A 57,671-nucleotide genomic window follows, 5' to 3' on the forward strand; every position below is an offset into this window, starting at 1 on the left:
TTTATCAAGCATGCTAATAACAGTTTCGATATCTGCACGAACACTTGGCTCTACCGTGCTAGGTGTGATGTCCTGACGAGCCTCAAATGCAGCTTCTATGCGTTGGCGTAATGCCTCCATTACTTTCTCCCAAATTGTATTTATTGATGTAAAGGTTGAGTCAGCGCTTCTAAAAGCGCTTCAGATAATTGTGATTGTTGTTCATCGCTAAGAGCTTGGCCGAGCGCAGTCTGTAAAATAAAGAAATCTTCGGCGCGCTCACCAATGGTGGTAATTTTTGCTGATAATAATGTGATATCGCAGCGGTAAAGCACATCACCCACTTTTGCTAGCAGTCCTGGGCTGTCTAACGCAATTAGCTCCATCATACTTGTATCATGCTTCGCACCCGGTAAGAAACTCACTTGTGTGCGAACGTTAAAAGGTTTCATGATCCGTGACATCTTTCTAAACTTTGGTGGTTTAGACTTTTGTGTCGCCAATCTCTTTTCAAGCGACTTTTTAATCGACTGGATACGTGAAAGTTGGCTGATTGGTTCGCCGTCTTGCTCTAAAATAACGAAAGTATCTAAAGCGTAATCATCGTTTGATGTCATGATGTTAGCATCATGAACATTTATGTTTTTGTTATCTAACACTGTCATAACAGTGGCGAATAACTTGGGTTTGTCTTTAGCGTAAACAAATAACTCGCTGCCACCACGGGTTGTGTGTTTTGAGATGAGCACTAATGGTTTTTGTTTATCATGTTTAAGCAGTGCTTCAGTGTGCCAAGAAACTTGATTGGGTTGATGACGTAAAAAATAGTCATCTTTAAAGCGGCTCCAAAGTTCATTAATGGCTTTTTGCTTCACACCACGTCTTAATAGTTCTTTTTGTGCTTTTTGTTGGACTTCTAAAACCCTATCTGCAACGTCAATAGGCTTTTCTTTGCCTCGAGATAACACGCGTTGGGTGGAAAAATATAAATCTCGTAATAATGAGCCTTTCCAGTTATTCCATGCTTTGTGGTTAGTAGCGCAGATATCAGCCACGGTAAGGCAATATAAGTAACTTAAATGCACTGCATCCTGCACTTGATCTGCAAATTTGGCTACCACTTCAGGATCTGAAATATCACGGCGCTGAGCGGTAACCGACATCACCAAATGATTTTCCACTAACCATGCAACAAGTCGCCCGTCATGATCGCTTAAACCATGCAGCTTACAAAAATCTAATGCATCGGTAGCACCTAATTTACTGTGGTCGCCACCTCGTCCTTTGGCAATATCATGAAAGATAGCCCCAAGCACCAATAAGCCTTTTTTAGGTAACTGATTAATTAGGATAGCGCCAAGTGGAAACTCATCTTTTTGATCTGGTTGTGCAAACCGGTCAATATTCAGCAGTAATCTATGGGTGTGCTCATCGACTGTATAAGCATGGAATAAGTCAAACTGCATTTGACCTTCAATTTTTCGCCACGCCGGAAAATATGAAGATAAAATCCCATGTTTGTGCATGAGTGATAATGCAGCAATACCACGAGGGTGCTTTAAGATTGCCATAAAATACTTACGGCATTCAGGGTTATCTTGCAGTGGCGCTTTTAACCTGCGCCTTGCTTGTCTAAGTAAACGCAATGTTGGCGCGTATATACGTCTAACATTAGAGTTCTTGGCAACTAGAAAAAACAAATTAATGATTTGTTCAGGGTGTTGTTCAAATAATTGGTCATCTAAGACTTCAATATATCGGCCACGGCGCTGGTAATGTTCACTAATTGGATAGATAGTCAATGATGAAGACATGCTCAATGTTGCGCGCTTAAACAGCTGAAGCAGCATTTCGTTAAGCTCCATCACACGCCTGACTGTGCGATAGTAGCGTTTCATCATTTGTTCGACAGCGAGTTGTGTCTCATCTTCATAACCCATCATGCTGGCGACTTGTCTTTGTAAATCAAACAACAAACGGTTTTCGTTTCGCCCAGCAATCATGTGTAAACAAAAGCGTAGTTGCCATAAAAAGTCTTGGCACTCTAATAGCTCTTTTAGCTCCACAGGCTCTAAAAAGTCATGGTCGACGAGTTCTGCTAGGGTCGCAGCATCAAAATGTCGCATGGCAACCCATGCAACAGTTTGAATATCACGCAGTCCACCAGGGCATGACTTTAAGTTTGGCTCTAAATCGAAAGCATTGGCTTTGAGGTGACGTTGATGTTGCTCTTCTATTTTTCCGAGGAAAAAAGTATTCGACGGCCAAAAACCTTCTTGTCTAATAGCATTATAAAGTTCATCAAATAATGATTCTTGACCAATTAGTAGTCTTGCTTCGAGGAGGTTAGTCGCAGTGGTGATATCTTGCTGACCTTGAACTAAGGTTTCTTCGATAGTGCGAACACTATGACCAAGTTCTAGGCCTGAATCCCATAAGTAAGTGATAAATTCACTAATGGCATCTTTGGCTTGTTGGCTGACAATGTCTGATTGAGCTAATAAAAGAAGATCAATATCTGAATGTGGGTGAAGTTCGCCGCGGCCATATCCACCAACGGCAATCAAGCTTATTTGAAAATTGTTTAATTCAAACTTACGCCAACTTTCAAGTAAAAGGTCATCAACAAACTTGCAGCGCTGCTGAACAAGTTCAGTTATTGGTTGTTTAGCAGTAAATTGCTCCAATAAACGCTGGTTAAATTCAATAAGCGTGTTTTTAGCTACCAGCGCAGTGTTCATTGACGTCCTTTATTTACGTTAAAATTTATACAGTTCTAGGGAAGTCTTCTTCGCCACGTAATGTGAGTACTTCTACACCTGTTTCAGTAACCAATAGTGTGTGTTCCCACTGAGCTGATTTTTTACCATCTGAAGTGGTCACTGTCCAGTTATCTTCTTTATCTAAAACAGTCGTGTAACGTCCAGCATTAATCATTGGCTCAATAGTGAAACACATACCCGCTTTTAATACTGTGTTGTCATTATTTTTATAATGCACAACTTGAGGTTCTTCATGGAAGCCTTCGCCAATACCGTGACCGCAATAGTCTTGCACGATTGAGTATTTATCTAAGCCAGATTTACTTGCTTTAATAAACTTTTCGATAGCAGTCCCAATTTCACCCAATTTAACACCTGGACGAACTTTCTTAATCGCTAGGTATAAGCTTTCTTGTGCAATTCGTGCAAGCCTTCTGTCTTTTGGACTTACATCACCAATTAAAAACATTTTAGATGTATCGCCATGGAACCCATCTTTGATTACTGTGATATCGATATTCAAAATATCGCCATTTTTTAATTGGTAACCACTTGGGATACCGTGACAGACAACCTCATTAACAGAAGTACAAATTGATTTAGGGAAACCATGGTAGTTAAGCGGCGCAGATATAGCGTCATGCTCTTCAGTAAACTTTGCACAAATGTCATTTAGCTCATCTGTGGTTACACCAACTTTTACATGGGGTGCAATCATTTCTAGTACTTCAGCAGCCAATTTGCCTGCTGCACGCATTTTTTCGATTTGTTCTGCTGTCTTGATGACTATGCTCATGAATGTTCTCTTACCGTTATATCAGTCAAAAAAGGCGCAAATAAATTTGGCAAAATTTGTGCTTTTTACCTAGTTATGGTATAAAGCGCGCCGTTATGTTTAAGTCTTAATGAAGCTGTAATTTGAATAAAGTATAAATACTTTCTTCACTTACTGTTCCACTAAGCGTAAAATATGGCGGCCATTATACATGTTATAGTTGGCAATTTAACTAAATACTAAATCACACACGTATCGGCACATTCTTCGGGGTGCTCTTAGTGGGCTATTTTAGCAAACGAGAGTCGAAGGTATGGGATTCGTGGAGGTCTAACCCCCCAAATTAAGGTATATAAAATGACTACTGTTTCAATGCGCGACATGCTTCAAGCTGGTGTTCACTTCGGTCACCAAACTCGTTACTGGAATCCTAAGATGAAGCCTTTCATCTTCGGTGCTCGTAATGGTGTTCACATCATCAACCTTGAGCACACTGTGCCAATGTTTAACGAAGCATTAGCGTTCATCAGCAACGTTGCTTCTAAGAAAGGTAAAATCCTTTTTGTTGGTACTAAGCGCGCTGCTGGCGAAGCTATCAAAGAAGCTGCAATTTCTTGTGACCAGTACTACGTTGATCACCGCTGGTTAGGTGGCATGTTGACTAACTGGAAAACTGTTCGTCAGTCAATCAAACGTCTTAAAGAGCTAGAAAGCCAGTCAGTTGACGGTACTTTCGACAAGCTTACTAAGAAAGAAGCATTAATGCGTACTCGCGAGCTAGAGAAGTTAGAAAAATCTTTAGGCGGTATCAAAAACATGGGCGGCTTACCTGACGTATTATTCGTTATCGGTGCTGACCATGAGCATATTGCTATTAAAGAAGCTAACAACTTAGGTATCCCAGTTGTTGCTGTTGTTGATACTAACTCTGCTCCAGACGGCGTTAACTACATCGTTCCTGGTAACGATGATGCTATGCGTTCTATCCGTTTGTACACTTCTTCTGTTGCTGCAGCTGCTAACTCAGGCCGTGGTCAAGATTTAGCTGTTCAAGCTGAGCAAGACGGTTTCGTAGAAACTGTTTAATAAGGTGTGATGGTTTCCATCTCCCTTATTGACCAATAAAAAATTGGTGAGCAGGGGCCTTATGGCCCCTGTTTTTAAATGCAAAATTAGACGAATTTAAATAGAGGATTTAACAATGGCAATTACTGCTGCCCAAGTTAAAGAACTTCGTGACCGCACTGGCGCTGGCATGATGGACTGTAAAAAAGCATTGACTGAAACTAACGGTGATATCGAGCTTGCTATCGATAACATGCGTAAAAGTGGTGCTGCTAAAGCTGCTAAAAAAGCAGGTAACATTGCTGCTGAAGGTACTATCCTTATTCAAAGTGGCGAAGGTTACACAGCTTTATTAGAAGTTAACTGTCAAACTGACTTCGTTGCTAAAGATGGCAACTTCTTAGCATTTGCTAACGAAGTACTAGCTGTTGCAGCTGCTTCTAAAGTAAGCATCGAAGAGCTTAAAGCACAATTCGAAGAAACTCGTGTTGCGCTTGTTGCTAAAATTGGTGAAAACATCAACGTTCGTCGCGTTGAGTACATCGATGGTGCTGAGCAAGCTTCTTACCGTCACGGCGACCGTATCGGTGTTGTTGTAACTGGTGAAGCTGACGCTGAAACTCTTAAGCACATTGCTATGCATGTTGCTGCTTCTAAGCCTGAATTCGTTAATCCTACAGATGTACCTGCTGATGTTGTTGCTCGTGAGCAAGCACTTCAAGTAGAAATCGCGATGAACGAAGGTAAGCCTCAAGAAATCGCTGAGAAAATGGTTATCGGTCGTATGAAGAAGTTTACTGGTGAGATCTCTCTTACTGGCCAAGCTTATATCATGGAACCAAAGAAAACTGTTGGCGACATTCTTAAAGAGAAAGGCGCTTCAGTAACTAACTTCATTCGTTTAGAAGTTGGTGAAGGTATCGAGAAGAAAGAAGAAGATTTCGCTGCAGAAGTTGCTGCGCAAATTGCTGCTACTAAAAAAGCGTAATTAAACATCTCTTCATACCCTAAAGCCGCAGCAACCGCTGCGGTTTTGTTATAATTAGGAAAAAATTATGAGCACCAATCCAAAACCTGCATTTAGACGCGTTCTTTTAAAGTTAAGCGGCGAAGCGTTAATGGGCGAAGAAGGCTTCGGTATTGACCCTAAAGTTCTTGACCGTATGGCTCAAGAAGTTAAAGAGTTAGTTGAACTTGGTATTCAAGTTGGGGTTGTAATTGGTGGTGGTAATCTATTCCGTGGTGAAGGCTTAGCACAAGCTGGTATGAATCGTGTTGTTGGTGACCATATGGGTATGCTTGCAACTGTGATGAATGGCTTAGCAATGCGTGATGCGCTACACCGTGCCTATGTTAATGCTCGTTTGATGTCAGCTATACCTTTAAAGGGTGTGTGTGACGACTACAACTGGGCTGAGGCCATTAGTTTATTAAAATCTGGCCGAGTGGTAATTTTTGCTGCTGGTACAGGTAATCCATTTTGTACCACCGATTCTGCTGCATGTTTACGTGGTATTGAAATTGAAGCTGAAGTGGTTCTGAAAGGGACAAAAGTTGATGGTGTTTACTCAGCTGATCCAATGAAAGATCCTGAAGCTGTAAAATATGACTCATTAACTTATGATGAAGTTTTAGAAAATGAATTTAAGGTGATGGATCTAGCAGCCTTTACGCTAGCCCGTGACCATAACATGCCTATCTTAGTTTTCAACATGAATAAACCTGGTGCCTTACGTCGTGTTATCATGGGTGAAGAAGAAGGCACTCACATTAAAAACTAATTAACCTTAACGGTTAGTTTGTTTAATGCCTGAAAATTTTCATTTGAACGACTATCGACATAGAAAAATCTATGTGCCATTCTCAGATAATCGTTCAAGTAATAAGTATTTGTGACCAAAAGGATATTTATCGTGATTGATACAATTAAAGAAGATGCTCAAGAACGTATGAGCAAGTGTGTTGAAGCTACTAAAAACCAAATGGCGAAAGTACGTACTGGTCGTGCTCACCCAAGTTTACTTGATTCAATTCAAGTGTCTTATTACGGTTCAATGACACCACTTAAGCAAGTTGCAAATATTGGTATCGAAGATTCACGTACCTTAAATGTAACTGTATTTGATGCTACTATGGTTCAAGCTGTTGAAAAAGCGATCATGAGTTCAGATCTAGGTCTTAACCCAATGACTGCTGGTAACGCTATGCGTATCCCGCTACCAGCACTAACTGAAGAACGTCGTAAAGACTTCATCAAAGTAGTACGTGGTGAAGCTGAAAATGGCCGTGTTGCCGTTCGTAATGTACGTCGTGACGCAATTAGCGAAGTTAAAAAGCTTGAAAAAGCAAAAGAGTGTACTGAAGATGATGTTCGTCGTAGTGAAGATGAAGTTCAGAAGTTCACTGATGCAAGTATCAAGAATATTGATGGAATTTTAGCTGCTAAAGAAAAAGAATTGATGGAAGTCTAATTCTCGACCTAGCAAAGCTAGAGTTAAAGCGCCGTGTAAGGTTATACTACACGGCGTTTGTCTATTTGAAAGGGTTGTAATAGATGTCATCCACTGTTGGATATGAGTCAGAAACAGAATCGAATGCTGAACTAGAAACATCGGAAATTTTGCCTAGTCAACTTTCTGATGTTGTAAAGCAGTCGCTTCCTAAGCATGTCGCTATTATTATGGACGGTAATGGTCGCTGGGCTCAGTTACAAGGGAAACCAAGAGTGTTTGGCCATAAGGCTGGAGTTAAAACAGTACGTCGTGCTGTGAGCCTCGCGAGCCAGCTCGGAATCGAGTCATTAACTTTGTTCGCTTTTTCTAGCGAAAACTGGCGTAGACCAGATAAAGAAGTCAGTTTATTAATGGAATTATTTTTCTCGGTTTTACAAAGAGAAATAAAGCTACTCCACAACAATCAAGTTCGCTTAAATATCATTGGTGATATCAGTCGTTTTTCTGCGCGTTTACAAAAACAGATCCATAAAGCACAACAACAAACTGCAGATAATACTGGGCTGGTACTTAATGTTGCAGCTAATTATGGTGGCCGTTGGGATATTTTGCAGGCTGCTCAAAAGCTGGCTGACAAAGTGGCTCAAGGTGAGTTAGCGTCTAGTGAATTAACCGAAGAAGCATTAAATCAACAACTTTGTATGAACGAGCAAAATGAAGTTGATTTAATGATACGTACTGGCGGTGATTACCGCATCAGTAACTTTATTTTATGGCAGGCTGCATACGCTGAATTAGTCTTTACTGAGACTTTGTGGCCAGATTTCAATGAGCAAGCATTTAAAGATGCCCTTGCCATTTTTGCCAGCAGGCAACGTAGATTCGGTTTGACAGGGTGTCAAATTGAAGAAATACGTGCTATTTAAGAATATTTAAGAGGCTTTTGCTTTGTTAAAACAACGAATTATAACAGTTTTATGGTTACTCCCTTTAGTGATAGGGGCCATATTCTTTTTACCCGCAGAATACTTTGCTTGGGCACTTATCCCTGTCTTTATGATTGGTGCTAAAGAGTGGGGCAGTTTTATTGACCCACAATGTACCGCGACCCAGTGGACCTTTACAGCCACAGTGACAATAATTTTAGTGTCATTGAATATATTTGTTCCTGTTGAGGCTTTGTGGCTTAAAGGCCAAGTCCACCCAATCTTTTTAGCTATTATAACCATCGGTTTATTCTGGTGGATTATTAGTACATTACTGATTTTTACTTTTCCAAAGAGTAGTGTGACTTGGAAAAACAGCCCGATGTTAAAGTCGATGTTTGGTCAATTAACTTTAATCCCGTGTTTTGTATCGTTAATTACTCTTAAATCAATTAGTAGTAATGTTGACCCATACTTTGGTGGTGCATTGGTATTCTTGGTGATGCTCATTGTTTGGGCTGCTGACACAGGTGCCTATTTTGCTGGACGCTCGATTGGTAAACATAAATTGATGCCAAATGTGAGCCCTAATAAAACCTTAGAAGGTTTGGGCGGAGGCTTAGTTGCGACCATGGCAGTCGTGTTTGGTGTGATGTATTACTCACCAGAACAAGAGCTTGGGTTAGTGATAGCTGTAACACTTATCACAGCTGTGGCTTCTGCATTTGGCGATCTTTCTGAGAGTATGTTCAAACGCGCAGCTAACATCAAAGACTCAGGTAAAATTTTACCTGGCCATGGCGGTGTATTAGATCGCATGGACAGTCTTACGGCTGCATTACCCGTATTTACCTTTATTTACCTAGCGTTCTGGATTTAATTCGCCATGCAAAATATGGTCATTCTCGGAGCCACTGGCTCTATTGGTAATAGTACTTTAAGTGTTATTAGTCATAATCCTGAACAATATAATGTTTATGGATTAGTGGCTAATTCCAGTGTTGAAAAAATGCTGGCGCTTTGTATTGAGCATAAACCGCGTTATGCCCATATGGTTAACGCTGATGCGGCCAAAGCGCTTAAAGCTATCATGCCAGCAGCGTTAACGACTGAAGTACTCACAGGTGAAGACGAACTAATTGATTTAGTGACATCATCCGCTGTGGATACCGTTATGGCGGCAATTGTTGGCGCTGCTGGTTTAACTTCTACTTTTGCAGCGGTCAAAGCGGGCAAAAGAGTCTTGTTAGCCAATAAAGAAGCGCTGGTGATGTCCGGTGAGCTATTTATGAATGCGACTCGTGACAGTGGTGCAACCTTGCTTCCTGTTGATAGTGAACACAATGCAATTTTTCAATGTATGCCAACTGAAGTGCAGTCAAATTTAGGTGATTGCGACCTTGCTGCATCGGGGATTTCTCATATTTTATTAACAGGTTCTGGTGGTCCTTTCTTAACGGCTGATTTAGCCAGCTTAAATGCAATGACGCCAACACAAGCTTGTAATCATCCTAATTGGTCAATGGGGCCTAAAATTTCAGTAGATTCAGCAACGATGATGAACAAAGGGCTGGAATTTATCGAAGCTCGCTGGCTGTTTAATACTAATGCAGAACAACTAAAGGTTGTTATTCATCCTCAAAGTGTCATTCATTCAATGGTACAGTACTTAGATGGCTCCGTTATAGCGCAAATGGGTAACCCAGATATGCGTACACCGATTGCGCATTGTATGTCTTTCCCTGAAAGAATTTACGCTGGAGTTGAACCTTTAGACTTTTTCAAACTCAGAGAATTAAGCTTCTGTGAACCAGACTATGGTCGTTTCCCATGTTTAGCGCTTGCGATGCAAGCTTGTGATAAAGGGCAGGAAGCAACAACAGTTTTAAATGCTGCCAATGAAATAGCTGTGGATGCATTTTTAAAGCAACAAATTAACTTTACCGATATTGCTAGAGTGAATGAGATTAGTTTGGAAAAAACACCACAATCGTCATTAAGCACTATCGAAGATATTATGAATTTAGACGCTCAAGCTCGCGTTATCGCACGAGAAGCTATTAAAGCAATTAACTAGTTCGTAGGAGAACGATGTTCGATTTTTTATGGAACCTGGGGTCATTTATTGTCGCACTGGGTATTTTGATTACTGCGCATGAGTACGGACATTTTTGGGTAGCACGTCGTTGTGGTATCAAAGTAGAACGTTTTTCTATTGGTTTTGGTAAAGCCATTTGGCGAAAAGTTGGCAAAGATGGCACTGAATATGTTGTCGCAATGCTACCTTTAGGCGGTTATGTCAAAATGCTCGATGAGCGTGTTGAAGACGTTCCTGATGAGTTAAAAGACCAAGCGTTTAATCGTAAAACGGTTTGGCAACGTATTGCAGTGGTTTCAGCAGGACCAATTGCTAACTTCCTGTTTGCGATTGTTGCATTGTATTTAATGTATCTAATCGGCGTGCCATCACTTAAGCCAGTTATTGATACTACTAGAGCAAACACACCAGCTGCTCAAATAGAGCTGCAAGAGCCGATGCAAATTGTGTCTGTTTCTGGTCAAAAAGTCAGAAACTGGGAAGAAGTTAATCTGGCTCTGGTGAGTCATATCGGTGGTCGTGAACTTGATATTAGTTTAAAACCATTATCTTCATCTAGCACAGATCAAGCACCGCTAAAAACTTATACGCTGGATATTCGCCAGTGGCAATTTGACCCAGATAAAGAATCACCTATTACAGCTATGGGCTTAGGCATTTACCGGCCCGGTATTGAACCTGTTATTGCTTTAGTCAGTAAAGGCAGTGCAGCTGAGGTTGCAGGATTGGCGTTAGGTGATGAAATTATTAAGATAAATCGTACACCTTATCAAGATTGGAATGCTTTTGTGGATGTGATACAAACATCAGCAGACAAAGACGTAGAGCTAACTGTTCTGCGCGATAATAAACAACAGACCTTAATTGTGACTCCGCAAGCGCAAACCAATGCTAATGGAGAAACAATTGGTGTAGTAGGTGTGAGTCCGACTCAAATTGATTGGCCTGAAAGTATGCGCTTCCAGCTTGAGTATGGCATAGTAGATTCCTTTGCTGCTGCGGCAGATAAAACATGGCAACTGGTCGTTGTCAGCTTTAAGATGATTGGAAAACTGTTTACCGGCGATGTGTCGGTGAAAAACTTGAGCGGTCCGATTTCTATAGCCCAAGGTGCTGGTACCAGTGCTGACTATGGATTGGTGTATTTTCTCGGGTTTATCGCACTCATCAGTGTGAACTTAGGCATAATTAATTTATTGCCTTTGCCAGTACTCGATGGGGGACACTTGCTGTATTACTTTATCGAAGTGATTACGGGTAAGCCTGTGCCAGAGAAGGTACAGGATATAGGATTCAGGTTTGGTGCAGCTATGTTGCTGTTGTTGATGAGTATTGCACTCTTTAACGATTTTTCCAGACTCTGAGCAGGGAACACAAATAATTAGAAGTGCTCTATGAGATTGAATAAACTTTTTGCCTCGATGATTTTAGTCGGTGCGTCATTTTCAGGCAATGGTGTGGCTGAACCTTTCCAACCATTTGAAGTGACCGACATCCAGATTGATGGTTTACAACGAGTTGCACTCGGTGCTGCCTTGTTAAGTCTCCCCGTCAAAGTGGGTGATACTGTTGACCAAATTAAATTACAACAAGCGATAAAAAGCTTATATGCCTCAACCAACTTTGAAACAATCAGTGTAGCCCACGAAGGTGGTATATTGATTGTCAATGTTAAAGAGCGTGCAACAATCAGTGCTGTTACCTTTGAAGGTAACAAAGATATTAAAGATGAGCAGCTCCAAGAAAGTTTGGATGGCTCAGGCATTAAAATCGGTGAGTCACTTGATAGAACCATGCTGTCTGGTATTGAAAAAGGCCTGCAAGATTTTTATTACGGTGTAGGTAAATACGGTGCAAAAGTTGAAGCGGAAGTGATCAACTTACCTCGTAACCGTGTTGAACTTAAATTTAACTTTACTGAAGGCTTAGCGGCTGAAATTCGCCAAATTAACGTAGTAGGAAATACGGTTTTTTCTGATGCAGAACTTATCGGTTTACTTGAGTTAAAAGACTATGTTGCTTGGTGGGATTTATTCGGTGAACGTCGTTACCAAAAGCAAAAGTTACAAGCCGACTTAGAGACGGTTAAAACTTATTATCATAATCAGGGTTATATTCGCTTTGAAGTCACCTCGACTCAAGTTGCGATGACACCTGATAGAAAAGGCTTATATATCACCATCAATGTTGATGAAGGTGAAAAATATAAAGTGTCTGAAGTTAACCTGACTGGCGAGTTAATGGGCCGTGAAAAGTTAATGAAAGCCATTTTGCCAATCAAAGAAGGCGATATGTATAACGGTGGTGATGTGACATTCACCGAAGAAATGTACAGTAAATATTTAGGCCGCTTTGGTTACGCATATCCTGAAGTAAAAACGTTCCCTGAAATTAACGACGAAACCAAGGAAGTTGCATTAAATATTAATGTAAATCCTGGTAAGCGTGTTTATGTTCGCTCAATTAACTTTAGTGGCAATGCGGTGACTAAAGATGAAGTGATGCGTCGTGAACTACGTCAAATGGAAGGTGCATGGTTGAACTCTGCGCAAGTTGAGCAATCAAAAGCACGTTTAAACCGTTTGGGTTACTTCGAAACCGTCGACACTGAAACAGTTCAAGTACCAGGCAGTGACGATCTTGTTGATGTCGCCTTTAACGTTAAAGAGCAGCCTTCTGGCTCATTTAACGCTGGTGTTGGCTATGGTACCGAATCAGGTTTAAGTCTTCAGTTTGGTGTTCAGCAAAGTAACTTCTTAGGCACGGGTAACCAAGCAGGTGTTAGCTTAAATACCAATAAATACTCTAAGAACGTTAACTTCTCGTACACTGACCCTTACTTTACTAAAGACGGAGTAAGTTTAGGTGGCAGTATTTACTGGAATGAATTTGATGCGAATGAGGCTAACCTTGAGCGCTATAAAAACAAATCATACGGTATTGCGTTAAATTCTGGTTTCCCAATTAATGAATACAACCGTTTAAACGGTGGTATTGGTTACCGTCATAACTCGATTTCTGAAATTTCAGCTTACGAGCAAGCTTTACGGTTTTATAATGTATATCGTGAATCTGACGATCCTAATGCAGATTTAAGTTTTGATAACTTTGAGCTTAACGGTGGTTGGTCTCGCAGCACATTAAACCGTGGTACTTTCCCAACCGACGGTTCATCACAGCGTTTCAGTGCTAAGGCGACGATTCCTGGTTCAGATTTACAGTATTTTAAAACCGATTTAGATACTAATTTCTACTTACCTTTAACTCGTAACCATGGTTTCGTGTTGTTAACACGTGCTCGTTTAGGTTATGCGAATGGTTATGGTCAGTTTAACGACAATGACCAAATTCTTCCTTTCTGGGAGAACTACTATTCAGGTGGTAGCAGTTCATTACGTGGTTTCTCGTCTAACTCAGTTGGCCCACGTTCGTTCTATCTATACCGTGGTAGTGAGCCATGTTCGCCGGATCCTTCTGGTGATAGCTGTTCATTACCTGGTGAGCCGAATCAAATTCAAGTAAGTTCAGGTCGTTCGATTGGTGGTAATGCTATCGCGACAGCGAGTATGGAAATGATTGTTCCTACTCCATTCTTGGATGAGGCTTATTCTAATTCAGTACGTACTAGTTTCTTCGTTGACGCTGGTAACGTATGGGATACCGAGTTTGATTATGACTCGTATAGATATCTTCCAGCCGATGAGTTTGATAAATTGGAAGATTATAGTGACCCAAGTCGAATCCGTGCCTCTTGGGGTATGAGTGTTCAATGGTTATCACCGATGGGACCTATGGTGTTTAGCTTGGCTTGGCCGATTAAAGAATACGAAGATGATGAAACAGAGATCTTTTCGTTCAATATTGGCAAAACGTTCTAAAACAAATAAACTCGGCAAGTTTTGCTGATAATAACAAGGAGTCTATTTTGAAAAAGATGGTAAATCGCGCGTTAGTAACAATGGCATTTTTAAGTGCACCTATGATGGCACATGCTGAAAAAATTGCTGTGGTTGACATGGGCGAAGTATTTGAGCAACTGCCACAACGTGAACAAATTTCACAATCTCTAAAAACTGAGTTTGGTGATCGTGTTGCTGACGTACAAAAAATGCAAGAAGAAATGCGTATTATGGTTGAGAAGCAGCAACGTGATGGTGCGTTGATGAGCGAAAGCCAAAAAACAGATCTTGTACGTAAAATGGAATCACTAAAATCTGATTTCCAACTAAAAGGCAAAGCACTTGATGAAGACATGCGTCGTCGTCAAGGTGAAGAGCAAAACAAGCTTTTAGTTAAAGTACAAGAAGCTATCAACACAATCGCTGAAAAAGAGTCTTACGATATCGTTCTTCAACGTGGTGCCGTTATCTTCGTTAAGCCTGATGCAGACATCAGCAACAAAGTTGTTCAAGCGTTAAGTAAAGGCAACTAATGAAAACTGTGACTTTAAAAGAGCTTGGTCAGCTGTTGGGCGCATTAGTTAAAGGTGATGAAACATTGGAAATTACCAGTGTAGCCACTTTAGAGGATGCGACCCAAGATCAACTTTCTTTTTTAGCCAATAGTAAGTACCGTGCACAGCTTGAGAACTCTCAAGCTGGTGCGGTGTTATTGAGTGAAAAAGATGCTGAAGATTACCAAGGTAATGCTTTAGTTTTGAAAGATCCCTATGTCGGCTTTGCCCGAATTGCACAACTTCTCGATACCACTCCTAAAGTAACTTCAGGTATCCATCCTTCAGCACAAATTGACCCTACTGCACAGTTAGGGGAAAACGTCGCTATTGCTGCCAATGCTGTGGTAGGTGCGAATGTTATTCTTGGTAATGATGTGCAAATTGGAGCCGGTTCAGTTGTTGGTGAACAGTCTATTATTGGTTCAGGTACATGCTTAAAAGCAAATGTGACTGTGTACCATAATGTGGTTGTAGGCCAAGATTGTATATTCCACTCTGCCAGTGTTATTGGTTCTGATGGCTTTGGTTATGCCAATGAAAAAGGCAATTGGATCAAAATACCTCAAACCGGTGGCGTTAGAATTGGCGATAATGTAGAGATTGGTGCAGGAACAACTATCGATTGTGGTGCACTTTCACCGACAGAAATTCATGACGGTGTCATTATCGATAACCAAGTACAAATAGCGCATAACTGTGTTATTGGGCAAAATACTGCGATTGCTGGTGCCACATTTATTGCTGGTAGTACAACAATTGGTAAGTATTGTATTTTGGGTGGTGGCTGCGGTATAGCAGGTCATTTAAAAATCATTGATGGAACCCACGTATCTGGTAGTACCAATATAACCAGTGAAATACGTAAACCAGGTCTGTATTCATCTGCTACAATTGCTATGGATAACAAGACGTGGCGAAGAAATACTGTTCGTTTCCGCCATTTAGACGAATTATTTAATCGTGTTAAAACGATTGAAAAGAAAATCAAAGATTAGAAGTCATGGCTCACTAGTAGCCATTGCGAGGACTTAAGCGTGTCAAACCAATTAAATACAATGGATATTGAAGAAATTCTTCAGTATCTTCCTCATAGATATCCATTTTTGTTAGTTGACCGTGTATTAGATTATACCGTTGGTGAATCTTTACATGCGATTAAAAACGTGACGTTTAATGAACCATTTTTCCAAGGTCATTTCCCTGTAAAACCTGTTATGCCTGGTGTATTGATTATCGAAGCCATGGCACAAGCTACAGGTTTATTGGCATTTAAGACCATGAGCCCTGAGCCTTCACCAGATGTATTATATTTACTTGCTGGTGTTGATAAAGCACGTTTTAAACGTGTCGTTTCTCCAGGTGACCAAGTTCATTTCCATGTCAAAATGATTAAAGAACGCCGAGGGATTGGTGTATTTGAAGGACAAGCATTCGTCGATGGCGAATTAGCGTGTTCTGCCGAAATTATGTGTGCACGTAGAGAGATCAACAAGTGATTGATAAGTTAGCATTCGTACATCCTGACGCAAAAATCGGCAACAATGTCACTATTGGCCCTTGGAGCTATATTGGCGCTGATGTAGAAATTGGTGACGATACATGGGTCAGCTCTCATGTGGTGATCAAAGGCCCAAGTGTCATTGGTAAAGGTAACCGCTTTTTTCAGTTCTCTTCCATTGGTGAAGAGTGTCAAGATAAAAAATATGCAGGTGAACCAACCACATTGATCATGGGTGATAATAATATTGTCCGCGAAAATGTGACTATTCACCGTGGCACGATTCAAGATAATAGTGAAACACGCATTGGTTCAAATAACCTATTGATGGCTTATGTTCACATCGCTCACGATTGTGTTTTAGGCGATAACATTATCATGGCAAACAATGCATCTATTGCTGGTCATGTACATGTGGGTGACTGGGCTATTTTAGGCGGCATGACTGGGGTTCATCAGTTTGTGCATATTGGTGCTCATGCCTTTACTGCTGGATCGTCAACTATTTTCCAAGATGTGCCGCCATTTGTTATGGCTGCGGGGAGTCCTGCAATTCCGCGCGGTTTAAATGCTGAAGGCTTAAAACGTCGTGGCTTTACCAAAGAGACACAACACGCGATTCGTCGTACTTATAAGTCACTGTACCGTAAAAACTTAACGATTGAGGAAGCATTAGCTGAAATCTCAGAAGATGCTGAATCCGATGAATACGTTAAAGGTATGGTTGAATTTATCAATAGCTCATCTCGTGGGATCATTCGATAAAATAAACAATGACAAATAATACCCCTCGTATATTTGCAATGGTCGCCGGAGAACTCTCCGGCGATATTTTAGGTGCTGGATTAATTAAGTCCTTGCAAAAGCAATATCCTGATGCCCAGTTTATCGGTATCGGCGGCCCTCAAATGGAAGCGCTTGGCTTTGAAAGTTTCTTTTCATACGAAGAGCTCGCAGTGATGGGGATAGTTGAGGTTTTAGGCCGACTACCTAGACTACTCAAAGTTAGAGCTACGCTGATTGAAAAAATTTGTCAGGCTAAACCTGATTGCTTTATCGGCATCGATGCGCCAGATTTTAATATCGGTCTTGAGTTAAAGCTCAAAAACAAAGGTGTTAAAACCGTTCATTATGTCAGCCCATCTGTGTGGGCTTGGCGTCCAAAGCGTATCTTTAAAATTGCAAAAGCAACCAATATGGTGCTATCGCTACTGCCTTTTGAAAAAGCCTTTTACGATAAATATCAAGTTCCTTGTACCTTTGTTGGTCATACATTGGCTGATGATATACCAATGGAAAGTGATAAATTAGCTGCTAGAGAATTACTGGGCTTAGATCCTCATGCTGAATATTTAGCAGTATTACCGGGTTCTCGCGGAAGTGAGCTTAAGCAACTTGCTGAACCTTTCATCAAAGCGATTGTGATTGTTAAACAAAAATATCCTGATATTAAGTTTGTCACTCCACTAGTGAACGAAGCACGTAGACTGCAGTTTGTTGCAGCTCTTAAAGAGTTCGCCCCAGATTTAGAAATTGAGCTGATTGAAGGTCAATCTCGCGAAGTGATGGCAGCATCAGATGCCATACTTTTAGCCTCAGGTACCGCTGCTTTAGAAGCAATGTTAGTTAAACGTCCGACAGTCATGTCATATAGAGTGAACGGGCTGACATACAGTATCGCTAAAAGATTGATGAGCCTTGAACACTATTCGTTACCTAATTTATTAGCTGATCGCGCGATAATTCCTGAAATTGTGCAAGACGAGTGTAATGAGCACAATATTGCAGCTGCTGTAATTGAACAATTGAACATTGATTTCGCACCTTTGAAAGCTGAGTTTGAAAAGATGCATCTTACACTTCGTTGTAATGCAAGTGACCGTGCTGCGGAAGCAGTAATCAAAGTTATCAACGAGCAATAACGAAGCAGTATCCCAAATAAACCACCCATCACAAGAGAATGTGTAATGAGCCGAATTCCTGCGGTAATTAAAGGTATCACGCCTGAACAAGTAGAATACATTAGCCGTGGTGTTGTTGCAGGTGTCGATGAAGTTGGTCGTGGCCCATTAGTGGGTGATGTTGTGACGGCAGCTGTCATATTAGATCCTAGCAATCCTATTACTGGTTTAAACGATTCTAAAAAGCTTACAGAGAAACGTCGTGAAGCTTTGTATATTGAAATTATCGATAAAGCATTAGCTATCAGTGTTGGCCGAGCGTCTCCCACCGAAATTGATAAAATTAATATCCTTCACGCTACAATGCTTGCGATGCAAAGAGCTGTTAGTGGTTTATCTATTCAGCCTGAGCGGGTATTAGTTGATGGGAACCGTTCACCTGATTTTGGAATTCAAAGTCATGCCATTATCAAAGGCGATGGCTTAGTTGCTGCAATCAGTGCCGCATCAATCATCGCTAAAGTGACTCGTGACAGAGAAATGGCAGAACTTGATGCTCGATACCCGCAATATGGCTTTGCTAATCACAAAGGTTACCCAACAAAAGCACACTTTGAGGCTCTTGAGACTCATGGGGTGTTAGATGAACATCGCAAAAGTTTTAAGCCGGTTATGGCGCTTTTAGATAGAAGTTAATTCTTACTATAGAGCTTGAATCGGTTACGGCACCAAAGAGATGTCAGTAACAGCGTTACCTTCGATATTACAGAAAAATAAGGTAACGTTTCCCTAAGCCTGTGTGCATATTTTAAAATCATTAATGACATCGTAATATTGATTATTCACTATTATAAATTAGGTTAGTTTGCTAATCTGGTCAGCGGTTTTTTCCTTTTAATCAAGCATTCCAAAGATATCATAATCTATGTCCGATCCTCGTTTCGTCCACCTTCGTGTTCACAGTGATTTTTCCATGTCAGATGGCGTGGCAAAAGTAAAACCTATCTTAGCCAAAGCTTCAGAGCTTGGGATGGGAGCATTAGCCATAACCGACCAAAATAACTTTTGCGGTTTAGTTAAATACTACGGTGGTGCTCATGGGGCAGGTATTAAGCCGATTGTCGGCGCTGATTTTTGGATGAAAGTACCAGGTTTTGCTGACGATTTTTGCGCGGTCACTATCATTGCGTTAAATAATGATGGTTACCAAAGTTTGACCCAGTTAATCAGTGAAGCGTATTTACGTGGACAAATTAACGGCAGAGTTGTTATCGACCAAGAATGGTTAGTTAAATTCAATAACGGTATTTTATTGATCTCGGGAGCAAAAGAGGGCGATGTTGGTAAGGCCTTATTAAAAGATAATCAGACTCAAGTTGATGAACTGGTTGAGTTCTATAAAACTCATTTTGAAGACCGATATTTTCTTGAGTTAATACGAACTGGCCGCCCTGACGAAGAACGTTATTTGCATATGGCGGTTCAGCTTGCTTCAGAAAAAGACTTGCCTGTGGTTGCTACTAACCAAGTGGTATTTTTAAAAGCAGATGATTTTGAGTCTCATGAAATTCGGGTGGCGATCCATGATGGATTTACCTTGGCAGATCCTCGCCGTCCCAAGAAATACAGCAACCAACAATATCTACGTACTGAAGAAGAAATGTGTGAATTGTTTGCTGATATTCCCTCTGCACTTTCTAACTCAGTTGAAATAGCCAAGCGCTGTAATGTCACCATTCGCTTAAATGAATATTTTTTGCCTAACTTCCCTACAGGTGATTTATCCATTGAAGACTTCCTTGTTGATATATCTGAGAAAGGTTTAGAGGAAAGGCTTGAGTTTTTATTTCCAGATGAAAAAGAACGCTTAGAAAAGCGCCCCGAGTATGATGAACGACTTGATGTCGAGCTTAAAGTTATCAACCAAATGGGATTCCCTGGTTACTTCTTGATCGTAATGGAGTTCATCCAATGGGGTAAAGATAACGATATCCCAGTCGGACCTGGCCGTGGTTCTGGTGCGGGCTCTCTTGTGGCATATGCTCTAAAAATTACCGACTTAGACCCGTTAGAGTATGATTTATTATTTGAACGTTTCTTGAACCCTGAACGTGTATCTATGCCCGATTTCGATGTCGATTTTTGTATGGATCGCCGTGATGAAGTGATTGATCACGTTGCTGAGTTATATGGACGAGATGCGGTTTCGCAAATTATTACTTTCGGTACCATGGCTGCAAAAGCTGTTGTGCGCGACGTTGGGCGTGCTTTAGGCCATCCTTATGGTTTTGTTGAGCGTCTGACTAAAATGATCCCAGCTGAACCTGGGATGACGTTGACGAAAGCGTTTGAAGTGGAACCTTCATTACCTGAAGCCTATAGCGCAGATGAAGATGTCCGTGAGCTGATTGACATGTGCCGCCGCTTAGAAGGCGTTACACGTAATGCGGGTAAACATGCCGGTGGTGTTGTAATTTCACCTACCGTAATTACAGATTTCTCACCACTGTACTGTGACGCTGAAGGTTTAAACCCTGTCACCCAGTTTGATAAGAATGATGTTGAAACCGCTGGTTTAGTTAAATTTGATTTCTTGGGGTTAAGAACCCTAACCATTATTGATTGGGCACTGCAAATGATTAACCCTCGCTTAGCAAAAGCAGGGGAAGCGCCGGTTAGGATTGAATCAATTAGTTTAACCGATCCTAAATCTTTTAGATTGCTACAGCGTTACGAAACCACTGCGGTATTCCAATTAGAATCCCGTGGTATGAAAGACTTGATTAAACGTCTTCAGCCCGATTGTTTTGAAGATATGATTGCACTAGTGGCACTTTTCCGTCCAGGCCCACTGCAATCAGGCATGGTAGATAACTTCATTGAACGTAAGCATGGCCGTGAAGAAGTTTCATATCCTGATGCTGAATATCAACATGAGTCATTAAAAGAACTGCTAGAGCCTACTTACGGCATTATTTTATATCAAGAACAAGTCATGCAAATTGCGCAGGTACTTGCAGGCTACACCTTAGGCGGCGCGGATATGCTGCGTCGTGCAATGGGTAAGAAAAAGCCAGAAGAAATGGCTAAGCAGCGTGGTACTTTCGAAGAAGGTGCAATAAAGAATGGCGTTGATGGCCCCTTATCGATGAAGATTTTCGATTTGGTGGAAAAATTCGCAGGTTATGGTTTTAACAAGTCTCACTCAGCGGCTTATGCTTTAGTTTCTTATCAAACCTTGTGGCTTAAAACCCACTACCCAGCTGAGTTTATGGCTGCAGTAATGTCTGCGGATATGGATAACACTGATAAAATTGTTATTTTGGTGGATGAATGTGAGCGTATGGGCTTGCCGATTATCCCGCCAGATGTGAATAAGGGCTTGTTCAAGTTCACTGTCGATGATGACTTAAATATCGTATACGGAATTGGTGCGATTAAAGGGGTTGGTGATGGCCCAGTAGAATCGATTCTAAATGCGCGTAAAGATGGGCCTTTTACCGATTTATTCGATTTTTGTGCTCGAATCGATCTGAAAAAACTCAATAAGCGTGTAATTGAAAAGCTCATTTGTGCAGGTGCATTGGATAATTTAGGACCGCACCGAGCAGCCATGATAGCGACTTTACCTGAGGCTATTTTAGCCGCAGCACAGCATGCAAAAGCTGAGGCTACTGGTCAAAATGACATGTTTGGCTTGCTTAATTCAGAGCCTGAAGACAACAAACAAAGCTTTGTTGAGTGTGCCACTTGGCCAGATAAAGTATGGCTTGAAGGTGAGCGCGATACCTTAGGGTTATACCTGACGGGTCATCCAATCAACCAATACCTAAAAGAGTTAAAGCAATATACTTCAGGTCGTCTTAAAGATGTGCATCCAACAGATCGCGGTAAAACCATGAAAGCGGCAGGTTTAGTGATTGCGACTCGCGTGATGATAACTAAGCGTGGATCTAAAATGGGTCTAGTGACTTTAGATGATAAAAGCGCCCGCTTAGAAGTGATGTTATTTACTGAAGCGTTTGAGAAGTTTAATCATTTACTAGAGAAAGACCGTATTTTGATTTGTGAAGGTGAAGTCAGTTTTGATGACTTTGCTGGCGGCAATCGCATGACGGCACGCAATATTATCGAGATTGGTGAAGCGCGCAGCCACTTTGCTAATGCGGTAGAAATTAACGTGACTGCAGATGATATTAATCAAGCTTGGCTTGAACAATTTGAAGCCGCATTAACACCATGGAAAAATGGCAGTGTGCCTGTGGTGATTAATTACCAGCAACAAGAAGCAGCAGGGCAGTTAAACTTGGGCGATGAATGGCGCGTTAACCCGACAGATGAGTTGATGCTGGCGATTGAAAGCTTAGTTGGCTCTAAAAACGTTAAGATTGTTTTTTAGTTATAAGTTACTAAGTTGATTTTAATATAAGCACTATCAGCACTCATTGGCTTTGCTTCTATTAACTCAACTAATTCAATCAGTTTCATTAATCCAAGTAGGGATGCAAATGATGACAGTCAGTGAAATAAGCCAAGCTATCGAGCGCTATACTTTAGCACTGCTTTCATCTAATTCACCTGTTTTATTAGGCAATCAGCAACCTAAGTTAGTATTAGCTTACAGTGGCGGGGTTGATTCAGAGTGTCTTGCTTATGGCCTAAGTCTATTTGCTCAGCAGCACCCGGATGTTCCATGTCTGTTAGTCCATGTTCATCATGGCTTGAGCGATAACGCTGAAACTTGGGTTGAGCATTGTTTAACTCAAGCAAAAAAATACCAGCTTCCGATTCAAATCGAGCGAGTTAACCTCACTAAAGCGCCGCGCAAAAGCTTAGAAGCGATAGCGCGTGATGCCCGTTATAACGTATTCAAAAAATACCTTAATCAAGGTGACATTTTATTAACTGCTCACCATCAAGATGATCAACTTGAAACGGTATTGTTAGCGTTAAAGCGTGGACAAGGTCCTAAAGGCTTGGCTGCTATGGGGGCTATGCAACTCTTTAATCAGCACAGCTGGATTGTTAGACCTCTGCTTGATGTGTCTAGAAGCCAAATCGAATCTTTTGCCGCATCAGTTGAGCTAAAGCATATTGAAGATGAGAGTAATCAAGATGAGCAATTTGATCGTAATTTTTTACGCCAAGATATTATCCCTCGATTAAAACAGCGCTGGCCGAGTATTGCTGTCACGGCTTCAAGAAGTGCCAATTTATGTGCTCAACAGCAACAAGTAATTGAACAAGAAGTGAATAATCGCTTACCTGACTTCATTGACTCTTCGGTAAAGGCGCAATTCCCAGCATTTAAATTGCTAGATTTAAGAGAGCAATCTTATCAGTGGCAGGGATTACTGCTAAGGGGCTTTATCCAAAGCCAAGGCTTTAATTTACCTTCTCAATCCCAGCTTGAGCAAATTATTGAACAAACACTCAACGCCGCAGATGATGCCAAAGTGAATGTCCACTGTGGTGACTATTCAATTAAACGTTTTGCTGGCAATGCTTACATTGTCCCTGTGATTGATGAGGTGAGTTTGAAGGTTGATCAAGCTGACGTCATCAACACACTATCTGGTTTTATCTCAGAAGAACCGCCACAGGCAGCAAATAGCTTAACGATTAACGAATATCAGATTTTTATGGTCGATCAAGGTATACGCTTAAGAATGCCAAGAAATGAAAGTGTCACGATTGTTTATGGGGCAAAAGGAAGTACTCGTTGTCAGCCTCATTTTAGAGACAAGGGACGTGAGCTTAAAAAGATATGGCAAGAACTTGCCGTGCCTCCATGGCAGAGAAATCAGATCCCGCTGGTCTTTTATAATGACTACCTTGTGGCTGCAATTGGGCTATGGGTCGACAAACGATTTTTAGCTCAGCAACAAGAGCTCGGTTTTAAATTATAACAAGCTGTTTTTCTGCTTTTAATAATACCTAGTTGCTCTATTTGTTGCTCCGCTTGTTACTTAGTTTGCTTCGGTGCTGAATTTAAAGCAGTTTCGACCAGATGCCTTTGCTGCATATAATGCCGCATCTGCACGCTCGTACAACTTGTCTTGTGCTTGTGTCTCTTTAGAGTCAGCAACACCGAGGCTACATTGCACGTTAAAAGCACTCATTAATGGGTGCTCTACCATTGCCGCAATAATACGCTGACACAGAGGTGTCATTTCGAGTTCATTTCCTTGGGCTATAATAATAAATTCATCACCACCAATACGAAATGCTTGGTCGGTATTACGAATAGCTTCATTTACCAATTCAGCAAACTCAGACAAAATAGTGTCGCCTAACTTATGACCATGTTTGTCATTTAAACTTTTGAAGTTATCTAAATCCAACACTAACAACGAGATATCGCCTTGCTTTCGATTCGCCCTTGCTAATGCACTTTTGATACTTTGACGATAATAGTAGCGGTTTCCTAAACCTGTTAAGGCGTCAAACATAGCTTGATTAGACATTTTTTCAAACTTGATGGCGTTAGCAAATGGCTGAGAAAACAGGGTTTCTAGCTCATTTAATTGTAATAACTGGTTTGGGGTAAGCGGTGCTTTGAGATAATACTTAATACTATAGGGTTCGCCAAAACCACTAATGACCCGTTGTTGGTTTAAGCCATGGCAGCGACCCCAATTGAGTTTTAGTTGATGATTAAGCTGTAACCCTTGTATCGGCAATAGTTGGCCAAGCGTATTGCCGTAACTGGCAAATACAGTTCTTGGATCTAAACTTGAATGCATTTGTTGGAGAATTTTCATCAAATTATTTTCTGAGTCAGCACTTTTAATACTTTTGTAAGGTGCTGATTTATCCCAGTTTTGTTCTGGATATGGCTGTGAAGCTATTGCGTAATCCATTATTTTTACCTCATTTGATGATGCTAACTTTACTCGCAAGTGTCATTACTGCTTATTCTTGCTATCTGTATCAATTTGTAAGCAATAATTGTGCCTAATATTTTTTATTGCTTATTTTCATATGGTTATTGTTAATGAATTGCTTTGTTAATAAACTGTTTCTTTCATCGCTAGTTTTTTGACTCGGAGAACACGTATTTATGGAGCACAGCATTTTCATCCATATTCTCTCAATGTTGGTGATTGCAATTGTGGCAATCTCTCTATTACGTCGATTTGGCTTACCGCCAATTCTGGCATATTTACTCACAGGTGTTGTCAGCGGGCCTAGCGGTTTTCATTGGTTTACTCAGCAGCAAATGCACTCAGTAGCCGAACTCGGCGTGGTGTTACTCATGTTTAGCTTAGGACTTGAGTTTTCCGTTCCTAAGCTTTGGTCTATGCGCCGTACGGTTTTTGGCTTAGGTAGTGCACAAGTGACTTTGACGGCATTAATTGCAGGTCTTGTTGCCTTGTTATTTGGCCAAAATATGATTGCCGCTGTGGTGATCGGTTCGGCTGTCGCATTATCGTCTACAGCAATTGTGCTCAAGTTAGTAAACGAGCAAGGTTGGATGCGAAGAAGGCACGGTGAGTTATCCGTCAGTGTGTTGTTATTTCAAGATATTGCCGTGGTTCCTTTATTAATCGTTCTGCCACTACTATCCACTAACGGCGACCCAATTGGCTTTCTTGATTTAGCTTGGGGTTTGTTAACAGGGATCCTCGCTTTTATTGGTTTAATGTCTTTTGGTAAATGGATATTGCCGCGCATATTTGATGAAGTTGCCCGCTCTCGTTCCAATGAGTTGTTTGTTCTTTCTACATTAGTCGTGGTGTTAGTTACTGGTGCATTCACCCAGTGGTTAGGTTTATCAATGGCATTGGGAGCATTTATTGCCGGTATGTTATTAGGTGAAAGCCAGTACCGCCGTCAGCTTGAAGCAGATATTAGGCCGTTTCGTGACTTATTAATGGGGCTATTTTTTATTTCTATTGGAATGTTGCTTGATTTCACCATTGTGGCTGAGTTTTGGTGGCAAATTTTATTGATACTCTTTGCTGTACTGCTGACGAAAACCATTGTGGTATTTGGCATCTTAAAACTAGGCGGTGAGCAGTTCAAAGTGGCGTTAAGTACCGCGATTAGCCTAGCACAGGTGGGTGAATTCAGTTTTGTTGTCCTTGCTTTAGCTGTGAACTATGAATTACTCGAAACTCAAATGAGCACCATATTCGTGATGGTGGCTGTGCTTTCAATGTCAATTGCGCCTTGGCTTGTGAGAAACAGTGTCGAAATCGCGCAAAAAATTGAAGGTAAAACGTCTAAAAAGAACCAGTTGGAAGATGAGTTTATATTACCGCCACCTGAAGACGGAGACTTAGTCTTAATATTGGGGTATGGCCGAGTAGGACAAACAATCGCACGCTTTTTAAAAACAGAGGCTGTGCCTTTTGTGGTATTAGATTTAGATCCTAAACGAGTGTCAGAGGCAAAAATTGCAGGCGAGCCTGTGTTCTTTGGTGACGCTTGTAAAATGGGGTTGCTGAAACAAATAGGCATACGCCGTGCAAGTATGGTGGTGATTACTTTTGGTGAATCAAGGCAGGTGGAAGAATGTTTGGCTTTGTCTCGTAAACTGGCTCCAGAAACCAAAATATTAGTGCGCACCACAGATGATGCTGAACTTGATAGCTTAAAAGAAATGGGGGCGACTCAGGTTATCCCTGAAAAACTAGAAGGGAGTTTGATGTTGGTGTCACAGGTGCTATATAAGTGTGGCGTGCCATTGCCGCGAATTATTAAGCGGCTAGAGTCAGAAAGGCGTAATCATTATCAATATTTACATGGATTTTTTACCGGTGCTGAAACGGACTTTACCCTTGAATTACTGCACGCAGTGTCATTGGATACAGGTTCAAATGCGGTAGGTAAGAAGTTAACGGCGATTCCGTGGTCTCAATTAGGTGTTGAAATACGTGCTGTGAGGCGTAAAGGCGAGGAACTGAGCCCGCCACCAGAAGAGTGGGTCTTCGAGCGCAAAGACATCATTATGCTCGTCGGAAAACCTCGCGAGATAGAAGCTGCCGAAGAGTATTTACTACAAGGGTGATGTTTTTTTTGAAGATGGCCAAATACAGTAGAATTTTGCCATCTTCTTCCATACAATGGATGGTTACGTTCGTTGTTGTGTAGCCAATTTTTCTTGCTACAGCTTGTATGGAATAGTGCATGTCGGCCAAATTGTTTAATCTTCCAATTAAAATTAGCTTAGACCTTATTGCTAAGTTATTTTCTTCTGTTCAACTTCAAAAAGCACAGAACTATCTGATTGAAGGGCGTGTACTTGAAGTACATGCAAGCCAAGAAAACCATAATATCGAATCTTTTGTGGTGGGCTCTGCGATTGAGCCATACCGCCAAGATATTACTTTGGTTAACGTTAATCATAAAATTGTGATGAAGTCTCATTGCACCTGTCCGGTAGCGACTAACTGTAAGCACGTCGCTGCCGCGCTTTTAGCCTTAATTGATAAAAAACCGGTTGAAGAACAGCGTTTGAGTCAGTGGTTAATGCAGCTAGAAAAACAAGACCTTATTAACCCAGTTGAAGAAGAGGATGAAGAAAAAGATCGCATTATTTTTACTTTATCTAGCGATCATCACGGTATTTTTGTCGATTTTAAGCGCAGTAAATTAAATAAAAAAGGCCAATACAACAAGGGCAGTAAAGTTGCTTTAAACGATGTTAAATATCATCTTCCTTGGTGGATTAACCCTGAAGATAGCCAAATTATCAGCCTATTATTGTCATCTTCTAAAAGTGCTTCAAAAATTTATTTAGAAGGTGAAATCTGCGCATTAGCTTTAAATAAAATGCTGGAACTTAAAACTTGTTTTTGGGAAGAAAGCCGCACACCACTTACTATCACTAATCCTGTTACTCCTGATTTTGTTTGGCAAGAAACAGATGCGCGTCATACCCAAATTAGCATGAGCATGCCGGAGTTAGATAATTGGGAGTTTATTGCCACGTGTCCGCCTATGTTTGTCGATTTGGATTATTTAAAAATTGGCGGCGTAGCAACAGAATTAACCGTTGAAAAACTTAAGTTACTGCAACAAATGCCGCCAGTGCCATTAGATAAGGTTGATAGCATTAGTGACAAAATGCTGCGTCACTTTTCGCCTAAAAGTGTGCCTGTTCCCAGTGAAATTGAATTTCATGAAATCGAAGATCCGTTGAAGGTTAAATTAACCTTTACTATGGTGCAGTTAAACGACAGCGCGGTTGTTCAACCAGTATTACAGCTTGAATTTGCTTATGGCGATATTACCATTCCAGGGAAAGTCAGCCGCGAGAAAATCAGTTTAATAAAACGCGGCAAAACTCAGTATCAAATTCATCGTGCACTCGACAGTGAAACACAAGCCATTGAATGTTTACAAAGCCTGCAACTGCAAGCCATTGATAATAGCTTACTCACCTATACCAACAATTCAGTCAGTTATTACAGTCTTGGTTTAATGCCTGAAATGGTCAACGAGTGGGCGCAATTAACCACATTTGGGATCATGACTCTAGAAGATCTAGGTTATGAAGTTGAGTTTGCCCCAGAGTTTGATTTAAACATTATTGAAGCCGATATCGAAGTTGATTTAGACGACGATGAAGACAGTGGTTGGTTTTCGCTATCGCTAAATGCCGATATTGAAGGGCAAAGTGTGCCGCTTTTGAGCTTAGTTGCAAGGTGGTTGCAACAAAATGGCGAACCTGATGATGAGCAAGAGCTGATCCTTCCAGGGCCAAACGGCCGTTTTGTAAAGATTAAAGCTAAAACCATCAAGCCGTTAATATCGGTAATTCAAGAGTTGTTTCAACGAGGTGGCGGTGACTTGTTAGAAGTACCCCGTAACCGAGCTGACTTACTCAATGAATTATCAGAAAGTGATATTCGTTTATTAAATGGCGAACGGGTAAGACACCTTGCTAGTAAGCTTTCTGAGTTTAAAGGTATCCAAGCTGTTGAATTGCCTACGGGATTGAATGCCACGTTACGTGATTATCAAAAACAGGGGTATGACTGGCTTTGTTTTTTAAAAGAGTATCAGTTAGGCGGTATTCTTGCTGATGATATGGGGCTAGGTAAAACCCTGCAAACTTTGGCATTTTTGTTAAAAGCAAAACAAATGAAGGCCGCAGCGGTAAGTTCAAGCTTAAATGTGCCAACTAGGACAACGTCAGGAAAAACCAGACCAAGCTTGATTGTTTGTCCAACAAGCCTTGTGGGTAATTGGTATAAAGAGGCGCAAAAATTTACTCCTGATTTAAAAGTGCTGGTGGTTCACGGTAATAAACGCCAAGCTTTATTAGATCAAATTGAGGACTTTGATGTTATCGTGACGACTTATCCGCTGATTTTGCGTGATGAGATTGTTTACAGTGAATACAGTTTTGAACACATTATTTTAGATGAAGCCCAGCAAATTAAAAATGCTCAAGCTAAAGTGACGCAAGCACTAAAAACCTTTAAAGGTCAGTTTAGGTTATGCCTATCTGGTACACCGTTAGAGAATCATCTAGGCGAACTTAAGTCTTTGATGGATTTTTGTTTACCTGGGCTTTTAGGCCAACATGCCTATTTCAATAAAGAGTTTAGAGGCCCAATCGAAAAACAAGCGGATACTGAAAAATCTGCAGTTTTACTAAATCGTATCGCGCCATTTTTACTCCGCCGTACTAAAAGCGAAGTGATGTCAGAGCTGCCTGAAAAAACCATTATTGTGCAGACCTTAGAGCTCGAGAAAGATCAGCGTAACTTATACGAAAGTATTCGATTGGTGATGGAGAAAAAGCTACGGGAATTGTTTGCTAAACAAGGTGTTTCAAGTAGTCATATTGAGTTCTTAGATGCCTTGCTTAAACTCCGTCAAGCTTGTTGCGACCCTCGCTTAGTAAAGCTTGAACAAGCTCAATACGTAGAAAACAATGCCAAACTAACATGGTTGACTGAAAACGTGCCTGAAATGGTGGAAGAGGGGCGTAAGATACTCATATTCAGCCAATTTACCGGTATGCTGGCACTTATTGAGCAAGAGTTTATCGATATGGGCATAAGCTACAGTAAGCTCACTGGCCAAACCCGTAACCGTCAGGTTGAAATTGATGCCTTCCAAGAAGGTGAAGTACCAGTATTTTTAATCAGCTTAAAAGCGGGTGGTACAGGACTTAATTTAACAGCAGCCGATACGGTTATTCATTTTGACCCTTGGTGGAATCCAGCAGCTGAAAAACAAGCAACAGACAGAGCGCATCGCATAGGTCAGCTTAATCCAGTGTTTGTATATAAGCTGATTGCACAAGGTACGGTGGAAGAGAAAATCCAAGAAATGCAGCAACATAAACAAAGTTTAGCTGACAGTATTTTAGCGGGCAGTGCTAAGAGCCAATGGCAGGGCAATGCTGATGATTTATTGTCATTATTACGTTAGTTAGCAGTGGACTGTTTTTGTAGCTAAAAGCAAGATCAAGGTCGTGGCGCTTCGCCCCATTTTTTGTAAAGAGCGAGCAAAGGGGCAAAACGCCTGCGCTCCTTTGGAAATCCTCAGTGTCCCAGACAAAAAATGCTAAAAAGCGCTTAGTTTTCGATGGGATTATCCAGTGTCTGACTTCGTTTATTTACCGCATCATTACAACAAAGATAACAGCAAAATCAAAGTCGTGGCGCTTCGCTCACACCAGAGCAAGAAGGGTGAAACTGCTCACCCCTCTTGCATCTCCCCAGCAGCCCCGGCGAAATTTTCTGGAAAGCGAAAGATTTCCAACGGGGGACTATCCAGCTTTAAACTTCGTTTGTAGTTCTAACGCGTTTTTGCCCCAAAGTTAGTTAGAACCAAAGCTCTATTTAACAATGCTTATCTTCGTTTTCCATAAACATTTAAATGAAATTGCTTTTTTACAGTTGCCATCCTTACAGCCTAGATTGCACAATCTAATGAACTGTTTTTATATACAGGTATAATGGGATTTGGCTTAATTTAAATCAAACAGCTCATCAAATAAGTCTAAAGTCGTAATTCATGCTTAACTAAAAATCTATAATTGTCTGATAATGTTGGAAATAAATTTCATCACTTATTTTTTAAGCGACTTTAACGCGCAAGCTCGGTTTGTTTTAGGATGCCAAGAGAATTTTATTGCTTTACATCAAAGACATAGAGAATGTAGGATGTTATAAATCAATAACTTAAACGGCCGACTTTATCAGGCGTGCCGTATAATAAGCTGTTATGTGTAAACGGATATCGTCGAGTATATGGATATTTTCAAAGGTATAGATTTCAATGACTCGTTTGTTCTCGGTTGGAGTTCAAATGACACAGAAATCACATTCAAAATTGAGGCTAGCATTTGGCCTGATTCGCCTCATTATCTAAGTCCAAAACCTGATGAATATACTTGCTACCGTAAATGTGAAATTCAATTTACGGGTTTTACTTCATATTCAGGGCTTGCTGAACAAAGTAGTGTAAAACCAATCAAAGATATAAATGGTTCATTTGATTATGGCAATATAGATTCGTTAATTAAGACAAATCAAGGCTTTAAGGTTGTTGGTGAGTTTGGTAACTTAGAAATTATAAACGGCAAAGTTCAGCTAAAAATTTACACATAACAAGCTGTTCAAACGGGACTGCTAAAGTTTGGCTGGGTTCCGCTTCGCTTCACATTTTAGCCAAACATTATCAGCCCCTTAACAGGGCGTTAGGTGTATCAAGTGTTCGCATCAGAGTTAACTGAAAAATTATTAGCAGAAGGTTGTACGCCAGAAAGCTTTGCTGTGTTATCACGCCAAAGTGATGCTTACTGCATAGATAAGGTATGGGGCGAATGGGCTGTTTTTTATTCTGAAAGAGGAATAGATTCTAAACCTATCTATACATCGGATTCTGAAACTGAGGCTTGTGAGTTCTTCTATGATTACATTCTAAAACAGGAGCACTGGCATTTAGTTGGCTTTTTTAAAGTTGAAGCAGAGGCGCTAGAACTAGAAAGCATGCTGGATAAAATTGGCATACATTCAATTCGCAATGATATTCCGGCTTTTAACGCACCCAATGATCCAAGGTACCGTGTATTTGTTGTAGGCAAAGACATATTTAAAGCAAAAGAAAAGCTTGGTAGTTTAGCAATAACATACACCTAACAAGTTACTCAAAAGGACGCAAAACGCTTGGCTTGCACTCCTTCGTCGCTAATTTTAGCCAAGCATTTATTCGCCCATTAGTAAGGCGTTATATGGCTAAATAAACATCTCATATTCTTCAAGTAGTTTTAAAGGAGAAATCTATTAACATAATCATTGAGTCTATGGACACTTGGCCTGATGAAATTATCAAGCTGTTAGATGAAAATATTGAACGATTTACAGGCTGGGAATGTCATTGTTCAAATCAGTGTAGTGCCTATTTTTATGATGAATTTGTCGTTAAGTTTCGTGAAGAACTAAAGAAACATAGCTTGACTGGTTATCATTGTACAAGGCTCGCTCCACATGAAATAGAAAGCATTCTAAAAACTGGAATGAAAGCGCAAAGTGAATCAACACTTATTGATAGAATTGAACAAATGAAAACCAATTCATTAATAAGTGAGAAGGTCTCAGATGAATTAAAAAGAACTAACCATGCAGCTGCCGAATACAGAACTGACATGATATGGTTCTGTTTCTTTGAGCCATATTTAGCATCACAATGTGGAATTGAATGTTTCTTCAAATACTGGGGTGGTGAGTCTCTCTATGGTTGCCATGAGCACACTGACATAGGCGATGTTTTGAGTAAAGTTGGAACTCCGTGCATAGTAAAGGCTAGTGTTCCTATGAGCCAGCTCAAAGATAGCTATCTACCCCAAAATAAAATGTTTCGAGTTTTTCTCAAGAATCGTGGTCATGATGTTTCTGAACCCGTCGAGCATGAAGGTTTTAGCACAAAAGACATTTCTGCAAAAAATATTATTGATGTCATACAATATCCATCAGAGCTATTTGCGGAATTGAGTGGATGTAACAATTGGCATAATTCACCCTTGAATAAGGGGTGTAATGTGTAATCGCCATATAACAAGTAAATCCAGGTGACGCCTACGGCGCACCTGATTTAGGCGTTAGGGCACTAGGAGTATTATCCAACCTATGTATGATGTAGACGAATCGTTTGAAACAGCCCGAGAATTTTTTAACTTTTTGCTTGAAGAAAATATATTTGAGCCCAAAAGTGTTTTTGATGTAAGTGAAAAATTCACGAATAGTTTCATTTTTCGAGGTCAAGCCCAAAGAGAGTGGCCTTTGATGCCGACGGCACATCGTGAAGATAACAAGTTGGAAAACTTTACCCCTCAGCCCCCCCATGAAAGCTTAAAGTCTGATCGTCTTGAGCATGTAAAAATACAAACACATGCTGAAATTAGATCAGTATATTTATTTTTAGAAGCTGCTGATCATGTAGGAATAAAAACTCCAATTGATTACAGTTTGTTTAAAGGGCAAGTAGATGGCTCCGATGACATATTTGAGCAAAAACTTTTGCCAAGCATCGCCTTAGCTCAACACCACGGGGTATCAACAAGGCTTTTAGACTGGACTGAATCGCCATTTATTGCATCTTACTTTGCCGCCAAATCAGCATTGTCTCAAAAGGCTGGTTCATACTTTTCTATCATTTGTTTGAGTACGCACTTGTTAAAAGACATTAAAAGTATTGAGCTTATTTCTGCCCCTAAAGCTAATAATAGATTTTTAGGTGCCCAACGAGGTTTGTTTACAAGAATAAACAATGCCAATGCTTACTATATTGATAATGGTGAATGGCCTTCCTTGGATACAGCTATTACATTAAATAGACCAAATAAACTTTATACTAGGCATGGAGCTATTCGGCTATCCTTGCCTATTTCGGAAGCAAAATCATTGTTACAGTTGCTTTATAAATTGGATATATCAGAGTTAACTATTATGCCTTCTCTTGATAATGCAGCAAAAAACTTTAATTATAAAAAAACTATTTGGGGCAAAACTTAGAAGTGCCCTAACAAGTCAATTCAGCAGGACAAAAAACAGCTGGTTTTTGCTCGTGCCTCGCTAATTTTAACCAGCTATTTTATTGCCTCTGATTGGGGCGTTAGCAGTACAAGGAAAGTTTCGTGGATTCATCTTATTTCAGAGATAAAATGCTTTCTCAGATCATCATTGGATATGATTGGGATACATCGAATAACTTCGCTGAAATTAAGCTTATTTCAAACGATGGAGGTATTTCATCATTTAAAATTTGTCAGCTTACTGAATATTCACTTTACGAAGATTTTTCAGCTAGTTACATTAGTCAATGTAAACTCATAGTAAATAACTCTATGGTTTATTTAAGTTTGGATCCATACGATGAGGTATCTAGCGAAATAGACTTAGACAACGATTGTTTATGGTTTAAGGGAAGTAATATTACGACAGTGTAATGTACTGCTAACAAGCTGTTCAAGCGGGACAAATAACAGTTGGCTGGTTCCGCTCCGCTTCACATTATAGCCAACTACAATTTGCCTCTTAACAGGGCGTTATGTGATTTCGCAAAAATATTGACATCGGAGTGGGTATGTTCACAAAATTTTTGAAATTATTTGGTAGTAACCGCTCTTTGGCTAGCAAAGAAACTCAAGAGTTGGCTATAAAGCCGAGTGAAAGTAGTAATTCATATAGTGCATCTGGATTCGATGGTGTTGTTGAAGGATTGCAGTTTTCGCCAACCTTTCAGTTGAGAACACCTATTAAAATTCTCAAAGCAACTGGAATGTGTGTTGAAAGCGAAGAACAAATCCCAGATTTTCTAAAAGAGCAACAACATGGTGTTTGGTTGCCAAAGGTAAATAGTAAGTATTCTTTAGATGATAATAATGATGTTGGCGCATCTGATGCCTACGGCTCAGATCGCGACGATTATATTAAGTACGTATGTGAAATAAAGGAAATTTACTCTAGTAGTGACACTATTTTTGAACGTGCAAAACAGATAGATAATTTCAAGAAAGAGCATCCAGAGTTAAAGTATGTAGAAGATAAATTGCTACAGTATTATAACAATTATGATTCCATCATTGATGTTCTAATGTTAAATATTGATTTTTCATTTGAAGATATTTCAAACTTTCACTACCGAGATGAAGGCTATCTAAAACAAATTTTTGATATCAATACTAGAGTCGAGAAATCGTTGCTAAATTCAGGTTATAAGAGAGCTGAAGATGTCGTTCTTCTAACAAAAGAACAATTATTGGCTCTTGATGGTGTTGGCAGTAAAAGTGCTGATAAAATATTAGAGAAAATAGAAGTGGTTAAATCTATAGTCAACTCTAGCATCACAATCACATAACAAGCGCTTTAAACGGAACAAAAACAGTTGGTTAGGTTCCGCTTCGCTCCACATTATAACCAACAATTTTTGTCCGCTTAAGCGGGCGTTATAAGTTTCGAGAGTTCTGTGTATAAAATTAGTCAAAGTGTAATAAATAAAAGAAAAAGAAGTCCCTTTTTTGTTGCGTTGTACGTGATTGGACTAGCTACTTTATTTTACTTGCCATCAAAAGGAGAAGGTTTTGATTGGGTTAGGTTCACCTTTATTTTTGGTATTACAGGTGTTATTGCTGTTGGCTCAAACATACTTGGTACTAGAAGATTTTTGGCGTTTACTAAAAACCATGAGATTCACCTTCTCAAAGAGGGCTTAAAGTCTATTGAGCAAGATGGATATAATGTACTTCCTTGGGAAAACGTAACGGAAGTAAAACAAAAACTAAAAGGTGGCAAAGTCATTAAGTTAGTTTTAAAAGATTCTTCTGGTTCTATTGACCTAAGTAGCTACGGAAAACTTGATGAGTTATCTTCTGCTTTAAAACAATATGTAAAAACAGAATTGTGGAAATAAACTTATAACAAGCCAATTAAGCGGGACTAAAAACAGTTTGCTCGGTTTCGCTTCGCTACACATTTTAGCAAACAATTTTTAGCCCCTTATTGGGGCGTTATATAACTATGAGGTTCAGTGAAAACCGTCAACTTTAAATTTGCTCTAGATGCGACTATTGCGACACTTTTTATCACGCTAGGTGTGATTTATATATTGGTTGTGCGCGCTGATAAAAATATTGAGTCAGTAGATTTAACCAATAGTGATCTAAGTTGCAAAGTTAGCGCAAGAGGCAAACTTAGAGGCTATTTCACACTTGATGGAAAGGAGTACTTTTCGCCTGGTACTTATGCAACATGTGAAGAATTTCTAAACCGAATGACAGAAAAAGAAATAAAAGGAAAGCATCAGAAAAACAAGAGTTTATTGGTAGAGCTTAGGGTCGGCAAAAGCTTGTATGCAGAGAACTCTGTAGGAATGCGTGTTTTAATTGGTATATTTATTGGTTTAGTTTGTTTTGCTTTTTTACGTAGCCCCATACATTGGATCGCAAAGAAGGTTATATAACAAGGGCATTAAGGCAGACGGCCTCAACATCGGCCTCATTTAATGCAAAAAGAAACGACGCATAAATGCGTCCCAAATTGGTCCGCTGCTTATGCGGGCGTTATATGGCACTAAAGTATGGCTGATGAAATCGAGTATATTGAATGTTGCGAACATGGAAAGCAGCAACAAACGTTTGTCTGCCAGCACACCGTTGAGAGTCTGAAAGATGGAAATCCTAGAGGTTTCTGGTGGTCAATTGAGCAACCAGAGAATCCTAGACCAGACGCGTGGTGTTCTGAATGCGAAGATTTAGTAAATAAAACTGGAGAGTGGGAAGGAGAAGCAGAGGAATTTGCAAACATTAAAATTCTTTGTGGCGTTTGCTATGACAACGCTAAACTTCTTAACTTTCCTAATAAAAAACCATGGTGGCGCTTTTGGTAGTTCTGCCATATAACAAGCTAATAAATAAGGACAAAAAACAGTTTGCTGTTTTCGTTCCTCAACATTTTAGCAAACAATTTTTTGCCCATTATTAGGGCGTTATAAGGTTTAAGGGGATATGCGCAAATCTGACAAATGGGCATTATCATTAGGTTTTTTATTTCCTGTATTAATAATAAGTTTCTCATTTACATTTTTAGGAGCAGGCTACTTATTATGGCCTTTCCGTTTTTTCCTAATGGTTCTAGGTGGGCAAATTCAAGGGTTCGGTGATTACGTATTTATTGGTGTTCTAATAATGTTAAATATGCTGCTTTATTTTTTATCGTTCAGGCTATTTAACTTTATTTATCATAAAATCAGCCAGTAATACAAACCTTGTAACAAGCTGTTTAACAAGGACAAAAAACAGTTGGTTTTTGCTCCTTCGTCGCGTATTTTAACCAACTGTTTTATTGTCTGTTAACAGGGCGTTAGGGGCCTATGAAGATTGTCGTCGCATTTATGTCCGCAATACTTTTACCAGCATTATTAATTACTGCTTGGTACTTGTATGGCCAATTTGTTACTTTCGAACATGATGACCCCTATATCTGGGTTCGTACGCGAGGCTTTCTAGCTATCTGTATTGCAGTTTCAGCTGGCTTTGTTGTGTTTCTAGGTCTTCCTGCTTACTTTCTTTTACGTAAGTTTAATTCGGTAAATTGGTGGGCAACTTTAATTTCAGGCTTTGTGTTAGGAGCTATACCAATGGCAATTTTTACATGGCCGTTAAGGTATCCTGAAATGAAAACGTCAGCGTCGGTAAATGGTGTAAAAACTATGATTGATGGTGTGCCCACTTTAGATGGTTGGTTACAGTTTTTACAAGGTGTATCATTTTTAGGTATATGTGGCATGGTAGGAGCATTGGCTTTCTGGCTGGCAGCCCCTAACAAGCCACTCAAGCAGGACAAATAACAGTTGGTTTTGCTCCTGCGTCGCTAATTATAACCAACTATTTTTTGCCTCTTAGTGGGGCGTTAGCTAGGTAGTAATGGAACTTCGAAAATTAATTGAGTCTATTGAGAACTACAATGATGAAGGCATAATTTTTGCCGAGTTGATTGAGGGGAGTTACCTAGCTTCTTCAGATGCTCAGGTAATTGAAATGTCAGATGAAGAAATGTCATTACCGACATCTGAAGTTGCTGAAAAATATTGTTCTGGTAAGGCGTATTTTCTAGAAGTATTTTTGGTCAAAGAAATGTTGGATTCCATGAGGCAAGAGCATATAGGTTCAAACGAAGCTTGTAAGCGAATTATTCATTATGCAGTACACGATGCTTAGCTAACAAGCTGCTAAATTCAGATTCACCAAGGCTGTCATGCCATTTGCTGAGCAAATCGCCCGCCAGCACATGGTTCACTTATTAGCAGGGCGTTATGTGTACAAGGAGTTTTAATGGGTAGCATACATAATTACTATTTAGTTGGGTTCATACTATTATCTGCAATTTTAAATGTATTCATAGAAAATGAGAGTATCGGTATAAAGCTACTTTGCTTACTTTTATTATTCACGACTTTGGTTTTTGCTTCTCTATTTCATTCTTTAAGGGTTAAAGTAGCAAAAGAGAAAGCAGAAAACATCGAATAAAGTACACATAACAAGCTGTTTAATCTGGACAAAATACAGTTGGCTGTGTTTCGTACCTCAACAATTATGGCCAACAATATTTTGCCCATTAACGAGGGCGTTAGCTTACTAAATACATATATATGAAATGTTCAACTTTATTTGAAAATATAAAAAAGTATTGGCCTAATGAGCTTGTGATTGACGAAAACAATCCAGATCAATTGAATCAATTGTATTGGAGTGTTGAAGAAAAAATCGATCACGAAAAAGAATATTGGCTTAGCGTTTCTGCATGGGCATTTCATCAAGCTATAGATGAATTTATAGATTCAGAAATCGCGAGTGGTAAAAGTGTTATACAAATGTCACATATGCCAATGCAACTATTTAATAAACAGGTACTTTTCAATTTAGACGATGATGATTGGAAAGAAGAACGTTCAGTGTATGAGCAGTCGTAAGCTAACAAGGCGTTCAAACGGACAATGCTCTTCCCCCAGTTTAGTAGACACCTCCTCATCACTTTGAGGAGGCTAAAATGCCTAGATATACCCAACCAAGAAAGACATGGTTTTATCCTGTAAAATTCAAAATCAAAGCAGTCCAGCTAAGCTTAAGAGATGATGTCATGTCTAAGGATGTTGCTCTAGCTCTTGATATTCACCCGTTAATGTTGAGTCGTTGGCGAAAAGAATACAAAGAAGGTAAGTTTTCTAAAGCCCCTCGCTATTCAAGCAACAATGAAATTATGAGTAAGCTACCCACTAAAAATGAACTGAAGGCTCTCCAGAAACTAAAGAAAGAAAATCAGCGGCTTAAGCAGGAGAACGACTTGCTAAAAAAGTGGCAACGGTATCTGGCGGAAGTACATCAGAACGATTTGGATTCATCCAAAAGTTCGGACAAACACTAGGCGTCAAATACCTATGCTCTTGGCTAAAAGTATCACGTAGTGGTTACTATGCTTGGTGTCATCGTCTTGTGTCCTTACGAGCCGTTTCTGATGCAAATTTACTGATTAAAATAGAACAAGTGTTTAATGCTAATCACCAAACATATGGCAGCCCCCGCGTCTTTCACGCTCTTAAAAAAGAAGGAGTCATTACCAGTGAAAAGCGAGTTGCTAGGTTGATGCGAGAGCATGGTTTAAGAGCTCGGTCTTTAAAGACATACAGTAAACCAGCGAAAGTAAAGTTCTTCTATAAAGCGATTGAAAATAAGCGTAAAGGTTTGGCCAAAGCGACAGGTATGAATCAACAATGGTCAGGAGATATTACGTATTTGAAAGTAGGGGCTAGGTGGCATTATTTAGCCGTTGTCATCGACTTGTATTCCCGCCGAGTCATAGGCTGGGCATTTGGAAAGAACAAAACAACAGAGTTGACTTTAAAGGCCTTAAAGCTCGCAATAAGAAAGCGTAAACCCAGCGAGACTGTTCTGTTTCACACCGATAGAGGGGCAGAATACAGAGCTCATGTGGTTCAACAGTATTTAGCGTGTCACAACATTAAAGCCAGCATGAACAGGCCTGGTTGTTGTACAGATAATGCAAAGGTCGAGTCTTTTTTTCATTCATTGAAAGCGGATGTAATCAGAGGAAACACATTTGAAACGAGCACTAAATTACATTCTAAGCTCAAAGGTTATTTAAACTATTTCTACAATAGACAGCGCTTGCATTCGAGCTTAGGATATAAAACACCTGTTGAATTTGAGCAGAAATTATTTTGAAAATGGACGGTGTCTATTTTATCGGGTGAAGATCACTGCTAACAGTTGGCTGTTTTCGTTCCTCAACATTTTAGCAAACAATTTTTAGTCCATTATTTGGGCGTTAGGTGCGCACTATGAGAAATATCGTAGCCACATTAATTCTTACGGCGTCAAGCTTTGTTTATGCTTCTTCAGGCTGGGATGTATCTATTCATGAGGATTGGGCAACTTTATACGACACTCATAGGGGAGAACTATCACTTACTGAGGCTGTAAACTCAGTGCCAAAGGATATTTGGCTTAGAAGTTTCAGAGTGTTTCTTTCAGAAAATGACCATGCACTGCAAAAGGAACTGCATGAGTTCCTAAGCTCTAATTATCCAGATTTGCATGCAGAGGCATTGAGTTCGGCTGGGAATATGCATAACCCAAAAGTAACTGCACTTCGAGAGCCCATAAACCAAGCAATACTAGCATCAAGTTTGGCTAAAGAAATAGGTATAGCACTTACATCAAGGTGCGAACGAATAGTTTCAACAAGTTATGAAAAATTTATGATCAGGAAAAAAGATGGGCATCCTATCTATAGTGCTATGGTTTGGCTTTCTACCGAAAAATGCACCTAACAGGGCGTTGAAACTCATTTCTTTCCAAATTTGTGTTGGCTTTTTAAACCTTTGAATCTAATTTTTAGTTGTATGTACTTTAAAATGCTCGTTACGCTGTAAGCTTATGCGCTGACTAATTTATCAAGTTGAATAAAACTCTCATTATGTTGATATTGCCAATAGAGCTGAGCTAATTCAGCTCTATTTTTTTTGTTTGTTAAAGACGCAATATTGGTATTTTGGCTAAGGTTCTGCAGGTATTCTACAAGTTGCAGGTAGTTTGTTACCACTTCACCCGCCATCGGTAAATCATCGGCATAGGGGTAACACTGTCTGCTGTCAGATTGGTATTCTTGTTGGTCAAATTGAAAAAACACAATGTTAGCTTTGGTTTGTAGCATATCAATGTATAACGATGAATAGTCGGTGATAAGTAAATCTACATCATTAATGATCTCATAAGTGTCTTGCCAGTCTGAAATATTGAGAATATTTGGGTGATTATCTATTGCTTTAGCAAGCTCAGCTTCGTTGGGATGAAGTCTGAGTAAGAGTAATTGATCGTTTGCAACTAAACATGCAGACAGCGCTTCAAAATCGATGGCTTGCGTGTACGGGTTAATTTTTGGGGACGGATGACTATCGCCAGCTGTCGATGTTGATGAATTCGCTTTAGTGTCATTAAGCAATGTACTGTCTCGCCAAGATGGCGCATATAATAGTACCTGTTTTACTTGATAGGTTTGTTTAAGCCCTTCTATAAATGAGTGACCTTGCTGGTTCGATTTTTGATTTGCTTGCGGATAACGACGGTAATAGTCAGTGCGTGGATTGCCGCTTAAAATCATTTGCTGTGGGTTCATTTTAAACGCACCTGCAAATAGACTCACCACTAAATCACTTGGGGCAATCATATAGTCTGGGCGCACTTTTTGTTGATGAAATTGGGTATTAGAAATGAACTTATCTTGCAGGGTTTCAGGATGATAAACCTTTAAAAGCGGGCCATTATTAATATCAAACTCGATTCTTTTTAAAGGCGAGCCATGCCATAAGTTTATCTTAATTGCGCCTTTGGCTAGATACTGGTTCACATCGCCAATATAGCTATTATATACGTAATACTTAGCCGTTAACGCATGATAAATTCCTTTTGCGCTCCAGCGGTAATAGGCTTCATAACCTTGATGGTTTAGTTGCTGGACAAGTTGTTTGTCGCCACTTATCCATATCGCTCTTATGGTCAGGGCTTGCTGCCAATGTAAGAATAAATATTTACTATTATCGGCAAACTTATTTTTATAACAGCCCATAACAGCCTTGCGCGAGCGAGGGCTAAATCCTGCAATAAAATAAACGGTTTGAGTCACAAGATATCTAACACAACTTAAAATGAATTGGCTCATGTTATATCTCCGTGACATTAAAAATCCTTTAAATACAAAGATAGCATTAATAATAGTCTACGCTAGCATGAATCAGTTTCAAGTGCTCATCGTTGCTTAGGTAAACTCAGTACCTGCATTTTATTTCACACTATATTAGGCTGTTTTAACCGCTAAGTTATTTTTAATTTCGGTGGTTGAGATATCATCTGTACGGGTTAAATACATGACTTCGCATTGACTTTTTAAATGATCAAACTGGCCTTCCCAGTCATCACCAATAGCGAACACATCTATGTCATAGCGTTCTATGTCAGAGCTTTTCTGCTGCCAGTTTTGCTCTGGAATGACCTTTGATACATATTTACAAGCTGCAATAATCTCACTTCTTTGCTCGTAACTGAAAAATGCAGCCTTACCTTTTAGGGCATTAAACTCATCGGTGGATACGCCTACAATGAGCTGGTCACACATCTCGCTCAATCGCGCCAGTAATCTAACGTGGCCAAAATGAAATAGATCAAATGTTCCGTAAGTGATGATGGTTTTCATAATAGTATTCCTTTAATGAAGAGACATTTTGATATCGATTTAACCGTTAACTTTTAAATTCAATGGCTGCATTGGATTTATCAAATTGCTTTTGCAACATGTTCACTAGATACAATGGTTTTTTTGATTGCTCGAATTCCATTTCCACCATTTGAACTTCTTCAATTGGCGTATTCTCATTAAAATTAAGCTGTACTGGTCCATAAACTCCGTAGGTGACAGTGCCGTCTGGTTTATTTTGATATTTAGTTGAAGCGCCGAATAAATTGAGGTCACCTTTAACCACTAACCAAACCTGTGGTAATAAAGCAAAGCCAGGGTTCTTGATATTAAACTTATGGGCTTTAACTGGCTGTTGTTCGTTATTAATCACTGTTTCAGAGACAATGGGTTTTCTTGGTTTTAAGATTAACGATCCCAAAAAAAGAGTGAGCAACAGTGGCGATAATAATACGTACAGCATTAGCAACACGCCGCGCTGAAAAATGCCGTTATAGTTGGTCGCTTCTTGGGTAGATTTAGCAATTAAGCTTTGATCTTCTACCTTGGTCCAACTGTTAGTCTGCGGGTCGATGATTAAGTCTTGAGAGATAATTTTATTTTCAACACTTAACTGCGGCCCAACATAGGTGTTAGGTAATATAATGCTGTCTTGGATTTGACTGTCTTCAATGAAGCAGTATTCTCCAACCACAATTGCGTTAGATAACATAGCCTTATTAGAGACTTTGGTGTATTCACCAATAGCGCCAAAAGCTTGGGTTTCAGATAAATCAGGCAATTGACATTGGGCTTCAACTACTAATTGCTTATGCTTATTTCTGGTATTTATCGCACGGCCTTTAACACCAAATTCTTGGCTGTTAATGACATAGTCTGAAGCTTCAACATAAGCGGCTAGACTATCTATGTAAAAACACTCGCCATGAAGAACCTGCGCCACGCTATTTTTATGGTTTACTTCAGTGGTTTCTAAAGGCCAATTTAGTAATTGGTTATGCTTCCAACCTGCAGGTAACATCATCATTGCTGGATTTCGTTGAGCCATTTTGGCGTGGACAAATTTTGATGGCATCAAGCGTGAAAACTCAATGAAACGTGCTAGGCAAGGACTACGTAGCATATCGCCACGCACAACTAATGCTTGTGTGCTCTTATCAATATTCATCCGTGAAAGTACGTTGTTGACTTGCTCTTCAGGCTTACACAGAAAGTAATTAATGGTTAATCCCCATTGCTCACCATTACCAATTTGCGATTCAATTTTTTTAGCTTCATGACTGATAACCATTTTTACGTCTGTTATTCCAGCTGCAGCTAAGTCCTCTAAGGTATACTCCACTAGGGCTTTATTGGCGAGTGGCAGTAGAGCAGGGCAATACTGCTGATCTAAAGGGGCTAGTTCATTTCCGTTTCTGTTTGCAAATACGATAGCTTGCATAACGTCTCCTAGTAGGCGCCTCGCGCCAAAAGTACTGCTGGAATAGTTTTCAATAACAGAGTGATATCTTCTCTTAGTGACTGCTGGTAGATGTAATCTATGTCTAGCTCTACCTGCTTATCAAAAGGAATATCTGAGCGTCCGCTTACTTGCCATATGCAAGTAATACCAGGTTTAACTCCCAATCTGCGACGATCACTTAACTGATATTGGCTTACTTCATTAGGTAGTGCAGGTCTTGGGCCAACTAGTGACATATCACCCATTAATACATTCCAAAGTTGTGGTAGCTCATCAATTGAAGCTTTACGGATAAGCTTTCCAACACTTGTAATACGAGGGTCTTTTTTCATTTTAAACAGCACGCCACCTTGCATTTCATTGTTTTGTTTGATTTTTTCTAGTCTTGCTTCAGCGTCAATGTACATTGAACGAAACTTCCACATGGTAAAGGGGTGGTTATTTCGGCCACTGCGAGTTTGTGAAAAAAAGATGGCTCCTTTCGATTCAATACGAATACTTAGAGCGGTAAAAAAGAATAATGGCGCTAGTAGGATTAGCAATATGCTAGCTGCAACGATATCGAATGTGCGTTTTGCAAATTGACCACATTTAATACCAAAGAAGTACCAACGACGGCTATTATTCGCGTTAGTTTGCCCTAAAGTTGATTGCATCGGTTGAGGTTGTTTCGCTGACGCGGCGTTGCTTGAATTAGTATGGCTAGTAGGCATATTCGTTGAACGTTTTTGCTTTAAAACACGGGCAAGAAATACAGGATTACCCACAACATAGCGTTTCCACATTCTTTTAGGTTCTTGGGCAAGTCTCCATACCCACTCCATACCCACTTGTCTTACTGCAATAGGCGCTCTTGATACATTATTGGCAAAATAATCAAACAAGCCACCGACACCGATAGCTGCGCCGACATTTAACTCTGCTTTGTGCGCGCTAATCCATTGTTCCTGCATAGGTGCGCCCATGCCAACAAGTAACAATTGAGCACCTGATTGGTTAATTTGCTCAATCACTTGTTGCTCAGTCTCTTGGGAAACATTGTCTTGATTTAAATAACCATGATGACAGCCCACAATTTTAAGAGTAGGAAATTGCTTGATAAGGTTTGCAGCAGCTTGGTCTGCGGTACCGTCTTTACCGCCTAAGAAGAATAAGCTAATACCTTGTGCCGCTGCTTGCTCACATAAAAGCGGTAACATATCAGTGCCGTTCACATTATCTTTAAGGCCAATATGATGTAGCTGGCAGGCGATACGTATGCCGCTGCCATCTGCAAAAACTTGGTCACATTGATTCATCGTATCGCGGTAGGCTTTATTGGTTGCTGCAATGTTTAAGCAATCAGCATTAACAAAGGCAAACTGTTTAGTTTGTGCTGAGTTAGATGAACGGATTAACAATTCAACACTGTCATTCATGCTGTTGTTATCAATGTTCACGCCTAACAAGTTAAATTGTGCCGGGTAATTAAGTTGAGTGGATACCACAATAAGCTTGCTGAATAAGCACTTTAAAATATTGACCATGTAGCCAAATAAACCGGTAGATGAATGTGAGACAGAATCAATGTGTTGAACCCCCATACGACGATGCATTTGTTCAACAGATAAAATACCAGGACGACAGTTGTTTTGAGTTGTGTCGAATACAGCATATTCAAACGCGCTGCCCAACAAGCCAATATCACCTTTTAGGACGCTATAAAATAACGGTAATGATTTAAAGCGCCCCTGAGTGAATAGGCGAATCGCCACTTCTTTATTATCAGCATGAATATACAGCGTTTCGAAAACAGCGTGCTTTGAGCAAGCTAAGGTGATCACTTTGACTATGAAAATTGGGCTGGCAATCATCATCACGTAAAAAGCGACTATCCAGTCAAACATGAAAATAGTAATGGGAGTGTGGTCGTGAGCTTTTTCATCATGTGCTGTTTTCATATTGGCCTCACAAGGACGATTTTAATAAGTCTGATACCTTGTTAAAGCACGAAGCGTTCCAGTTTTTTAATATATTGTTCTATATGGGTTTTATGGTGGTTACTGCGATTTTAATTTGTAGAAAAAAAGCTGACTTTGCAAAATGCGAACGACACTGCAAAGCCAGAATAGGGAGGTTGTTTTCATTTACTGCTGGTCAAATCCTTGCTAAAGCGGCCCAAACCTTTTAATACAAGCAGGACCTTTGGTGAGTTAAAGCTTGTTATCTTGCATAAACTCATTGGTGACGCCATCACGAGAAATACGTATTTTTTGAATGACGCTAATACATTTTTGACCAACACCTTCGATGACGATATAACCCCAAGAAGGCATGATCCATTGAGCGTAAGCAGCCACTAAAGTGGTGATAGTGCGGCCTGTTTCCGCTTTTAAAATACTAGGTGAGGTCGAAATCGCTTTGTTGACTAACTCAACCGCCGCTTTACCATCACCTAAACGAATTGCTTGTCTTGAAAGGTAACGTAACTGATAAGCACGTGCGGTTTTTTCATGGCGACCAAGTAAAATTGGCGCAAAATCACGAGCTTTATCAATCATTTTTTCCCACGAAGCGTATTGCTTCATTAGGTTTGCAGATAAACCACCGTGATTTAAGCGGTAATAGGTTAGTGGCTCAGGTAAGCCTTCGATTTTCCAAGATGTGGTTGCAGCAATACGTAACCAACATTCAATATCTTCTGACTGACGGAAAGTTTCATCGAAGTAACAGCTATAGCGTTGAGCAGTACTCATTGATTGGAAACGAATGTCATTCAATGTCGTTCGGCGAATAACTGGCGCACTGCCGTTACCAACCGGATTACGACAAAGTAAATGTGCTGCATCAATGTCAGTAAGTTTAGGCATTTGGTAAAAATCGATAAACTTACCATCGTAATCAATAAAACTTGAGCGAGAAAAACTCAGACCAATTTGGCTATCGCTATCTAAGTGTTGTACGTGGCGAGCAAGTTTTTCTGAATGCCATAAGTCGTCTGAATCGATAAATGCGACAAACTCACCTAATGCATGACGGATACCCGTATTACGCGCTGCAGCTAAACCTTTATTTTTAGCGTGACGAATAATATGTACGCGTGGGTCGCTAATAAACTGCTTACAAATCTGAATACTGCGATCATCACCGCGATCATCAATAATTAATAATTCAAAGTTATCAAATGTCTGGTGCAGTACAGACTCGATTGCCGCTTTTACAAACTTCTCAACGTTATAAACAGGCATTACTACAGAGATTCTTGGAGTCATAATGTTTTCCTTAACTGTGTTTAACAGTTGATTGACTGAATGAGATGCGGCTGCTGTACCAGCAAAGCCAAGGCATAGTGATTAAATAAGTGACCATCACGCTCATTGCGACAGTGGCTAAGTCGAACTGGCTGGCAATACTGATAACCAGTGTTAGTAGTGCTGTGATGGCGATATTTAGATTGAAGTTCAAACGACTATGGCCATTGGCAAGTAGTAACTGACTTGCCGCTTCAGCCATTGGGCGAACTAAGCCGCTTAAACATAAGAAAACGAAAACTGATAAAGCATCAGTGCTTAACCATTGCTCGCCATATACAAAGGGAACGTAAAGTGGCGCCAAACTGGTTTGCAAGATGATGATTGGGGCTGCGATAGCTGTAATCGCAATAACGCTGTTACGGTATTTTTGCTGTGCAGACTGCTTTTGGTTGTTTTCTGCATCTTTATCACTGCAAAGATGTGAATAAAAAGCAGTGCCGAAGCTTTGCACTAACCCTAAACTGACCCCTAAACTCACGTTGTAAGCAAAAAAGTAAACACCTAATGCTTCAATGCCCATGAAGTACCCAATGACCAGATAATCAATACTTTGTCTTAATGTATTAATTAAGTCGCTTAAGCTCACTGGCACACTGAAGTTAAGTAATGCTTTAACACGTGTTAATGACGTAGGTTGAGCAAAACGAGGTAATGGTGTTGCATTTTTATGGATGTAAATCCACACAAACACCATAACAACTTTAGGGATAATGATTGCCCAGATACCTAAGCCACTTAGGGCCAAGATTGCGGTTAACACGCCGTCACCCACGGTCTGCCAAAGGTTGGCACTGGCGACTTTACGCATATTGTTATTACGTAAATTAACTGTGGCGTACAACATGCCAAATGGAAGTAATAAGTAGCTGCTCGCAACAAACAAAATTGGCAGTATTAATTGGGTATCTTGATAGTAATAAGCTAACGGGAAACTGACTAGGCTCATTAATACGAATGCACTAATACAAGATGCGAAGTTAATGGTGTTAGCGCTGGCGACATTATCGGTAAAGTCAGTGTCATTCATACGGATTAATGCAGCTGAGGTGATACGTCTTGTTGGTGTGCAGATTAGTTCGAATAAAGTCAGCACAATGGCAACTTGACCGAATATTTCAGGAGTTAATAAGCGTGCGGTAATAACACTTGCGCCTAATCTCACCACTCGTCCACTGAACTGCGCGCTGGCTAACCATAAAAGGTTTTTACCTAATGAACGAATGCCATGGCTTAGCATCTCATTAAGCGCAAGCTTTTTATTCAGCGATTGCTTCTGTTCAACTTGAAGCTTGGTGATGTTTTGCATAACCGCTACCCTTATTAATGAATTGCAATTTGCTGATTAAAACTAAAAGTAAATTGCTTCGATGCTTAGGTATTACAGTTATCGTGCCAGTTTTTAACTTGTTGTTTTGTAATAGTTTTAAGTGTTTTTGTGATTTAAGAGTAAAGTAGGATTAGCAATTCGAGATAATCGTTTCGCAGAATGCAAAATAAGAATTGCTAGATAAAACTGGCGCTAAAGGCTGGGTTCCAAAGGTGATATCAGTTGTCGAGAGCGGATGGTGCTAGAGGACTTTGATCGCGCATACTTAAAAACGTATATTGATATTGGTGTAATCAAGGGACAAGTATAGCTTGAGCTGAAAACCCTTTAATATTGAAAAAAGATTGTTTTGTTAAGCTAAATCCAGATTTGGAACTGATTCTTGGTTTATAGAAAACGAATAAAAGTCATTAATTTAAGGTTGAGGTGATATGAAAAATTCCATGACAGGTGCGGCAATAAGTTTACTTGTTAGTTTTGTATTGCTGAGCGGTTGCAGTCAGCAATCAACACCAACAACCGAAAGTAGCGCTCATTCTTCCGATGGTGTTAACCTTGTTATCGATAGCGCTGACTCTGAAAGTCGTTGTGATGAAGTATTTTTCAACAAAGTTGAACGATTGGTGATGTCGGGTGACGGTCAAGGCCACGGGCCTGATATAGGCTCTGCAGAGTGGCAATCCGTGATTGAATTTAAACTTGGCGTTCGCGGAGAGGCGCAAGTGCCGCCGAGAGATTCCATTGAATGGTGTGATTATATAAAACAGCAAGTAGTCACAGAAATACCATAATAATTCTGCTTTTTAAATTACTAGGTAAAGAGCCCATTAATATAATTAGATTAAGGGCTTTTTGACGCAGTATTTTTCTATCGTTGGCTTTATTGTCAAAAATAATGAGAAAGTCTTTCAATCTTTAAGCTGTTTAATCAGTGTCAATATCAGGATATTTTAGGCTTTTAGGCAAAGAAAGGCCTATAGCAGGAGATGGCTTCAAGCTACTTGATACCCCAATTTGTGATTTTGGCTGGAGAACGCCCGAATTTATTTTTAAAGACCCATCTGCTGAATAATTTACTATGAGCCTGCATCAATTTGCCAGTATGGGCTGCTCTATCAAATGGCGATAATTGAACGTTGTTATAACTAACAGTCGCAATAAAAAATATTTTAAAAAGTATCTAAGAATCAATTTGTTGAAAAAACTAAGAATTTAAATTTTAACCAAACACAGAGTTACACACGGAGTAGAGCATGACACACCCAATTATTACAGATTTAAATAATCGCTACACTGCAAAGCGTTATGATCCGACTAAACGTGTTTCTGCCGATGACCTTGCTGTCATCTACGAAGCCATGCGCCTATCTGCATCTTCAATTAATTCACAACCTTGGAAGTTTATTGTGATTGAAAGTGATGTAGCAAAACAAAGAATGCATGACACTTTTGCTAATAATTTTCAGTTTAATCAACCACACATTAAGGCTTGTTCTCACGTTATTTTATTTGCACATAATCCAAATTATACCCGTGAAGATTACGCTAAAGTCGTCGATAAAGGCATTGAGGATAAACGCACTAAAGTAGAAGATCGTGAAGCGGCATTTGGTGGTTTTGCTTTTGTTGAATTAAATACTGATGAACAAGGTAATAATGCGTCTTGGACTAAGTCACAAACCTATTTAGCTTTAGGCAATACATTACATGTACTGGCTCGCCTTGGTATCGACTCAACCACGATGGAAGGTGTCGATAGCGCATTAATTGGCGAAATATTTGCTGAAGAACTTGGTGGATTTAAATGCGAAGTAGCACTGGCATTTGGCTACCATCACAGCTCAGAAGATTACAATGCTAATTTACCTAAGTCGCGTTTAGCGAAAGAGCAAGTATTGACCGTTCTTTAAAGGTAACAAATCTATGATGCTTTAAGTTGGTAATGCATTACTTAAAGCATCTTTTATTTAATTTAAAAGGGCTATTTTTTAGTCAATATCATTTCACTTTATGCCGCTTCAAGGGCTTTTGCTTTGCTTAAAACATCATCTGGCTCTTCAGCCCTTAAGGCCATCCCCAAAATAATTAAACCTGGCCAGAATAAGTAAGCTAGGATTTCTAAGTTTTCCCCGAATGTGTATAAGCCAAGCATCAATAAAATTGCCATTCCTACTTTTGCTAATGGGTTACTGAATAGCCTGATGAGCAAAAAGATGAAAGTGACTAACATTGGGATAGCCAAAGCGACAGCGCCGACAACACCTTTAACGAATAGTAATCCATACCATGTGTGATGTGAGCCGATAGGCATGTATTCCACCACATGAGGCCCCCGTTCTACAATGCCATGACCAAAGATAACCGCTTCATTTAGCCATCTCTCAACGGCAATGTCGGCTAACGTCTGCCTGACTCTAGTTGATCCAGCGCGTGCGGCTTTTACGGCGGCAATACTTTGCTCAATTTTTGAAATGGTTGACTCACCTATGACCCCGACAAATATCATCACCGGACTGAGTAGCAGGTATAACCATGGTGAACGGATAAAACGTAGTGTCGAGAAGAAACCAATTAACGCCAAATAACAAGCAATTGCGAGGCGAGATTGTGATATTAGTATCATTAATAAACTGCCAGCAAGCCCCCACCTTTTCCATTTTTGCTGTTTTTCTTGTATTGCAAAAATGAAATATAAGTTGCCTAACATACCTAATGCGGGAGCCCATGGGGTGAACAATCGCCAGCGGGGTACACCACTACCTGGGTCAATTTCATAAAGGCTGACATTAAAAAATTCAGGCCCTGGTCCACCGATAATACTTAAAGGCGAAACGTACAGTGTCGTGGGTAAACCCATTTTCCAAGCAAATAGAAAAAACGGGAACAGTAGGATTGTGTGCTTACAAACTCGGCAGCTGGCGCGGTAGATAATTTCAGGCCTGATTGGCAAGCAACCTATAATTGGAAAAATCGCCAATAATGCCCAACCTTTAGCCCAACCAATAGAGGACTTAATTAACTTGCCAGTCCCTAGGCCAAATTGCAGATGACCGACAACTAAGGCAATTAGCATCACCCACATGCCTAGTGCCCAAACATAGTGACTAATGCTAATACGGTATGCTGGTTGATGTGCGAGTTTTTTAAATATTAAGCGTAAAAATAGAATCCAAGCAATCACAGGTGCAATGACATATAACGCACCTAACAACCAAAATAAGTAACTGAAACTTATGCAGTTGTAGATGATTTTTTCGTCAACATTTTCCGCAGTAATGGTTTGCGAATCCATAAAATGCTTAATCCTACTAGTGACATGAATGAGGCGCACAAACCACCGAACGCAATGAGTATGACAGCCAACTTATCAGGTGATGAAGGCAAGCTTGGCGCCGACAGTAATTGCAGCATAGGATACGCAGTGTAAATGTCGGATTTACCCACATCCATTTTGGCCATTGCCGAAGTTAATACTGCTGAAGCAAGTTGATGCTCTCGCTGTAAGTCAGCAAGTTTAGCTGCATCGTCATTACTGTACTGAAGACGTTGCTCCCAGGTATTAATCTGAGATGTTAACGAGTCAACTTCAGATTGAGTTGCTTTTCGGTCTGATGCAATGGTGATGAATTCTTGCATCATTTCAGCTCGGCCATCTAAATCATTCACTGTTAGAATTTTAAGCAGTTCATCGTCTTGAAAACCAATAATGATTTTAAAGCGTTGTTGCATGCTTTTTAAAATACTGTCTAGCTCAGCTTGTAAAGTAACAAGCATAGGGTGTCTTGTTCCCAACCTTCCTGCATTTTCAATATATTGTGTATTTGCGGCATTATGTTTTTCAATCAGTTGTTGAAAAAGTTTATCGTTATTCAGTTTCAATAAAATAGCAGCTTGTGCATCGCTGATACCTAAGTGTTTTTCGTATAAAAAATAGCTGGCATTTAATCCTTGAAGCTCAGCTAACATGGTTACTTTACTGTGTCTTAATCGCTCAATCGTGATGGCGAGCTCTTTGAACTGATCAAGTGTTACTAGGCCTCGCTCAGACTGGAAATCTAGTAATTGATTCTGGGTTTCCTTTACACGAGATGAATAACTTTTAAGGCCTCTTTTTATGCCTATTTCGCGCAAGGCTATTTCATCTGCACGTAAGTCAGTTAATATATTTTGCAATGAGCGATACATCGCCCATGCGCGCTCTTGAGCATCCTCAGGGCTTGCGGCTTTTACGCTATATTCCATTAAACCTGTTTGGCTCGGCAGTTTAAGTTTTGGCTTATTAATTGCTGAAGTCGGTACATCAAGGTAATGCGCTGCGCTTTGCATTAATAAGGTACTCATTGATATCGCTTTATAATTTTCTCGAGGATCAATGGCTGAGCTCATATAAGGTGACATGCTGGAAGTACTCGCTTGGCCAAGACTATCAAGACTTAACGATGATCCAGCTGCTGCACCGGGCAAAATCAGTACCCATTTACTGACATATTGAGTCGGTGCCAGATAGATAAAAATGGCTGCAAAAATCCAGATTATGAGTAATGAACCAAACGCTGTTTTAAGGTAAAGACGTTTACGTAACTTAGGTGTGAGTCTACTGCCTTCTAATGTCGCTCGTTTAATCCAGTATAAGTATGCCAATTCAGAAAAACTTGTTTGCTCAATAGGTTCGTCTGCTGCTGTGTATTGAGCTTGTTGGACAGCCTCTTGTTTAGAAGCATCTTGTGAGGAAATACCTTGTTCGGTTTCTGATGTAGTTATCGCCTCTTCTTCAGAGGCGGGTTGGTTAACGGATGATGGTTGCGTGATGTTTTCACTAGCGTCTTGACTAGTGTTTTGACCGCTTTGTTTGCTATCCGTGCTCGTATGAGTCTTATCTTCATCATGAATTCGGCTCATTTATTACTCCTTACAACCATCCAATAAGGGTTGTTGGTACCACTAACTCAGTTACAGTTCGCGCTATTTCACGTATATTGGTCACACGTGAGTCGTAACAAGCTAAACCATCACCAGGAAGTAACACTGGGTTTGACTGGTCATTCCATGCGCTTTGAATCAGTCCATCTATTGAACGCTCAACAATATCAATTTGGTTCGAAAGTGGATTCTTAGTCACTAAAATAACGTATCGACTGGCATTGGTTGTTTGAGCCCCCCCAACACAGTTAGCTGCAATTGCACCATTTAATAATCGTGTACCATATGGGAAACGAGTCGCCTCACGATCGACCGCTGACTGGCTATTTGAGCTCGCTGGCTGTGTTAAGTTTGACATAAAAACCCTAATCCCTGGCGCTGTCAGTTGTGATGGTCTAGCTAATTGATCATTAAAAGAATGTGTTGATGGGACATGGATATGATCGCCAGCCATTAATGTCATGCTAGGTACTTTCTCACCAGTTAGCATACCACGTAAATCCATATTGAAAACCTGTCCATCACGAATCACTTTAATCGCAGATATGTCTGCATCTGGGCGCACTCCACCAGAGGATTTTACCGCTGCTGCAACGCTACGCTTAATCGCTTGATCACCTGCATAATTACTACCGTCATCTTTTAATTCTATAGGCAATTTCTTGTTAATCATGTGCTGACCAGGTTCAAAAACAGCACCTGAGGTGGTGATTTCAATTGGTGCCCAGCTTATAGGTAAAATACTGATGCGAACGGCGTGCGCTAACATAAGATTTTCATCTATTAATAAGTCATTGATTAATTGGTTTAACTGTTTAAGCGTTAAACCTTTTGCTGCAATTGCAGGCAAGTAAGGTAGATAAATATTACCATCGGCATCGACTTCAACATCTTTACTAAATTCTTCGCCATTCAGAATCTTAACTGAGATTTTGTCACCAACTGATAATGATAAGGCTTGTTCAGTATCGACGATCATGGCTTTATTGCCAAATATTGGCGCTGTTGGAAAAGTGGTGTGATTTGAGGTCACTGCACTGACTTTTCGGTTGTATGGTGTTTGTTGACCAAAGTAATGACAGCTGGTTAATTGCTTTTCTAAATCACAAACGTCTTGCTGCGCTGGCTGCGAAGGGGTTACGCAAGCGGTTAAACTTGCGATCATTGCGATTGAAATTAGAGTATTAATCGTTTTCATTGCGTTATTCCCTATACGTTTTGATTCAGATATTGATTGGTTCGCATGTGTTAAATGAGCTTGTCGTTTAAGTGTTAGCTAGCTAAATCTGCGATAACTCTTTTATCGAAATCTGAGTGCTCAACAATGCTGCTGTGACGCAAAAAATCCAGTGCGAGTTTTTCTGTTTCAAATATTTCAAAAATATGATGTAAGCGAGTCAATTCAATCAATGATCTCACTGCTGGAGTCGGTGATAACAATACGATGTTACCTTGATAATTCAGTGCTTGATTACGTGCAGAAATTAACACTGATAAGCCACTAGAATCGATGTACTCAAGATGCTGCATATCGATGACTAAACGGGTATGCCCTCTATCGATATAATCAACAAGTGCGGCTCGATAAGTTGGTGTGTGCGCCATAAACATTCTGATTGGTAGGGTTACTACGCTCGCATGTTGCGCTACTTTTAATTCAAATTTCATAACGTGCTCCTAGAAATTAATGATGCTTTACAGTGTGCCGGTGTTATTTCTAATTACGCTCAAATAGATATTGCAGGGAGTGTGCCAACTTTTAAGTTGTTTATTTACAGATGGTTACGTTGTTCTGTTGGGGAGCGGTTCATACTGGTTTGCTGTTTGCAAAGGGATATATTGCTGTTTGCAAAAGATTAACTAGGCGAGATTTTCTATTTTGCATTCTGCAAATAGCAGAAATAACAGGAATAACGTGTTAATGGATTCAGTTTTACTGCAGAGGTAAGTCATTTAATGATTAGGTTTATAGCGGGGGGAGGCTCTAAAGGAGAAGTAAGAAGTAAGAATTAAGAAGTAAGAAGTAAGAAGAAAATAATAAGCCGTTAAAAAGGGCTAACGGCTTAATTTAGTTTCGAGATGATAATACGGTTTTTGATTTCATTTAGTCTCCTTGACTGTTTTCATTATTATGCAAATTCCTATGCTACTTCTCCTAGGCGTTAAATTTAGCATTGAGAAGTCATTAGCTTTCACACATCACGCCTTTTGGAGGCAAAGCCTTAAGTGTGTACCAAGCACAGTTGCTTGCTTTTGAACTTGATCCATCCATTGCTCCATAATCCATAAACCTCGACCGTTGGGTTTATCAATTTGTGGACATTTCTTAGGCGTTGATAATTCGACAAATTCAGTATTATCTAGAATATCAATGACAATGTTTTCTTGATTGTTTTGCAGCATAACGGTGAGTGTTTCAGCATTTTCTGGACAGTGCTGAACGACATTGTTTACTGACTCTAAAATACACAGTATTAGCTTAAATCGTTGTTGTGAATCGATATTGTTAACGATTAAAAATGCTTCTATATCGTCATATATCTGCTCAGAAGTCATGTCATCTATTGCGATATTTATTTGTAAACTGTTCATAATAAATCCTTAAAAGCCGTTAAAAAAGATTTGAAATTTGCGGCTTTGGTGAGTACTAAATCTGTCAAAATACTTTTTTACAGTAATTAAGACGGTGACATTAATAGCTTGTTTTTGCTGATTAAATCTTTGTTTCGGTTTTAAGTGAACCTCTTGCCATACTTCAACATGAATTGGTGATGTCGGCGTTTACGTCGTCGATTCATTGTTAGCTCCTTTTTATTTGCTTGCTGTATTATTTACTCACTGTGGACATTAATGGCTCTATTTGTGAGTCTTCTTTCTCATGCATGGGCGCAGTAAACAGTAATAGTGACATGTCGTCTTGAGGTTCATTTTGGTTCCACAAATTCAATACATAGGTTAAATGTTCAAGTAATTTATTGGCAGGCATTGCCTTTGCTTCTTGGCAACGCTGTTTGAACCTTTCTAAACCAAACATGCCATGTTGAGGGTGATTCACTTCATAAACACCATCAGAAAATAACAGCAGTTGTTCACCTGGGTATAGTTGGTATTCACCACTTTCATAGTGGCTATGTTTATCAATTCCTATCGGTAAACCTGAGGGAACTTCAAGTGTTTGCACATCTAAACTAGAAATTAAAAGCGGCATCGGATGACCTGCATTACACATTTGAACTTGATGGGTTCTAGTATTAATTTTACCGATAATGACGGTTGCAAACTGGCCTAGATTGGCAGGGTCATCAAAAAGGTTATTCAGTCTACTCATTAAGACTTCAGGGGAGAGTTGCCAATCCATCCGTTGTGGTGACAAACCTTGGGCTAAAGTAAAACTCAGCATGGCTGAACGTGCGCCATGACCAGACACATCAATCACGTAAAAACCAATCCAATCATCGGTAATTTTAAAGCATTGAAATATGTCTCCAGCAAGCTCAGCAGCAGGTTCAAAGTAATGTTTAATATCCCAATTATCGAAAGATAGATCTTCTTTGGGCAGTAGTGATTGCTGTAATACGGCAGCTTGTTGCAACTCTGTTTGTTTATGACTGAGTAGGGTTTCAAGTTTTTTATTGCTATCTAGAATCGACTGCTTTGCTTGTATTAGCCTAACTGCGGCAAGAATTTTGACTTTAAGTACTGAGGCGAGAAATGGTTTTGTGATGTAATCATCAGCGCCTGTTTCCATGGCAAAAACCATATCTTGAGTTTTATCATTACCCGTTAATAATATAAAAAAGGCTGGATTATTGGTTTCTTTTAATCGTTTACAGAATTCGACGCCGCTCATTTTAGGCATTCGCCAGTCACTGACTATTAAGTCGAATTTATGTAATTTGCAGGTATCGAGTGCGGTGAGTCCATCTTCACACTGAGTGATGACAAACTCGACATCTTCTGGCTGGAAGCTCTTGATGAGGCTAGCAATGTAATAACGCTCACTAAAAGTGTCTTCTACTAAC

General features: G+C 39.9%; 51 protein-coding genes (2 of these 51 only partly in view). 35 read left to right on the forward strand and 16 right to left on the reverse strand.

Annotated elements, in window-relative coordinates; genetic code table 11:
* The 3 genes in view from dapD to map are tightly spaced (at most 25 nt apart) and all read right to left on the reverse strand, a layout consistent with a single transcriptional unit that may run on beyond the window.
* Nucleotides 1-120 carry the beginning of a 2,3,4,5-tetrahydropyridine-2,6-dicarboxylate N-succinyltransferase gene (dapD, locus tag QPX86_RS07465; RefSeq protein ID WP_102527878.1) on the reverse strand. Its footprint begins 705 nt before the window's first position, so 120 of the gene's 825 nt are visible here — the first part of the coding sequence; the start codon lies at nt 118-120; its stop codon lies beyond the left edge, outside the window.
* Nucleotides 121-140: 20 nt separating this feature from the next.
* On the reverse strand, nt 141-2,720 hold the full coding sequence (gene glnD, locus QPX86_RS07470; RefSeq protein ID WP_285164801.1) for a bifunctional uridylyltransferase/uridylyl-removing protein GlnD: 2,580 nt from the start codon (nt 2,718-2,720) through the stop codon (nt 141-143).
* A gap of 25 nt (nt 2,721-2,745) precedes the next feature.
* A complete protein-coding gene (gene map / locus QPX86_RS07475; protein WP_220753852.1) occupies nt 2,746-3,537 on the reverse strand; it encodes a type I methionyl aminopeptidase in 792 nt (263 codons plus the stop codon).
* Nucleotides 3,538-3,873: 336 nt separating this feature from the next.
* Between map and rpsB the strand changes: the two genes are divergently transcribed.
* From rpsB to tilS, 17 genes are all read left to right on the forward strand, one after another.
* The gene (gene rpsB, locus QPX86_RS07480; protein ID WP_220753853.1) at nt 3,874-4,602 is read left to right on the forward strand and encodes a 30S ribosomal protein S2; all 729 of its coding nucleotides are present in this window, start codon (nt 3,874-3,876) and stop codon (nt 4,600-4,602) included.
* A gap of 115 nt (nt 4,603-4,717) precedes the next feature.
* Nucleotides 4,718-5,569: a translation elongation factor Ts gene (gene tsf, locus QPX86_RS07485; RefSeq protein WP_220753854.1), complete on the forward strand. Its 852-nt coding sequence runs from the start codon at nt 4,718-4,720 to the stop codon at nt 5,567-5,569.
* A 67-nt stretch (nt 5,570-5,636) separates the two neighbouring features.
* Entirely contained in the window at nt 5,637-6,362 is a 726-nt protein-coding gene (gene pyrH, locus QPX86_RS07490) for a UMP kinase (protein WP_285164802.1), read from the forward strand.
* A gap of 132 nt (nt 6,363-6,494) precedes the next feature.
* Complete coding sequence (gene frr / locus QPX86_RS07495) at nt 6,495-7,052, forward strand: ribosome recycling factor (protein ID WP_220753856.1); 558 nt, start codon at nt 6,495-6,497, stop codon at nt 7,050-7,052.
* Nucleotides 7,053-7,135: 83 nt separating this feature from the next.
* The gene (gene uppS / locus QPX86_RS07500) at nt 7,136-7,960 is read left to right on the forward strand and encodes a polyprenyl diphosphate synthase (protein ID WP_285164803.1); all 825 of its coding nucleotides are present in this window, start codon (nt 7,136-7,138) and stop codon (nt 7,958-7,960) included.
* A 22-nt stretch (nt 7,961-7,982) separates the two neighbouring features.
* Entirely contained in the window at nt 7,983-8,840 is an 858-nt protein-coding gene (locus QPX86_RS07505; protein ID WP_220753858.1) for a phosphatidate cytidylyltransferase, read from the forward strand.
* A gap of 6 nt (nt 8,841-8,846) precedes the next feature.
* On the forward strand, nt 8,847-10,037 hold the full coding sequence (ispC, locus tag QPX86_RS07510; protein WP_220753859.1) for a 1-deoxy-D-xylulose-5-phosphate reductoisomerase: 1,191 nt from the start codon (nt 8,847-8,849) through the stop codon (nt 10,035-10,037).
* A 14-nt stretch (nt 10,038-10,051) separates the two neighbouring features.
* Nucleotides 10,052-11,422, forward strand: a complete 1,371-nt coding sequence (gene rseP / locus QPX86_RS07515) for a sigma E protease regulator RseP (RefSeq protein WP_285164804.1) — start codon at nt 10,052-10,054, stop codon at nt 11,420-11,422.
* Between the two features lie 30 nt (nt 11,423-11,452).
* A complete protein-coding gene (gene bamA, locus QPX86_RS07520) occupies nt 11,453-13,936 on the forward strand; it encodes an outer membrane protein assembly factor BamA (RefSeq protein WP_285164805.1) in 2,484 nt (827 codons plus the stop codon).
* A gap of 56 nt (nt 13,937-13,992) precedes the next feature.
* Nucleotides 13,993-14,490 (forward strand): OmpH family outer membrane protein, encoded by a 498-nt coding sequence (locus QPX86_RS07525; RefSeq protein ID WP_285165149.1) that lies wholly within the window; start codon nt 13,993-13,995, stop codon nt 14,488-14,490.
* On the forward strand, nt 14,490-15,509 hold the full coding sequence (lpxD, locus tag QPX86_RS07530) for a UDP-3-O-(3-hydroxymyristoyl)glucosamine N-acyltransferase (protein WP_285164806.1): 1,020 nt from the start codon (nt 14,490-14,492) through the stop codon (nt 15,507-15,509). The genes QPX86_RS07525 and lpxD overlap by 1 nt, the downstream gene beginning before the upstream one ends.
* 39 nt (nt 15,510-15,548) lie before the next feature.
* The gene (gene fabZ, locus QPX86_RS07535) at nt 15,549-16,010 is read left to right on the forward strand and encodes a 3-hydroxyacyl-ACP dehydratase FabZ (protein WP_220753863.1); all 462 of its coding nucleotides are present in this window, start codon (nt 15,549-15,551) and stop codon (nt 16,008-16,010) included.
* The gene (gene lpxA / locus QPX86_RS07540) at nt 16,007-16,777 is read left to right on the forward strand and encodes an acyl-ACP--UDP-N-acetylglucosamine O-acyltransferase (RefSeq protein ID WP_285164807.1); all 771 of its coding nucleotides are present in this window, start codon (nt 16,007-16,009) and stop codon (nt 16,775-16,777) included. The genes fabZ and lpxA overlap by 4 nt, the downstream gene beginning before the upstream one ends.
* A gap of 8 nt (nt 16,778-16,785) precedes the next feature.
* Nucleotides 16,786-17,934 carry a lipid-A-disaccharide synthase gene (lpxB, locus tag QPX86_RS07545; RefSeq protein ID WP_285164808.1) on the forward strand — a complete coding sequence of 383 codons (1,149 nt, stop codon included), beginning with the start codon at nt 16,786-16,788 and terminating at the stop codon, nt 17,932-17,934.
* Between the two features lie 45 nt (nt 17,935-17,979).
* A complete protein-coding gene (gene rnhB / locus QPX86_RS07550; RefSeq protein ID WP_285164809.1) occupies nt 17,980-18,609 on the forward strand; it encodes a ribonuclease HII in 630 nt (209 codons plus the stop codon).
* A gap of 229 nt (nt 18,610-18,838) precedes the next feature.
* Complete coding sequence (gene dnaE, locus QPX86_RS07555) at nt 18,839-22,312, forward strand: DNA polymerase III subunit alpha (protein ID WP_285164810.1); 3,474 nt, start codon at nt 18,839-18,841, stop codon at nt 22,310-22,312.
* A 109-nt stretch (nt 22,313-22,421) separates the two neighbouring features.
* Nucleotides 22,422-23,822 carry a tRNA lysidine(34) synthetase TilS gene (gene tilS, locus QPX86_RS07560; RefSeq protein WP_285164811.1) on the forward strand — a complete coding sequence of 467 codons (1,401 nt, stop codon included), beginning with the start codon at nt 22,422-22,424 and terminating at the stop codon, nt 23,820-23,822.
* 60 nt (nt 23,823-23,882) lie between these two features.
* On the opposite strand, the gene dgcS is transcribed toward tilS, so the two are convergent.
* The gene (gene dgcS / locus QPX86_RS07565; protein WP_220753868.1) at nt 23,883-24,776 is read right to left on the reverse strand and encodes a diguanylate cyclase DgcS; all 894 of its coding nucleotides are present in this window, start codon (nt 24,774-24,776) and stop codon (nt 23,883-23,885) included.
* 200 nt (nt 24,777-24,976) lie between these two features.
* On the opposite strand from dgcS, the gene QPX86_RS07570 reads away from it, so the two are divergent.
* The 16 genes from QPX86_RS07570 (at nt 24,977) to QPX86_RS07645 (ending at nt 40,728) form a co-directional block, all read left to right on the forward strand.
* Nucleotides 24,977-26,929, forward strand: coding sequence for a monovalent cation:proton antiporter family protein (locus tag QPX86_RS07570; RefSeq protein WP_220753869.1), 1,953 nt, complete (start codon nt 24,977-24,979; stop codon nt 26,927-26,929).
* Nucleotides 26,930-27,048: 119 nt separating this feature from the next.
* Nucleotides 27,049-30,309 carry a DEAD/DEAH box helicase gene (locus QPX86_RS07575; protein ID WP_285164812.1) on the forward strand — a complete coding sequence of 1,087 codons (3,261 nt, stop codon included), beginning with the start codon at nt 27,049-27,051 and terminating at the stop codon, nt 30,307-30,309.
* An 824-nt stretch (nt 30,310-31,133) separates the two neighbouring features.
* The gene (locus QPX86_RS07580; protein ID WP_192022262.1) at nt 31,134-31,493 is read left to right on the forward strand and encodes a hypothetical protein; all 360 of its coding nucleotides are present in this window, start codon (nt 31,134-31,136) and stop codon (nt 31,491-31,493) included.
* A gap of 102 nt (nt 31,494-31,595) precedes the next feature.
* A complete protein-coding gene (locus tag QPX86_RS07585; protein ID WP_192022264.1) occupies nt 31,596-32,024 on the forward strand; it encodes an SPOR domain-containing protein in 429 nt (142 codons plus the stop codon).
* A gap of 164 nt (nt 32,025-32,188) precedes the next feature.
* Nucleotides 32,189-32,929 carry a hypothetical protein gene (locus QPX86_RS07590; protein WP_285164813.1) on the forward strand — a complete coding sequence of 247 codons (741 nt, stop codon included), beginning with the start codon at nt 32,189-32,191 and terminating at the stop codon, nt 32,927-32,929.
* An 82-nt stretch (nt 32,930-33,011) separates the two neighbouring features.
* The gene (locus QPX86_RS07595) at nt 33,012-33,896 is read left to right on the forward strand and encodes an FRG domain-containing protein (protein WP_285164814.1); all 885 of its coding nucleotides are present in this window, start codon (nt 33,012-33,014) and stop codon (nt 33,894-33,896) included.
* Nucleotides 33,897-34,018: 122 nt separating this feature from the next.
* Nucleotides 34,019-34,330, forward strand: a complete 312-nt coding sequence (locus tag QPX86_RS07600) for a hypothetical protein (protein ID WP_285164815.1) — start codon at nt 34,019-34,021, stop codon at nt 34,328-34,330.
* Nucleotides 34,331-34,467: 137 nt separating this feature from the next.
* Nucleotides 34,468-35,241 (forward strand): hypothetical protein, encoded by a 774-nt coding sequence (locus tag QPX86_RS07605; protein ID WP_285164816.1) that lies wholly within the window; start codon nt 34,468-34,470, stop codon nt 35,239-35,241.
* A gap of 108 nt (nt 35,242-35,349) precedes the next feature.
* A complete protein-coding gene (locus QPX86_RS07610) occupies nt 35,350-35,793 on the forward strand; it encodes a hypothetical protein (RefSeq protein WP_285164817.1) in 444 nt (147 codons plus the stop codon).
* Nucleotides 35,794-35,910: 117 nt separating this feature from the next.
* The gene (locus QPX86_RS07615) at nt 35,911-36,342 is read left to right on the forward strand and encodes a hypothetical protein (RefSeq protein ID WP_055026585.1); all 432 of its coding nucleotides are present in this window, start codon (nt 35,911-35,913) and stop codon (nt 36,340-36,342) included.
* A 117-nt stretch (nt 36,343-36,459) separates the two neighbouring features.
* A complete protein-coding gene (locus tag QPX86_RS07620; RefSeq protein ID WP_192021235.1) occupies nt 36,460-36,768 on the forward strand; it encodes a hypothetical protein in 309 nt (102 codons plus the stop codon).
* Between the two features lie 483 nt (nt 36,769-37,251).
* Nucleotides 37,252-37,728: a hypothetical protein gene (locus QPX86_RS07625; RefSeq protein ID WP_285164818.1), complete on the forward strand. Its 477-nt coding sequence runs from the start codon at nt 37,252-37,254 to the stop codon at nt 37,726-37,728.
* Between the two features lie 76 nt (nt 37,729-37,804).
* On the forward strand, nt 37,805-38,098 hold the full coding sequence (locus QPX86_RS07630; RefSeq protein ID WP_285164819.1) for a hypothetical protein: 294 nt from the start codon (nt 37,805-37,807) through the stop codon (nt 38,096-38,098).
* 485 nt (nt 38,099-38,583) lie between these two features.
* Complete coding sequence (locus QPX86_RS07635; RefSeq protein WP_285164820.1) at nt 38,584-38,850, forward strand: hypothetical protein; 267 nt, start codon at nt 38,584-38,586, stop codon at nt 38,848-38,850.
* Nucleotides 38,851-38,927: 77 nt separating this feature from the next.
* A protein-coding gene (locus tag QPX86_RS07640) for an IS3 family transposase (protein WP_285164821.1) occupies nt 38,928-40,120 on the forward strand; the annotation gives its coding sequence in 2 pieces (ribosomal slippage) (nt 38,928-39,233 and nt 39,236-40,120; 1,191 coding nt in all).
* A gap of 116 nt (nt 40,121-40,236) precedes the next feature.
* Nucleotides 40,237-40,728: a hypothetical protein gene (locus QPX86_RS07645; RefSeq protein ID WP_285164822.1), complete on the forward strand. Its 492-nt coding sequence runs from the start codon at nt 40,237-40,239 to the stop codon at nt 40,726-40,728.
* 104 nt (nt 40,729-40,832) lie between these two features.
* Here the strand turns inward: QPX86_RS07645 and QPX86_RS07650 are convergent, their stop codons facing one another.
* From QPX86_RS07650 to QPX86_RS07675, 6 genes are all read right to left on the reverse strand, one after another.
* Complete coding sequence (locus QPX86_RS07650; RefSeq protein WP_285164823.1) at nt 40,833-42,116, reverse strand: CDP-glycerol glycerophosphotransferase family protein; 1,284 nt, start codon at nt 42,114-42,116, stop codon at nt 40,833-40,835.
* Nucleotides 42,117-42,251: 135 nt separating this feature from the next.
* Nucleotides 42,252-42,647: a glycerol-3-phosphate cytidylyltransferase gene (gene tagD / locus QPX86_RS07655; protein WP_285164824.1), complete on the reverse strand. Its 396-nt coding sequence runs from the start codon at nt 42,645-42,647 to the stop codon at nt 42,252-42,254.
* Nucleotides 42,648-42,693: 46 nt separating this feature from the next.
* Complete coding sequence (locus QPX86_RS07660) at nt 42,694-44,088, reverse strand: NDP-sugar synthase (protein ID WP_285164825.1); 1,395 nt, start codon at nt 44,086-44,088, stop codon at nt 42,694-42,696.
* An 8-nt stretch (nt 44,089-44,096) separates the two neighbouring features.
* Nucleotides 44,097-46,049 carry a WecB/TagA/CpsF family glycosyltransferase gene (locus QPX86_RS07665; RefSeq protein ID WP_285164826.1) on the reverse strand — a complete coding sequence of 651 codons (1,953 nt, stop codon included), beginning with the start codon at nt 46,047-46,049 and terminating at the stop codon, nt 44,097-44,099.
* A 252-nt stretch (nt 46,050-46,301) separates the two neighbouring features.
* Entirely contained in the window at nt 46,302-47,360 is a 1,059-nt protein-coding gene (locus QPX86_RS07670) for a glycosyltransferase family 2 protein (RefSeq protein ID WP_285164827.1), read from the reverse strand.
* 10 nt (nt 47,361-47,370) lie between these two features.
* Nucleotides 47,371-48,708: an oligosaccharide flippase family protein gene (locus tag QPX86_RS07675; protein ID WP_285164828.1), complete on the reverse strand. Its 1,338-nt coding sequence runs from the start codon at nt 48,706-48,708 to the stop codon at nt 47,371-47,373.
* A gap of 452 nt (nt 48,709-49,160) precedes the next feature.
* Between QPX86_RS07675 and QPX86_RS07680 the strand changes: the two genes are divergently transcribed.
* Complete coding sequence (locus tag QPX86_RS07680; protein ID WP_285164829.1) at nt 49,161-49,520, forward strand: hypothetical protein; 360 nt, start codon at nt 49,161-49,163, stop codon at nt 49,518-49,520.
* A 462-nt stretch (nt 49,521-49,982) separates the two neighbouring features.
* The gene (locus QPX86_RS07685; protein ID WP_285164830.1) at nt 49,983-50,639 is read left to right on the forward strand and encodes an NAD(P)H-dependent oxidoreductase; all 657 of its coding nucleotides are present in this window, start codon (nt 49,983-49,985) and stop codon (nt 50,637-50,639) included.
* Nucleotides 50,640-50,737: 98 nt separating this feature from the next.
* Here QPX86_RS07685 and QPX86_RS07690 read toward each other — a convergent pair whose 3' ends face one another.
* The 6 genes from QPX86_RS07690 to QPX86_RS07715 form a co-directional block, all read right to left on the reverse strand.
* Nucleotides 50,738-52,021, reverse strand: coding sequence for an O-antigen ligase domain-containing protein (locus QPX86_RS07690; RefSeq protein ID WP_220753339.1), 1,284 nt, complete (start codon nt 52,019-52,021; stop codon nt 50,738-50,740).
* Nucleotides 51,961-53,628 carry a GumC domain-containing protein gene (locus QPX86_RS07695; RefSeq protein ID WP_285164831.1) on the reverse strand — a complete coding sequence of 556 codons (1,668 nt, stop codon included), beginning with the start codon at nt 53,626-53,628 and terminating at the stop codon, nt 51,961-51,963. Before QPX86_RS07695 ends, QPX86_RS07690 begins: the two co-directional genes overlap by 61 nt.
* A gap of 10 nt (nt 53,629-53,638) precedes the next feature.
* The gene (locus tag QPX86_RS07700; protein ID WP_220753340.1) at nt 53,639-54,847 is read right to left on the reverse strand and encodes a polysaccharide biosynthesis/export family protein; all 1,209 of its coding nucleotides are present in this window, start codon (nt 54,845-54,847) and stop codon (nt 53,639-53,641) included.
* A gap of 74 nt (nt 54,848-54,921) precedes the next feature.
* Nucleotides 54,922-55,317: an STAS domain-containing protein gene (locus QPX86_RS07705; RefSeq protein ID WP_220753341.1), complete on the reverse strand. Its 396-nt coding sequence runs from the start codon at nt 55,315-55,317 to the stop codon at nt 54,922-54,924.
* A 531-nt stretch (nt 55,318-55,848) separates the two neighbouring features.
* Complete coding sequence (locus tag QPX86_RS07710) at nt 55,849-56,241, reverse strand: ATP-binding protein (RefSeq protein WP_285164832.1); 393 nt, start codon at nt 56,239-56,241, stop codon at nt 55,849-55,851.
* A gap of 235 nt (nt 56,242-56,476) precedes the next feature.
* Nucleotides 56,477-57,671, reverse strand: partial view of a SpoIIE family protein phosphatase gene (locus tag QPX86_RS07715; RefSeq protein ID WP_285164833.1) — the 3' portion only. Its footprint extends 41 nt past the window's final position; 1,195 of the gene's 1,236 nt are visible here — the last part of the coding sequence; the start codon falls outside the window, past its right edge; its stop codon occupies nt 56,477-56,479.

This window comes from Shewanella goraebulensis (genome assembly GCF_030252245.1).
In the GTDB taxonomy this organism is placed as follows: domain Bacteria; phylum Pseudomonadota; class Gammaproteobacteria; order Enterobacterales; family Shewanellaceae; genus Shewanella; species Shewanella goraebulensis.

What these genes read in the sequence shown, in the direction of transcription:
- QPX86_RS07680 (WP_285164829.1), top strand. Translation starts at nt 49,161, where the DNA reads ATGAAAAATTCCATGACAGGTGCGGCAATAAGTTTACTTGTTAGTTTT.
- QPX86_RS07670 (WP_285164827.1), bottom strand. Translation starts at nt 47,360, where the DNA reads ATGACTCCAAGAATCTCTGTAGTAATGCCTGTTTATAACGTTGAGAAG.
- glnD (WP_285164801.1), bottom strand. Translation starts at nt 2,720, where the DNA reads ATGAACACTGCGCTGGTAGCTAAAAACACGCTTATTGAATTTAACCAG.
- QPX86_RS07705 (WP_220753341.1), bottom strand. Translation starts at nt 55,317, where the DNA reads ATGAAATTTGAATTAAAAGTAGCGCAACATGCGAGCGTAGTAACCCTA.
- dnaE (WP_285164810.1), top strand. Translation starts at nt 18,839, where the DNA reads ATGTCCGATCCTCGTTTCGTCCACCTTCGTGTTCACAGTGATTTTTCC.
- QPX86_RS07700 (WP_220753340.1), bottom strand. Translation starts at nt 54,847, where the DNA reads ATGAAAACGATTAATACTCTAATTTCAATCGCAATGATCGCAAGTTTA.
- QPX86_RS07685 (WP_285164830.1), top strand. Translation starts at nt 49,983, where the DNA reads ATGACACACCCAATTATTACAGATTTAAATAATCGCTACACTGCAAAG.
- ispC (WP_220753859.1), top strand. Translation starts at nt 8,847, where the DNA reads ATGCAAAATATGGTCATTCTCGGAGCCACTGGCTCTATTGGTAATAGT.
- QPX86_RS07665 (WP_285164826.1), bottom strand. Translation starts at nt 46,049, where the DNA reads ATGAAAACAGCACATGATGAAAAAGCTCACGACCACACTCCCATTACT.
- lpxB (WP_285164808.1), top strand. Translation starts at nt 16,786, where the DNA reads ATGACAAATAATACCCCTCGTATATTTGCAATGGTCGCCGGAGAACTC.
- bamA (WP_285164805.1), top strand. Translation starts at nt 11,453, where the DNA reads ATGAGATTGAATAAACTTTTTGCCTCGATGATTTTAGTCGGTGCGTCA.
- lpxD (WP_285164806.1), top strand. Translation starts at nt 14,490, where the DNA reads ATGAAAACTGTGACTTTAAAAGAGCTTGGTCAGCTGTTGGGCGCATTA.
- QPX86_RS07650 (WP_285164823.1), bottom strand. Translation starts at nt 42,116, where the DNA reads ATGAGCCAATTCATTTTAAGTTGTGTTAGATATCTTGTGACTCAAACC.
- tagD (WP_285164824.1), bottom strand. Translation starts at nt 42,647, where the DNA reads ATGAAAACCATCATCACTTACGGAACATTTGATCTATTTCATTTTGGC.
- QPX86_RS07630 (WP_285164819.1), top strand. Translation starts at nt 37,805, where the DNA reads ATGGAACTTCGAAAATTAATTGAGTCTATTGAGAACTACAATGATGAA.
- tsf (WP_220753854.1), top strand. Translation starts at nt 4,718, where the DNA reads ATGGCAATTACTGCTGCCCAAGTTAAAGAACTTCGTGACCGCACTGGC.
- QPX86_RS07620 (WP_192021235.1), top strand. Translation starts at nt 36,460, where the DNA reads ATGGCTGATGAAATCGAGTATATTGAATGTTGCGAACATGGAAAGCAG.
- QPX86_RS07695 (WP_285164831.1), bottom strand. Translation starts at nt 53,628, where the DNA reads ATGAGCCGAATTCATGATGAAGATAAGACTCATACGAGCACGGATAGC.
- QPX86_RS07595 (WP_285164814.1), top strand. Translation starts at nt 33,012, where the DNA reads ATGTATGATGTAGACGAATCGTTTGAAACAGCCCGAGAATTTTTTAAC.
- tilS (WP_285164811.1), top strand. Translation starts at nt 22,422, where the DNA reads ATGATGACAGTCAGTGAAATAAGCCAAGCTATCGAGCGCTATACTTTA.
- uppS (WP_285164803.1), top strand. Translation starts at nt 7,136, where the DNA reads ATGTCATCCACTGTTGGATATGAGTCAGAAACAGAATCGAATGCTGAA.
- QPX86_RS07570 (WP_220753869.1), top strand. Translation starts at nt 24,977, where the DNA reads ATGGAGCACAGCATTTTCATCCATATTCTCTCAATGTTGGTGATTGCA.
- QPX86_RS07675 (WP_285164828.1), bottom strand. Translation starts at nt 48,708, where the DNA reads ATGCAAAACATCACCAAGCTTCAAGTTGAACAGAAGCAATCGCTGAAT.
- QPX86_RS07660 (WP_285164825.1), bottom strand. Translation starts at nt 44,088, where the DNA reads ATGCAAGCTATCGTATTTGCAAACAGAAACGGAAATGAACTAGCCCCT.
- QPX86_RS07590 (WP_285164813.1), top strand. Translation starts at nt 32,189, where the DNA reads ATGGACACTTGGCCTGATGAAATTATCAAGCTGTTAGATGAAAATATT.
- QPX86_RS07525 (WP_285165149.1), top strand. Translation starts at nt 13,993, where the DNA reads ATGGTAAATCGCGCGTTAGTAACAATGGCATTTTTAAGTGCACCTATG.
- QPX86_RS07580 (WP_192022262.1), top strand. Translation starts at nt 31,134, where the DNA reads ATGGATATTTTCAAAGGTATAGATTTCAATGACTCGTTTGTTCTCGGT.
- QPX86_RS07605 (WP_285164816.1), top strand. Translation starts at nt 34,468, where the DNA reads ATGTTCACAAAATTTTTGAAATTATTTGGTAGTAACCGCTCTTTGGCT.
- rnhB (WP_285164809.1), top strand. Translation starts at nt 17,980, where the DNA reads ATGAGCCGAATTCCTGCGGTAATTAAAGGTATCACGCCTGAACAAGTA.
- QPX86_RS07710 (WP_285164832.1), bottom strand. Translation starts at nt 56,241, where the DNA reads ATGAACAGTTTACAAATAAATATCGCAATAGATGACATGACTTCTGAG.
- QPX86_RS07645 (WP_285164822.1), top strand. Translation starts at nt 40,237, where the DNA reads ATGAGAAATATCGTAGCCACATTAATTCTTACGGCGTCAAGCTTTGTT.
- map (WP_220753852.1), bottom strand. Translation starts at nt 3,537, where the DNA reads ATGAGCATAGTCATCAAGACAGCAGAACAAATCGAAAAAATGCGTGCA.
- QPX86_RS07690 (WP_220753339.1), bottom strand. Translation starts at nt 52,021, where the DNA reads ATGGATTCGCAAACCATTACTGCGGAAAATGTTGACGAAAAAATCATC.
- rpsB (WP_220753853.1), top strand. Translation starts at nt 3,874, where the DNA reads ATGACTACTGTTTCAATGCGCGACATGCTTCAAGCTGGTGTTCACTTC.
- QPX86_RS07575 (WP_285164812.1), top strand. Translation starts at nt 27,049, where the DNA reads ATGTCGGCCAAATTGTTTAATCTTCCAATTAAAATTAGCTTAGACCTT.
- dgcS (WP_220753868.1), bottom strand. Translation starts at nt 24,776, where the DNA reads ATGGATTACGCAATAGCTTCACAGCCATATCCAGAACAAAACTGGGAT.
- pyrH (WP_285164802.1), top strand. Translation starts at nt 5,637, where the DNA reads ATGAGCACCAATCCAAAACCTGCATTTAGACGCGTTCTTTTAAAGTTA.
- QPX86_RS07625 (WP_285164818.1), top strand. Translation starts at nt 37,252, where the DNA reads ATGAAGATTGTCGTCGCATTTATGTCCGCAATACTTTTACCAGCATTA.
- rseP (WP_285164804.1), top strand. Translation starts at nt 10,052, where the DNA reads ATGTTCGATTTTTTATGGAACCTGGGGTCATTTATTGTCGCACTGGGT.